Below are 56,039 nucleotides of genomic sequence, written 5' to 3' on the forward strand. Positions count from 1 at the left end.
AATTCCAAAAGTGTCATCCTGTCTTTGGCCATTGTCGTGGTTACCTCCTGAAAGTCTTTGTTGTTATTTGCTTTCAAGAAACCACACAATGGCCTGCTTTTTCAACTCCAGGAATTTACACCACGTACGGGGATTCTACTGATGCCTTCGGTCAGCATTATGCCACTTCGGGGCGTTTCAACGATGAGGCCAACCCGTCGATACTTGATTGGGAATCGGTCAAGTACTACGCCAATATTCTCAACCCTTTTGGAGTCATGGTCGGGCGCAAGATCGACGAACTGCTGGCGCTGGATCTGCCGGTCAAGATGATCGCCCCCAGCCACGGCGTCATCTGGCGCAAGGATCCGATGCAGATCGTCAACCGATACCGAGAATGGGCTGAACAAAAGCCTCAGAATATGGCGGTGATCGTTTACGATACGATGTGGCAAGCCACCCGTCAGATGGCAGAGGCTGTCGGCGAGGGGCTTGGGGCAGCCGGTGTCCCGTACAAGATTTATAACGCGTCCACCGCCGACCGAAACAATGTCATCACCGAAATTTTTCTTTCCAAAGCGGTAATTCTAGGCTCGCCGACGTTCAACCAGGGCATATTGCCCACACTGGCGCCGATGCTGACCGAATTGAAAGGACTGAAGTTCAAAAACAAGATCGGGGCGGCTTTCAGCAGTTACGGCTGGAGCGGTGAAGGTCTCGGCATCCTGGAGGAAACCCTCAATGCCGCCGGGATACCGGTCGCGGCGTTAGGTGTCCAAATTAAATGGCAGCCCGGATCTGAAGACCTGGAGGCATGCCGCGATCTGGGCCGGGCAGTGGCGAAGGCGTGTTTGTCAGGTGAATAGAGAATCTAGATTGTGTTGTAATGTGGACGAAAAACGGGTATAAAGTAACAACCGACTAACGCCTGACGAGTACCAGATGCTGAAAATCGACGAAACCCTGCTCCTGATCATCGACGTCCAGGAAAAGCTGTTCCGCGTGATACCGGAAAAAGAGACGCTGTCCGGGAATTTGCAAAAACTCATACGGGGTTGCGGGCTGTTGAGCGTCCCCGCCATAATTACCGAACAGAACCCGGCTGGCCTGGGCCCCACCATCGCAGAAGTCACGACACTGTTGCCCGATTCGACTAAGCTATCAAAATTCTGTTTCAATTGCTGCGCCGAGGTAACTTTCATGGAAGAATTGGCAGCGACAGGACGACACCAGGTACTAGTCTGCGGCATCGAAAGCCACATCTGTGTTTATCAAACGACACTCGATCTGTTGGCTCATGGCTATGAAGTCCACCTGGTAACCGACTGCGTCGCGTCGCGGGCTATGGACAATAAAAAACTGGCTGTAAAAAGGCTTCAATGCGAGGGGGCCAAGCTCACTGGAGTGGAGATGGCGATCTTCGAGTTGCTGCGAACCGCCAAAGCGGAACAGTTCAGAGCCGTCAGTACGTTGATCAAATAGAGTTGACGAGGACAGCGGCCGAATCGTGCCGCGAAAAGACTGTTTACTAAAGCTAATCGGCCCCTTGGAATCTGCCGGGAGTGTGGGTGCGATCCGGAACCGAGTTATCCAATTCTTTTTCGGCCGTGAACGGTGAATAACCCACTCCCATCGCGTGTCCATCCTCGGAGATAACCAATCCGGTGCCGCAACGGGCGCATGCCTGATGCCGGGGAAAACTCAATCCCCAACCGGAGCATTCATAACCGCATTTCGGGCACTCTCCCTCAAGCATACCCTTATGATACCACCAAACATCTCCAATGCATAGAGATTATTCTTAATGCTTCAGATATATTGTCGGTCATAGAACTGGATTGAACAATACGTATTCCTATGTGTTTTTCATAAGACGAGGTGCAAAACCAACGACAACTTATAATTGAAAAAGAACATCTCCCTGGACGAAACGGACGAGCCCGCCCCCAGGTTAATCGCGCTCCATAGCGCCAACCCGGATTCAACGGTCTGGTTCCTGCCCCTGGAGAAAGAGAGGCGCCGCAGGGCGCCTCTCTTTTCGACCATCGATTAATGGACTACAGGATCGGCAGGTAACGCTCGCGCTCCCAGTCGGTGACATGGACACGATAGCGGTTCCATTCGATCTTCTTGTTTTCGATGAAGGCGTTGAAAACGTGCTCGCCGAGCGTTGCACGCACCAGGCCACTCTGTTCCATTAAACGGATCGCTTCTTCCAGTGTGCCGGGCAGTGTCTCAATGCCGCGCGCGTGCCGTTCTTTCTCGCTCATCTCGTAGACGTTCTCTTCCACCGGCGCCGGTGCCTGGTATTTCTTTTCGATACCCTCCATACCGGCTGCCAGCATTACGGCAAAGGCAAGGTAAGGGTTGCAGGCCGGATCGGGAGACCGCAATTCGATCCGGGTCGCATTTTCCTTGCCGGGGCGGTATTCGGGCACCCTGACCAGGTCGGAACGGTTACGGCGGGCCCAAGACAGGTACACCGGAGCTTCATATCCCGGCACCAGGCGTTTATAGGAATTGACCCACTGATTGGTCACGGCGCAGAATTCCGGCGCATGCTTCAGGATACCGGCGATGTAACTGCGCGCTGTGTCCGACAGATGATAAGGATCGGCGGGGTCGAAAAAGGAGTTACGTTCGCCCTTAAACAGGGACTGATGACAGTGCATACCTGATCCGTTGTAGCCAAATACCGGTTTGGGCATGAAGGTGGCGTAGATGCCGTTCTTCAAAGCGATTTCTTTCACCACCAGGCGGTAGGTCATGACGTTATCGGCCATAGTCAGAGCGTCCCGATAGCGGATGTCGATCTCGTGCTGCGATGGCGCTACTTCATGGTGGGAATACTCGACGTCGATCCCCATTTCCTCCAGCGTCAGCACCGTTTCCCGTCGCCAGTCGGATGCCACATCGCGCGGCGTCAGGTCGAAATAGCCGCCGTGGTCCTGGAATTCGGTGGTCTTGTCGTCCTTAAAGTAGAAATATTCCAGTTCCGGCCCGACGTAATATGTGTAACCGGAATCGGCGGCGCGTTTCAACATCCGCTTTAGAACGTAGCGGGGATCGCCTTCGAACTGCTCCCCACCCGGCTTCTTGATATCGCAAAACATCCTGGCGACTTTCTGATCGTCCTTTGTTCTCCAGGGCAGGACCATGAAAGTATCAGGGTCCGGAAGCGCCATCATGTCGCTTTCGTCTATGCGGGCATAACCTTCGATGGAAGAGCCGTCGAACCCCATACCTTCCATGAGAGCATTTTCCAATTCCCCGATAGTGATGGCAAAGCTTTTAAGTTGTCCGAGAATATCGGTAAACCAGAGCCGGATGAATTTGACCTTATTATCCTTGGCTGACTTGAGAACGTACTCAACAGATTCAGAACGGGTTTTTGCCATCTGTGCGCCTCCTAAGATATTTCGATGCGATTATATCATGGAATTCCCCTGCTTATAGAAGTTTTAAATCTTATCCGTAATCTTTTGGAAACACATCTGAGATAAAATTGCCCTGCAGATTGTTTCAGAGAGGTAACACGATGGTGAACGCCGGCGATACCGGTTGGATACTGGTCTCCACCGCACTGGTGATGCTCATGACTCCGGGAGTCGCCCTTTTCTATGGCGGGATGGTTCGAAAAAAGAGTGTCATCTCCACCCTGATGATGAACTTTGCCATGCTCGGTGTCGTGGGTCTGCTTTGGGTTTTCTATGCCTATTCGCTTTCCTTCGGTCCTGACATCGGCGGACTTATCGGTGATCTGAAATACGCTTTCCTGAATAGTGTCACCGGTGATCCGTCTGGTACTTACGCCACCACCGTACCCCACTTGGCCTTCATGATGTTCCAGGGTATGTTTGCCATCATCACCGTGGCGCTCATCACCGGTGCTGTGGTGGAACGAATCAAATTCGGTGCCCTCATGATCTTCGCCGTGGCCTGGTTGACCCTGATTTACACCCCGGTAGCCCATTGGGTTTGGGGCGCTGACGGCTGGCTGCTAAAGTTCGGCGCTCTTGATTTTGCCGGAGGCATCGTCGTCCATATTAACGCAGGTCTTTCCGCCCTTGCCCTCGTTCTGGTCCTCGGCGCCCGGCGCGGCTTCAAACATGAACCGATGGAACCATCCAGTATCCCCATGGTGATGATCGGCGCGGCGCTGCTGTGGTTCGGCTGGTTCGGGTTCAATGCCGGCAGCGCCCTCAGTTCAGGGTCGCTGGCTTCTTCCGCCTTTGTAGCCACCAACTCCGCCGGCGCGGCAGCCGCCACCACCTGGATGCTGCTCGCCTGGAACCAGCGCCGCCCGACGCTCCTGGGTATCGCCACAGGCGCCGTTGCCGGCCTGGCCGCCGTAACTCCGGGAGCCGGTTTCATCCCTCCCATTTACGGCGTCGTTATCGGCGCGGTAGTCGCCGTTGTATGCTACTACGCCATGATCGCCAAGATGAAATTAGGTATCGATGATTCGCTGGATGTGATGGCGGTTCACGGTGTGGGCGGTATCCTCGGAGTACTGGCCGTCGGTATCTTCGCCTCGACCACCATCAACGCCGCCGGCGCCAATGGCCTGTTATTCGGCGGTGGCTTCACCCTCCTGGGTAAACAATTAGTCGGCACGCTGGCCGTCGGCGCTTTCGCCTTCGGAGGTACCTGGGTCATCGCCAAGGTCATCGATGCCACTATCGGTCTAAGGGTCAAAGAAATGGAAGAAGTGGTCGGCCTCGACCTGTCCCAGCATGGGGAACGCGCTTACGGAGGTATCAGATAAATGAAAAAAATAGAAGCGGTTATCCGCGAAGAACGGCTCGATGCCGTAAAAAAAGCCCTCGAAACACACGGTGTTCACGGCATGACGGTGACCGAGGTGTCAGGCCGTGGCCAGCAAAAAGGCATCTCCCTGCAATGGCGGGTCGGGGAATACCGGGTTGATTTCCTGCCGAAACTCAAGCTGGAGATCGTCTGCCACGACGATGACTGCGATGTGGTTGTGGAATCTATTATGAAAGCGGCCAAGACAGGGCGCATCGGTGACGGCAAAGTTTTTGTGATGCCGGTCGAAGCGGCTTATCGCATCCGTACCGGCGAGACCGGTGAAAGCGTCGTTTAATTCCAGTTCGACAAACGCATCGAGCTCTGTGCTCAGAAAACACTCCGATGAAAAAAGCCCCTCTTCAACGAGAGGGGCTTTTTTTGACTATCGATCGTACCGGATCGATTCGCTATGCCACCAGTTCAGTCATGCAGCGGCTCCAGCCTTCGGGGCCGATGCCGCGCACGAAAACCAATTGGGGAACTTTTAACTTGGTCCACCTTTGCGACTGGTTTTGAACCTGCATCGGCTGGTCTACCGCGGTCAACATCGGGGTGTCGTTTTCGGAATCACCGATGCCAAAAGTCATCACCGCGCCGAAATTAAGCTTATAAAGTTCGGTCAGGAGCTTGACCGCTTTGCCTTTATCGTTACCGCCGGAAACGGTATAGAAACGTCCGCCGAAAGCGTGATTCAAACCGGCTTTCTTCAGTTCCACAAGGAACAGCTCCACTGCCTGCTTGCCTCCCTGGACTTTCATCGTCTCTGAATATTCACGCTGCTTGGCCAATTCTGCCGCCTTGAGATTCAGTCCGGTCTCCATGGCTACTTCTTCCACGCTCATATCACCGAAACAACTCACGGTCAGGCTGCCGAGCCAGGCGTTCTTAAGCAATTTGGCTCGCACTTCGTCCAACACCTGTCCCAGCTTGTGCTTGACTTCCTGATAGGATATTCCCAGCTCCAAAGCGGTGTAGTCGCCCACCACCTTATCATAGGAATGCGGCCTGTGGAAATATCCCTTAGGAATAAACACCGCGGCCCCATTTTCCGTGATAAACGGATCTCCGACCCCCAGCTCTTGCCGAAGCATTTCCTGTTCACCGCGGGTCTTGGACGAACAAAAAACCAGTGGAATCTCTTTACTTTGAACCTGCCGCAACGTAGCCAGCGCTGGAGTATAAGAATAAGTCCCTGGATGTAACAGCGTTCCATCCAGATCGGTGAAAACCACCTTCTTGACCTGTTCACCGATGCCCCGACCCCCCGCCACCGGCAACGGTAACCCCTCCGGCACGAAGAACCGGTGCAGATCGGCACTCAAAGAGCCGGAAAAACGGGCCATGTCGGCTTTCTGGGGCGGCGGCATAAGTCTCACCGGCGGCGGTTCCTGCCCAGGCTCCAGGCATCCAGCTTCTACCAGCTCAGTCAGTATGAGTTCCCTGGTTTTTTCCTGGCATAGCGGACTGTGGTAGATGACGGACAGGCTGGGTTGCATCATCTCAAGCACCACATGTTCGTCGCCCTTGTCGGCGTGGAGATGAGGGTTGACCGTTTCCGTCTGAAAGACTTCTACGCCTTTTTCGGAGGCATCTTTATTGGTGATGGGTAGCATCCCGGTGAATTGCTCCAGGATGGAGATAAGTTCCTCTGTCTCCACGGCATAGCCGGTACCGTAATTGAGACGTTCAGCCAGTGCCAGGCTCATGGCGTGTTCACCGGCGTTTCCGGTCTTCAGGATATCGGTCTCGAACTTGCCCATCGCTGATACAAGGTTGTTGAGATGCTTGTTAGTGATTTCAGAGACACGGCCCCATTTCTTGAAATACAGTTCGCCCATGATCTTGGGCTTGTAACGCCACTGAATGCGGGTCATCACGTAAGGCGTCTTGGCCAGGCTGAAAGCCGCCGCATAGTGTTTAACATACTCCAGCGCCGCACCGGGAATATAATTATCGGTGTCGATGAAGCCCACATACTCTTTACTGAGGAGTTTGGACAGCAGGATGCCCAGTATCATACCCTCGCTCTTGCCGTTCCTGATCAATCCGTCTTCCCCCAAGATTTCAGGGTAACCGGCTTCGGAGAGAGCGCGGGCCATGGCGGGATCTTTCTGGTGCACGATGAGCGCCTGCCGTTTGGTAGTCTGGCAGAAGCGGCTGAGAATATCCTGTTCAACTCGAAAGGTGTCTATCTCACCGCGCTGGCTGTTGGATAAGACGATGATGAAACACTCGTGCGGCATGGCTGAAAGAACGCCTTCGAATACCTTGACGTCCTCGTTCATTATCGGCAGGACGATGACCATCTTCTTTTCGATCTCGTCGATGGCTTCGCGTTCGATCTTCTGAACTTCGGCGTTTTCGTTGATCTGAGGGTTTTTAGCGCCGGAGTCCAATTCCAGCACTCGCCGTACACCATATATCGACACCGAACCTAAATGTTCTGTCTGTCGAGTTCGTTCCAGACGCATTTGACCTCCTTTTTCGCTGATGAAATCTTTTGTGGTCAGGGTTTGGTGGAATTGAAGCGACCGCAAAAAGATTGATCAGTGAGCGGTGCAGCAGAAGCCTCTTATTATAACATTGGCCATTAAATTGGTAAATATACATTTTCCTTTCCCACCAAAAAGAGGCGCCGGAGCTTTCGCCCCGGCGCCTCTTCAAATCTGTCGAACTCCGGACTAGACTACGGTTTCGCCAGTCTCACCGGTACGGATACGGTAGGCCGCATCCACCGGCATCACGAAGATCTTGCCGTCGCCGATCCTTCCTGTTTTGGCCGCTTTCAGTATCGCTTCCACTGCCACATCGCAATCGTCGTCGTGGCAGATGATTTCCACTTTCAGCTTGGGCAGGAAGTCCACCCGGTACTCACCGACCCGCCACTGGAGGGGGATACCCTTCTGCTGACCGCGGCCCGATACTTCGGTGACCGTCATGCCTATCAGGCCTTTTTCTTCCAGGGCTTTCTTGACGGCGTCCAGCCGTTCCTCACGGATGATAGCTTCAATCTTTTTCATCTACCTGATACCTCCGTAAGCGCGTTCACCGTGTTGCGCCAGGTCCAGACCGACCACTTCCTCGGTTTCTTTGACCCGCAGGCCCATGGTTTTGTCGAGGATCTTACCGATGATCCAGGTGCCGATGAAGGAGTAGGCCATAACCGCGACCACCGCGATCGCCTGGGTGCCGAGTTGTCCCAGGTTGCCGGCCAGGGCACCGTCCACGCCGCCGATAGCGGCGGTGGCGAAGATACCGGTGGCCAGGGCGCCCCAGATACCGCCGACACCGTGCACCGACATGACGTCGAGCGAATCATCGAAACCTTTTTTAGCTTTGTAGCTCATCGCCCAGTAGCAGACCGCCGCGGCCACGCCGCCGATTGCCAGGGCGGCCATCGGGGTCACGAAACCGGCCGCCGGGGTAATGGCTACCAAGCCGGCCACCGCGCCGGTGACCGCACCGAGCAGTGTTGGCTTGCGGGTTCTCCAGGAGAGCAGGATCCAGACGAAGGCCGCCGCCGCCGCCGCGGTGTTGGTGGTGACAAAAGCGTTAGCCGCGCTACCGTTGGCGCCCAGGGCGCTTCCGGCATTGAAGCCGAACCAGCCGAACCACAGCAGTGCCGCGCCCAGCATGACCATGGGAATGTTGTTGGGTTCCATCGGCTCTTTGCCCAGCCCCTTACGGGCGCCGAGGATGGTGACCAGGGCCACCGCTGAGATACCGGCGTTGATATGAACCACCGTGCCGCCGGCAAAGTCCAGCGCGCCCAGTTGGCTCAGCCACCCGCCGCCCCACACCCAGTGCGCCACCGGGGCGTAGATGAGGGCCAGCCAGATGCCGCCGAACACCAGTAAAGTACTGAATTTGATGCGTTCCACCACCGCGCCGGTAATGAGCGCCACGGTGATGATGGCGAACATGCCCTGGAACATCATGAAGAGGACGTCGGGAACGGAGTAGATGGTAGCTTCCATGCCCACGTCCTTAAGTCCCAAGAAATCCAGTCCGCCGATGAAGCTGGCGATGTCCGGGCCGAAGGCCAGGGTGTAACCGAACACCACCCATAGAATAGAAACCAGCGCCAGTACGGCAAAGCTCATCATCAGGGTAGAGATGAGGTTCTTTTTGCGTACCATGCCGCCGTAGAACAAGGCAACCCCGGGTGTCATCAGCATCACCAGGGCCGTCGAGACGAGAATCCAGGCCGTATTACCTGTATCCAAGTTGGCACCTCCCTTTCTTTATTGCTGATACCAGTCTAACAGTTGGTTATTACCCGCCGATTACACCGGTATTACAGAGAGGTTGCCTGCTTGTTTCCGTTATGTTACATGGTTGATGACGTCGGTACCCCGGCCCCGTTTTGGCTGGCCCACGATTGCATGGCTGCTATATTTCCTGCAGATTACACGTTCCCGACGATTGCCAGGCTTTTTTCAGCGTCTTCAATCCTCTGAATCTTCCCCACCGCCCCGCATGGATCCTCCGCTTTCGCGTAGGATGACAAAGGCTAGTGAGAGTCATGCGTGCGGCATGCGGTTTAAATGGGAATCGAGATCGTTTCGCCGGAGGCTCACGATGACGGTTTTGTTGTGGGTTTTGAACCTTTTGTAATTTGGTACTTGGAATTTGTTTAGGATTTAGAACTTAGGATTTAGAATTTGGGACGGCAGCGATGGGTGGGGACTAGATGTTTCTCTTAAACCGGTACCCGATATTGCGCACCGTCTCCACATAAACCTGGCCGAGTTCCTCGATCTTGGAGCGCAGCCGCCGGACGTGAACGTCCACCGTGCGGTCGCCGCCGAAGTAATCGTAGCCCCAGACCTTATTGAGCAGGACCTCCCGGCTGAACACCCGGCCGCGGTTGGAAGCCAGGAACTTCAGCAGTTCGAACTCCCGGAAAGTCAGATCCACCGGCAGTCCGCCCAGCGTCACTTCACAGCGGGCGGTATCGATGATGAGGTCGCCGGCGGTGATGACATCTGCGGCCGGCGCGGCGTTGGCCTTGACCGCCAGGCGGCGGATGCGGGTTAAGAGTTCGTCAACGTCGAAGGGCTTGATGGCGAAGTCGTCCACCGTTTCGTCGGTGGTCAGCTCGCTCAGGCGGTGGCGGAACACCATGAGCATCAGGTGAGGCTTTTTCTCCAGTGCGGCGGGCATAATCTCCGCCCACTCCCCGTCGGTGGCCACGTCCAGCACCACCAGGCTGGGGTTATGCTGAGCGATAAAGCGCCCGGGGTTATCACCGGGGGGAGACAGGACGCAGTTATAGCCTTCCCGGGAGAGGCGGGTTTTCATCTCCCGGGTCTTTTCGTTCTCTTCAGCCAGTATCAGGATGTTAAACAAAATTCGAAATCCGAATACCGCAGGCCGAAAATAATTCTAATCAACTGAAGCCTGACGGTCAAGCGTTCCGGTATTTTTGAACATTATCAATTTGAATTTGTTTCGAATTTCGTATTTCGCGCTTCGTATTTTCCTAGTACGCGTACATCCGCCCGTAAGGACGCAGGAACTTGGGATAAAGCTTTTTGAACGGCCGTTGCATGATCTTTTCGGCGTCGCAGTTGAAGTGGGCGCAGTATTCGGCCACCAGGCCGCCCAGCACCTCCCGGTCATGGCCGTCGAGTTCAGCCACGCCGACTTCCTTGCCCAGCTGGTGCGGCTCAAAGTCACCGCTGATGTATATGACGCCGGCGTGGATGCCGGTGCCGATGAAGTTGGCTTTATGCTTCTCGCCTTCCTTGAGGCCCAGGCCCAGAACCGCCAGGACGCCTCCGGCCATGTACTCGCCCAGGAAATCCTGCCCGGTATTGCCGATAACCATCACCGGCTTCTTGTCCTCGTATTCCTTCATGTGAATGCCGGCGCGGTAGCCGACATAGTCCCGGATGAAGATCTTGCCGCCGCGGGCGGCCATGCCGCAGATGTCCCCGGCGTGGCCGTGGATGATGATCTCGCCGGCGTTCATGGTGTTGGCCATACAGTCCTGGGCGTTACCGAAGACCTCGATGCGGGAACCGTTCATGAAGGCGCCCAGGTCGTTGCCCGGGGTGCCGGTGATCTTGAACTGCATGGGGCGGGAAAGGTCGGAGGCGATATAACGCTGGCCGCAGACGTTCTCCAGCTCGATGCACTCCACGCCCTCGTCGGCCAGCAGCCGCAGCCGGGCATTCAGGTCACGGTAGTAGATGCCGGTGGTATCGATTTTCACCGTCTTGGGGGTTGCCGTTATCTCAGTCATGCTACTCACCTGCCATCCTTACGCCCAGTATCTCAAGTTCTTTTTCATTGAGGCCGATGCCCCGGAGGTGCAGCCGGTTGCCGCGCAGGCTTTCCAGCGCGTTGACGCCCAAGCCGCCCAGCATATCCTTGATCTCCAGCGCCCAGCCCCGGAGCAGGTTGGCCGCCCGCCGTGCCCCGATCTCCGGATTGATGCGCTTGGTCAGCTTCAGGTCCGAGGTGCAGATACCCCAGGCGCATTTGCCGGTATGGCACTGCTGGCAGACGCGGCAGCCCAAAGCGACCAGCGCCGCGGTGCCGATGTTGACGGCGTCGGCCCCCAGGGCGATGGCCTTGGCCACGTCGCCGGAGGAGCGGATGCCGCCGGAAATGACCAGCGACGCCTGGTTGCGGATGCCCTCGGCGCGAAGCCGGGTGTCCACCGCCGCCAGGGCCAGCTCGATGGGAATGCCCACATTATCCCGGATGACCTTCGGCGCGGCGCCGGTGGCGCCCCGTATGCCGTCCAGGACGATGATATCAGCGCCGGCGCGCACCATGCCGGAGGCGATGGCCGCCGAGTTATGCACCGCGGCGATCTTGACCGATATCGGCCGCTGGTAATTGGTGGCCTCTTTCAAGGCGTAGATAAGCTGTGACAGGTCTTCGATGGAGTAGATGTCGTGCTGCGGCGCCGGCGACAGGGCGTCGGTGCCCATGGGGATCATGCGGGTCAGCGACACTTCCGCCGACACCTTCTCACCCGGCAGGTGGCCGCCGATGCCCGGCTTGGCGCCCTGGCCGATCTTGATCTCCACGATCCGCCCGGCTTTCAGGTAATCCGAGTAAACGCCGAAGCGGCCGCTGGCCACCTGGACGGTGGTATTGGCGCCATATTTGGCCAGGGACGGGTGCAGACCGCCCTCGCCGGTATTCCACAGGGTGCCGACCTCGGTAGCCGCCCGCGCCAGTGACTGCTGGACGTTCAGGGAAACGGCGCCGTAGCTCATGGCGGAGAACATTATGGGCACGTCTATCTTGACCTGGGGGGCGATCTTGGTGGCCAGGTTGCCGGTGACCGGGTCGATCTCCACCATATCCGGCTTCCGGCCCAGGAAGGTGGCCATTTCCATCGGTTCGCGCAGCGGGTCGATGGACGGGTTGGTCACCTGAGAGGCGTTCAGCACCAGGTGGTCCCAATAGATCTTGTGGGGTTTGTCGGTGCCCATGCCGGTCAGCAGCATGCCGCCCTGCTCCGCCTGCTTCTGGATGTCCTCGATGTATTCCGGGCTCCAGCCGTAGTTCTGGCGGTATTCCAGCGGGCTGCGCTTGACCACCAGGGCGCCGGTGGGGCAGAAGAGGACGCAGCGGTGACAGCCGACGCACTTGCCGTCCCGGCATTTGATCGCGTCGTCGTCCTTGTCGTAGTAATGGCTGTCGAAACTGCACTGGTTGACGCAGACCTGGCACTTGATGCACTTGTCCATGTCGCGTTCGACAACAAATTTAGCGGGTACTAAAGTTCTCATGGCTGGCTCCTTAGCGCCTGATGGCAATGCCTTTGCGGCTGAGATAATCCTTGGCTTGTGCTATGGAATAGGTCCCGTAATGAAAGATGCTGGCGGCCAGCACGGCGTCGGCCTTGCCTGCGGTCAGCGCGTCATAAAGGTGGTCCAGGGTGCCGGCGCCGCCGGAGGCGATGAGCGGTATGGAAACCGATTCCGATATCGCCCGATTGAGTTCGTTATCGTAACCGTGTTTCTGCCCGTCGCTGTCGATGCTGGTGACTAAAAGCTCTCCCGCCCCCATCTCCGCCGCCTTTTTAGCCCATTCCACGGCGTCGAGGCTGGAAGCCTGGGTGGCCGAATGGGTGCGCACGACCCACTTGCCCTCGCCGGCGCGCTTGGCGTCTATGGCCACCACGATGCACTGGGAGCCGAACTTAATGGCGCCTTCGGCGATGAGCTCCGGCCGGGCCACCGCCGCGGTGTTGATGGCCACCTTATCGGCGCCGGACATGAGCATGTGACGCATGTCCTCGATGGTGCGGATACCGCCGCCGACGGTCAGCGGCATGAAAACCTTGCCGGACAGTTCGGAGATGATGGAAGCCATGGTCTTGCGGCTCTCGACTGTCGCCGTTATGTCAAGAAAGGTCAGTTCGTCGGCGCCCTGCTCATAGTAAAATTGCGCCAGCGCCACGGGATCCCCGGCGTCGCGGAGGTTAAGGAAGCTCTGTCCCTTGACCACCCGGCCGCCGGTAACATCCAGGCACGGTATGATGCGCCGCGTCAGCATCTCTAGCTCACGCCCCCGGCCACGGCCACTTTCTCTTGACCCAGCGGGTGCTTGAGCGAGCCGATGACCGGCTCGCCGCCCATGGGAATCCAGGCCTTATCGAGTTCGGGGCAGATCAGCCGGATGGCCGATTCCTCGCTGGACAGGTAAAGCATGCTGCCCTTTTCACCCACGGTCAGCGGGCGCAGGCGGATGCGGTCGGTCAGGCCGATCATCTCGCCCTCATGGGCCAGGATGATGGTGAACGGGCCGTTCATCAGGAGCGAGCCGTAAACCTGCCGCAGCGCGGTCAATAGCTCACGCTGTTCCGGGGGCCGGCGGGCGATCTCGGTCCACAGCGGCGGGGCGAAGATCTCGGCCACCACTTCTATGGGCAGATTGTGCTTGCGCACCAGCAGATCGACAGCGTAGGCCACTACTTCCGTATCCGTTTGCAGCGTGCAGTGGTAGCCGAACTGCTCCAGGTAGCGCCGGTTGATGCCGTAGGAAGAGATCTCGCCGTTATGCACCACCGTCCAGTCCAGGATATTGAACGGGTGCGCCCCACCCCACCAGCCGCGGGTGTTGGTCGGGAAGCGCCCGTGAGCCGTCCACAGGTAGCCGTTGTAATTCTCCAGGCAGAAGTACTCGGAGATCTCCTCCGGGTAGCCCACGCCCTTGAAGGCGGCCATGTTCTTGCCGGAAGAGAAGACGTAGGAGTCATCGATCCGGGTATTGATGTCCATCACCTTGGCCACCACGTAATCGTCCGGGGACAGTTTGCCCTCGCGCTGGCATTTGTCGGCGTCCAGGAAGTAGCGCCACACCAGCGGCGGGTTCTTGATAGCCGCCACCGGGCGGGTGGGCACCTCTTCCGAATGATGGACGTTGAAGTGCTCGTTGAGGAAAGCCTCGGTGCAGGTTTTGCCTTCCTTGCTGTCGTACATGATGTGGAAGGCGTAATAATCCGGGTACTGGGGATACAGCCCGTAAACGGCGAACCCGCCGCCCAGGCCGTTGCCCCGGTCATGCATGTTGGCGATAGCGCGGGTGATGTCCCGCCCGGAAAAGCACTTGCCGGAAGTATCCATCATCCCAAAGATGGAACAGGCATCGATAACCTTCCCATCCCCGAACGTATTGCTGACCTGAGTTAAATTCTTCATATTCGATGTCCCTTTGGTTCTTCTCGTATCCCGGTCTTTTATTAGTAGTATTTGAAATTTGTAGTATTGGTAATATTGGTAGTATTACCCCGTCCTCTACGCTTCCCCGACCTTCACCCTACCCGCCGTAGCCCCAGTAAGCCGCTCCTCGATGACCTCTTTCGGCAGCAGCGCCAGCCCAAAATCCTCGGCCATGAGCTTGTCCTTGAAAGCGGTCACCGAAATACGGTCGCGCATCAGGCCGAAGTAAACGCCGGCCTTGTCGATATCGCCCACAAAGATCATGCCGACCAGTTTGTCCTCGGCGTTGATCACCAGCTTGCGGTAGGTGTCGTCGCTCTTCTTGACCAGCACCTCATAACCCTCCGGCGACGGCGGCGAGGCCATGCCGGCAGTGGCCAGTTCCAGGCCGAAGTAGTTGAGCGAGTTCATGGCCGTACCGCCTCGGTAATTGGTGGGCAGCCCGGCCATATTGTAGCCGGCCACCCGGCCGCCGATGTAGGCGTTGGGCCAGACGGGCGAGAGCCGCCCGGAGCCGTAAACGTAATCATAAGCCTCCGAGGCGTCGCCGCAGGCATAGACGCCGGGTACGCTGGACATCATGTGGTTGTCCACCACGATGCCGCGATTGACGTTGATGCCGGCCGACTGGGCCAGTTCCACCCGGGGGAAGACGCCGACGGCCACCACCACCATGTCGCACACCATCTCATGCCCGTCGTCGAAGACGACACCGGTCACCCGGTCCTCGCCGAGGATACGGGCCACGGTGCGGCCGGTCATGATATTGACGCCGTATTTCTTGATGGCGTATTCGGCGATCCGGCCCGCCGGTTCGTCGAGGATGGTGTTCAGCGGATAATTCTTCATCTCCACCACGGTGACCTTGACGCCGCGTTTGACCAGCGCCTCGGTGGCCGAAATGCCGATGAGGCCCCCGCCGATGACCACCGCCCGCCGCACTTCCGGCAGATACTCTTCCACCTTTATGGCGTCGGCCAGGGTGATGAAGTTGAAGATGCCGGCCTTGCCCATGCCTTCCATCTTGGGCACGATGGGCTTGCCGCCGGTGGCCAGCAGCAGTTTCTCATAACCGATCTCGGTGCCGTCGTCCAGCGTGACCGTGCGCCCGGCCAGGTCCATCTTGTAGGCTTTATGGCCGACTTTAAGGTCGATGCATTTTTTGTCGTAGAAATCCGCCCGCCGGATGCGCATGCCGTCCGGGGTGTACTCACCGGAAACATACTTGGAGATGAGCGGCCGGGAGTAGGCGTCGTAGGGCTCCTCGCCGACGATGGTCAGCGCCCCGTTCTGGTCCACTTCCCGGATGGCTTCCGCGGCGCCGATGCCGCCGGCCGAGTTGCCGATGATGAGGTATTTAGTTTTCATATGCTTCCCCTAAGCGCCGTTTTTAAAAAATTGTCGTACATCTTGAGTCCCGCCTCGCCGCTCTTCTCCGGGTGGAACTGGGTGGCCACCATATTGCCGGAGGCGATGGCGCTGGTAATCGTCAGGCCGTAATCCGTCTCACCGATGACCGCCGAGCGTCCGGCCGGTTCGGCGTAATAAGAATGAACGAAATAGAAATAGCTGTCATCCGGGATGCCCTCGAACAGCGGGTGGTTCCGTGTCTGCCTGACGTTGTTCCAGCCCATATGCGGCACCTTGAGCCCCGGAGGCAGCTTCTTGACCTTGCCCGGCAGCAGCCCCAGGCACTGGCAGCCTCCCCCCTCTTCCGTCTCCTCGTAGAGCACCTGGAGTCCCACGCAGACGGCAAAGAGCGGCGTATCCCGGGCGATGATTTCTCTCAGGGCTTTGTCGAGACCGCGTGAGGCCAGGGAACTCACCGTATCGGCGGCTGCGCCCACGCCGGGCAGGATGACCGCCTTAGCCGCAAGCACGTCGGCCGGATCGCTGGTGACCGCGGCTTCGTAACCTAAAAGGGCTACGGCGTTAGCCACCGATCGCAGGTTGCCGGCTCCGTAATCGATGATGGCAATCATGGCCGTTATTTTTTCTCGACCGCCTCGACAGCGGAGTCGTCGGTGATGAGCACGATGGCCTCGTTCGGACAATTAGCCACGCAGGCCGGAATATCCAGGCCGGGGCAGAGATCGCACTTCTTGACCACCTTGGTCAGCTTGTCCTTGACCAAAGCGCTGTTGGGGCAGGAGACGACGCAGGTCCAGCAGCCGATGCACTTGTCCGGATCGGAGGTGACCACGCCGGTAACCGGATCCTTGCTCATGGCGCCGGTAAGGCAGGAATAGACGCACCAGGGCTCATCGCAGTGACGGCAGGGAACGGAAAAACTGGTGTCGTTCTGGCGCTCCACCTTCAACCGGGGTACGGCCTTGGGCGATTCCTTGCGGTAGGCTTTGAGGATGTCCTTGGAATCTGAGTGCTGGGTGGCGCAATACACGCGGCATAACCCACAGCCGATACAGACCTCTTTGCGGATAAAGATCTTTCTCATGTTCACCTGCTGCGCCGAAAATACGGCAGTCATTTACCATGGGGAAATTTTGACGATGGTTGAATAATTATAGCCGGTCATTGGATTTATTTCAAACTTGTTACCTGCGCAGCACGATTGCCGATGGTCGGCCGGAGCATTGCGCCTTTGGATGGGTAATACGGCAAGATAGAGGGGTTGTTGCCGTATGGTACGAGTTTCCAGTTTATAGTTTCTAGTTTATAGTTGAGGTTTTGAACCTTGGTATTTGGTCATTGGAATTTGTTTAGGATTTAGATATTAGGCCTGCCCTGAGCCTGTCGAAGGGATTTAGGATTTCCTTGGGCACAGGGTCACCCCCCCAGCCCCTCCACCAGCACCTTAACCCCTATCCCGATCAACACCAACCCTCCCACCAGTTCCGCCCGCTTGCCGATGATATCCCCCAACCGGGCGCCGAGGGCAAAGCCGGCCATGGCGACGACGAAGGATGTCGCCCCTACCAGTACCGCGGCGGGAACTATCGCCACCTGGATGAACGCGAAGGTCATGCCGACGGCCAGGGAATCTATGCTGGTGGCCACCGACAGGCCCAGCAGCGTCTTGCCCTTGCTGATATCGACGGCCTCGCCTTCTTTTTCTTTTTCAAAGGATTCCCGGATCATGCGGACGCCGATGAATAACAGCAGGAAGAAGCCGACCCAGTGGTCGAAGCTCTCGATCAGGCCGACCACGGTGCTGCCGGCCAGGAAGCCGCCGAGCAGCATGGCGAACTGGAAAAAGCCGAAGTACCCGGCCACCTTGAGCTGCCGCCCCCGGTCCAGCGCGGCGCCCATGCTGATGCGGCCGCAGATAGAAACCGCGAAGCAGTCAGCGGACAGACTGAGAGCGATTAAAAATATCGAAATAAATTCCATAAATTAATCATCAGTGTATCAGAAGGGGCTCAGGGTCTCAAACCTGACGCCCAGGTTGGTTAGGCAATCAGTCTCACCAAACGTGGAATTGAGATTCTTCCCCTCCGCTTCGCTCAAGGGTCAGAAAGACAAGTTTCTCTTTTTGAGCGCCCGCCTGCTGAGGCCGGCCGTCCGGTCCGGTATCGGTGCTGGCTATTCACGGCACGGCCGATCCCCACGTCCTGTACGAGGGCGGGCACGGGCCGGAGACCATAGGAACGAGGGTGGATGTTTCGGTGGCTGAGTCCGTCGCTTTCTGGGTGGACGCCAACAATTGCGATCCGGAGCCGGTGATCACCATCGGGGAAGACGGCGTCGTGAGAACGGTTTACTCCGGCGGCGACCAGGGGGCCAGGGTGGAGGAGAGAGCGCACTAGTTAATAGTTTATAGTTGATAGTTGCCGGTGGGAATTCTGTGTATTTGTGGTTTTATAAGGTACTGGATCCTCCGCTTTCGCGTAGGATGACAGAAATTGGGTAGGAGCGTCGTAGAATATGAATCCGATAAAGCGGGCGGATATAAAACCCGGTGACCGGGTAGCCATAGTTATGAAAGCCGATCAGCGGTCCGGCAAGCTTACGGAGGGGACGGTCAAGGAGATACTGACGAAGTCACCGGAGCATCCGCATGGGATCAAGGTTCGGTTGGGGGGCGGGGAAGTGGGGAGAGTTCAAGGAAAGATCCAAATTCCAAATTCCAAATAACAAACAAATTTCAATTACCAAGTTCAAAACGGGGGGACAAATATGGAAGACCCTTCGACAAGCTCCCCGAGTGCAAACTCGGGACAGGCAGGGCGAACGTTAGTTACGGAAAGCCCTTCGACAGGCTCCCCGAGTGCAGACTCGGGACAGGCAGGGCGAACGTTAGGCGATATGATCGAATCTATGATCGCTCCTTGCGGGCTTAATTGTGGGGTGTGCTATGCGCACCTTACCCGGAAGAAGAAGTGTCCGGGGTGCCGGGCGGGGGATGAGAACAAGTCGGCGTCCTGCGTGGATTGCAAGATCAAAACGTGCGAGAAGTTGGCTGCCAGCGGCGGGGAATTCTGTTTCCGGTGCGATGAGTACCCTTGTGCCAGGATGAAGCATCTGGACAAGCGGTACCGGGTGAGGTACGGCGTCAGCCCCATCGGCAACATGGAACGCATCGCGGCTGTCGGGATCGCGGAGTTCACGGCCGGTGAAGCGGTGAAGTGGCGCTGTGCGGGGTGCGGGGGGACGGTTTGTGTTCATACCGGGGAGTGTGCGGGGTGTGGGGCGGGGACGAATACTACCAATACTACAAATACTACCAATTCAAATACTACAAGTTGGGACGAAGGACCGAGATTGCTTCGGGCGTAGCCCTTCGGCAGGCTCACTTCGTGGTGATTCAGTGGAACCAGGACAGGCCTCGCAATGACGGGGGGGGATGGGCGGGCGACCCAGTGGGGTAGCCCCTACGGTTGAACGATTTTAATCCTTCGGATTTTGGTCATTGGGATTTATTTCGGATCTCGATATTAGGATTTCGGATTTGGGTGGTATAACGGGGCTTGGGAGGCGTGTGGCTCGTCTGCGTCTTTTCCAGCCCAGTGCCTCCAGAAAACCGCCGACCTCTACTTCCCGGTGGGTTTCATGGCGCATTTTCATTTCCGGGTTGACCTTGTATTTGACGCCCCGCCCCTCTTTTTTCTTGGTGATGTAGCCGTCCCGCTCCAGGTCGGCGATGATCTTGCGGACGGCACGCTCGGTGATGCCGATGGTCTGGCTCATCTCCCTGGCGGTGATGCGGTTATGGCGCGCCATTTCGCTCAAGACAAGCGCGTGGTTGGTCAAAAAGGCCCATTCAGTCATGTTTTTCAGTTCCTCCGAAGCCCTCCCGCCTGGGCAGGAAGTGCCTTGACGAGGTCTATTATACCTGATATATTATTCATGTATTAAATATCATCATCCACCGGACATGTATGCGCTTTCGAATTTATAACATATTAAGGAGTGTCAGGCAATAGGATAAACGCCTCGCGCTCTTTCCTCCGTGGCCCGCAGCACCGGGTTATCTCCGCCGCTATACTGCCCACCACCGGCCAAGACGCACGCGCACGATAGGCGCCCGACAGCTTCAACCAGCTCAAGGCCGCCAGTCTTTAAGCCCCGATTATATGCTGCTCAGTCTGGGCATCTTTATTTTAACCATCGCCGGGATCGTCCTGAGGCCCTGGCGCGTGCCTGAAGCCGCCGTCGCCGTAATAGGTGCGGCGACTATGATCGTCTTAGGCGACCTGACACTGCCCGAGGCCGGCGGCGCCCTCTCCGGCAGCCTCAACGTGCTGGCCTTCTTCCTGGGGCTGATGCTGGTGGCCGCTATCGCCGAAAGCGCCGGGCTGTTCGACCGGATCGTCGATACGGCGGTGAAACACGCCCGGGGCAGCGGACGGCGCCTGCTGATCATCGTCTTTGCGGCGGGAACGGTCATCACCGTGCTGCTGTCCAACGACGCCACCGCCCTGATGCTGACGCCGGTGGTCATCGTGCTGGTGGTCCGTCTCAAGCTGAATCCGCTGCCGTATGTTTTTGCCTGCGCCTTTATCGCCAACGCCGCGTCGGTGCTCCTGCCGGTGGCCAACCCGGTCAACCTGCTGGCGGTGGACGCCTTCGACCTGCGGCTGGGGGATTACCTTGCGCACCTGCTGCTGCCCGGTCTGGCGGTGATAAGTATCACCATCGGCCTGTTCCTGTTCATCTTCCGGCGGGAGCTCCGGGCGGCTTTCCCGGACGGCGCCGATGGCGGGCTTATGCCGATGGCGCCGCATAACCGGATGCTCCGCCCGGTGGCGATCACCCTGGTATTCATCGTCCTGGGTTATTTATGGTTTTCCCTGAACGGCTGGCCGCTCTCAATACCGGTGATCGGCGGCGCAGCGGCGCTCCTGCTCATGGGACTGATCTTCAACGGACCCGGCTGGGGGGAACTGCGCCGCTCCGTGAGCTGGTCTATCCTGCCGTTCATCGGGGGGCTGGCGGTGCTGGTGCGGGGGCTGGAAAGCGGCGGCGTGATCGATAAACTGAGCCAGGGGCTTGTATCGCTTCTCAACCACGGGGAATTGTCCGCGTCCGTGGCCGCCTCAGCGGGCACGGCGGCCGGGGCCAATCTCATGAACAACTGGCCGGCGATGATGGTTTCCGTCTCCACCCTGGCCGGCGCGGAGGGGGCGCTGTCCGCCAACCCGGGCCTGCCCTACCAGGTGATACTGGGGGCGGGACTGGGGCCGAATATCGCCATCTTCGGTTCTTTCTCCACCATGCTGTGGCTGGTGCTGCTGCGACGCCGGGGACTGCAGGTCAAACCGATGAACTATTTCAAATTGGGACTGATCGTGACGCCCCCGGCCCTGCTGGCCGGCAGCCTGATCCTTTACCGGTTAAGTTAAGATGAAAACCTTTGCCCCCGATCCTAAAATAAATAAAAGCCTGCGCTATTCGATATTCGACGGCGCAGCCTATAACGCCATGCTGGGGTTCACCCAGGATTTCATGGCGCCTTTAGCCCTGGCGCTTAAGGCTTCCACCGGCCAGATCGGCCTGCTGGCCAGCCTGCCCAACCTGGCGCTGGCGATATCTCAGCTGGGCTCGCCTTATATTTCCGAGCGGCTGGGTAGCCGCAAGGCGCTGATCATACCGGTGGTGCTGGTCCAGGCGCTTTTATGGCTGCCGATACTGCTGCTGCCCCAGTTGTTCGAGGGGAACGCGGTGTGGTGGCTTATCGCCCTGTTCACCGCCGGCAGCGTCTTCGGGGCGTTCGGCAATCCGGCCTGGGGCAGCATGATGGCCGACCTGGTGCCGGTGGCGATGCGCGGCCGGTACTTCGGGCTGCGCAACAAGATCGGGGGCATGTTCCTTTTAGGCGGCTTTTTGATCGGCGGCGCGGTGCTGGAGCTTTCCGGGCGCCACGCGATGATAGGTTTTTCGGTGCTGCTGGGCGGGGCGATGCTGTTCCGCCTGGCGTCAGCCTTTTTCCTCAGCCGGATGTACGAACCGCCGGCGCGGCGCTGCCCGGATAAATTCAATCCCTTCAAGGAACTCCGGAACCTGCCGGCCAGCGGGGGCGGACGCCTGAGCATGTATGTGGCGGCGCTGATGATGTCCACTTATATCGCCGCGCCGTTCTTCACCGTCTATCTGCTGAAGGATATCGGGGTCAGTTACGGCATCTTCGTCATCATCATCGCCGCCGCGGCCATCACCAACTTTTTGTTCATGGGTTTCTGGGGGCGGCTGGCGGACAGGCGCGGCCAGTTCAAGGTGATGCGGCTGACATCATACGTCATCCCCTTCGTGCCCATACTGTGGCTGGGCGGCCACGGCCTGATCTACCTGATCGTCATCCAGGCCATTTCCGGTATTGCCTGGAGCGGCTTCAACCTGTCCGCCACCAACCTGCTTTACGAATCCGCCGATCCCGAACGCCGCACCCGCGTTATCGCGCTGTTCAACGCGCTCTCCGGTCTGGCCCTGTGCGGCGGCGCCCTGCTGGGAGGACTGCTCGCGCCGGTGCTGCCCAAGATCGGCGGGCATGCTTTCCTGACGCTGTTCCTTGTTTCGGGAATTCTGCGAGGGATAACCGTGGCCGTGCTGCTACCGAAGATAGCGCCTTCGGGACGGGGCGCTCAGGTGCCGAACATCCCGTCGAGGCCTTTTATCCCGGCACTGCGGCGGATCACCATGTGGGCGACGATCCAGTTGTGGTCCCTGGGTATCCTGGTGTCCCGCATGCTCCCCACCCGGGCGGCCAGGTTTTCCGCGCCGCAACTGGAACAAAAACGGCCGGTGGAGCCTTATCCGCCGTGGCCGGGCTAAAATATTTTTTTTCCGTAGCTGACTCAAAGCTAAGCCGATGTTGACGCCACGCGCAGGTTTGCTACAATTAATCAACCAAAAAACAGGAGCCAAAATGAAACAAGACACCATCACTGTCGAAGCGGACGAACCCCCCCTCCCATTGTCCGAATCCAACCGCCGAAAATACTTCGGTAACATCTCCGGCGCCGAGTGGAACGACTGGCGCTGGCATTTCCGGAACCGCATCACCTCCGTTGAAGACTTATCCCGCTTCCTGCCGTTATCGGTCAAGGAACGCACCCGGCTCAAACTGGTCTCCGCCCGGTATCCGTTTGCCATCACCCCTTATTACATGTGCCAGATGGACCTGGACAACCCCGCCGACCCCATCCGCCAGCAGGCTGTTCCCTGCGTCCAGGAGCTGGCTCCGGGCAGCGGCCGGGAAGATCCTCTGGAAGAAGGCAGCCACTCCGTGGTGCCGGGACTGGTTCACCGCTACCCCGACCGCGCGCTGATGGTGCTGACCGATCTCTGTCCCATGCTGTGCCGCCACTGCACCCGCAAACGGGAATGGCGTAACGGCGGCTGGGTCCACTCCCCCGCCGAGGTGGAACGAATGCTGGATTATATCCGCCGAACGCCCCAGATCCGGGACGTCATCATCTCCGGCGGCGACCCCTTGAGCCTTTCTACCCGGCGCCTGGAAGAAGTCCTGGCTGCTTTACGTGAGATCAAGCACGTTGAGATCATCCGCATCGGCACCCGTTTCCCGGTGGTGCTGCCGCAGCGCATCGACGCCGAACTCTGCGATATGCTCTCCAAATACGGCCCGATCTGGCTGAACACCCATTTCAATCATCCGAACGAGATCACGCCGGAATCAACCGCCGCCTGCGACCGCCTGCTGCGCTCAGGCGTCCAGGTCAACAACCAGAGCGTGCTGCTGCGCGGCATCAACGATACGGTGGACACGCAGCTCAAGCTGTGCCACGGCCTGCTCAAGGCCAAGGTGAGGCCTTACTACCTCTTCCAGTGCGACCAGGTCCAGGGCACCGAGCACCTGTGGACGCCGGTGGAGGTGGGATTGCGTATCATCGAAGGCATGCGCGGGCATACTTCCGGCCTGGCCATCCCCAATTACGTCATCGACCTGCCGGACGGCCGGGGCAAGATACCGCTCGCGCCCAATTACGTCCTGAGCCGCACGGATCAGGAGCTGGTGGTCAGGAACTACGAAGGCCATATCAGTCACTTCGCCAATCCGGCACACATCGCCCCGGTGCGTAAACATAAGGCGGCGCCCGCAGGACCCCAACTCAAACTCGATCTGAACACGACTGAGGTAAAAGATGAAAATAGGGCTGGCGTACGATCTTAAACAGGCGATAGCCGCGCCGGTTGCCGGCCCCGACGATACCCTGGAAGAATATGATTCAGCGGAAACGGTAGATCTCCTGGCTGCCGCCATCCGGAGCGCAGGGCATAGCGCCGTCAAGCTGGGCGGCGGGCGTGAGTTTCTGGAAAACGTCCTGAACACCAGCGTCGATTTCGTCTTCAACATCTCGGAGGGGCGGGGGGCGTATCGCAGCCGGGAATCCCAGGTGCCGGCGGTGCTGGAGATGCTCGGCATCCCCTATTCCGGCGCCGATCCCCAGACGCTGGCTATCGCGCTGGATAAACCGCTCACCAAGCGCATCCTGCAAACCGCCGGGGTGACCACGCCCAAATGGCACGTATTCAGAACGCCCGACGATGCCAAAAACGTCGATTGGGCGGGCTTCCGGTTCCCGGTCTTCGTCAAGCCGGCTTTCGAGGGGTCCAGCAAGGGCATCCGCGTCACCTCGATGGTGGCGACGCCGGAACAGGCAGAGGAGCAGGTGTCGGCCCTTTTCGAGAGCTACGGACAGCCGGTGATGGCGGAAGAATTCATCGACGGCGATGAGGTCACCTGCGGCATCATCGGCAACCTGGGTGAAACCGGGGCCGAACCGCTGGTGCTGCCGCTGCGCGTCCTACCGCGGCAGAAAACCGGTCCGTTCATCTATTCCGTGGAAGTTAAAAGAAACTATAAACAAATGGTGGACTACGAGTACCCGGCCAGGCTGCCGCAGCCGGTGTTGGAGTGCCTGAAAGAGCAGGCGCTGCTGGTATATAAGACCCTGGGTTGCCGTGACTTCAGCCGCGCGGACTTCCGCATTTCCGCCGACGGGACGCCCCATTTCCTGGAGGTCAACCCCCTGCCGGGGTTGTCACTCGACAGCGACCTCTTTATCATCGCCACCGCGATGGGCTGGGGCCACGAAAGACTTATCCGGTCGGTTCTCGACGCCGCCCTGTCGAGGTACCCCCAACTATGCGGGTAGGTCTGGTATATAACCGGCATTTGCCTTCCCTTTATGACGCCATGGGCGAATCCGCGGCGGAATCCGGCGTCATGGAGGCGGTCAGGGCGGTGCGGCGGGCGCTCCGGGCGCTGGGTCATGATTTCACCGAAGTGCCGCTGTCGCCGCCGCTGGAAAGGGTAAGGGAAACCCTGGCCGGGATCCAGGCCGATGTCATTTTCAACCTGTTCGAGGGCTTTGCCGGCCTGCCGATGACCGAGGCGGCGGTAGCGGGCATCATCGAAGATTTGAGGCTTCCCTTCACCGGATCGCCAGCCGCCGCCCTGGCGTTAACGCTGGACAAGCCGGAGGCTATTCAGGCGCTGCGCGCCCGCGGCGTCCGCACGCCAAATTACCAGTTGCTGGACATGGATAACCTCGACAGTTTCAACCTGGATTTCCCCTGCATCGTCAAGCCCCGCGCCGATGACGCCTCCCACGGCCTGTCCGAGCGCAGCGTCGTTTTCGACCGGGACGCGCTTTTTCATGAGGTCAGGACGATGGTTGAACGGTACGACGGCGCGCCCGCCCTGGTGGAGGCCTTCCTGGGCGGACGCGAATTCAACGCCACCGTTTGGGGCGTGAAAAACCCGGAAGTGCTGCCGCTGTCCGAGATCATGTATTCCCTGCCCGACGGGCTGCCGAAGATACTCACCTTCGCCGCTAAATGGGAACCCCACAGCATGTACTTCAAGCATACCGCGGTCAAGTGCCCGGCCGAGGTGACCAAGGAGCTGGGCGCTGAGATCCGGGAGGCGGCGATGGCCGCGTTTCTGGCAGCGGGCTGCCGCGGTTACGGCCGGGTGGACATGAGGCTGGACCGGGACGGCCGCCCGGTGGTCATGGAGATCAACGCCAACCCGGATATCGCCCCGGGCACCGGCGTCGCTCGCCAGGCTAAAGCCGCCGGGTATTCCTACAAGGGTATGGTGGAGGCGATCATAAATTTCGGGCTGGAATCTTCGTGAACGTCATTTATCGCCCGCTCGAACCCGCCGACAAGGCGGCGATCATGTCTTTTCTCGGCCGCGTCCCGGAATTCGCCCCGGATGAGATACCGGTGGCCGAAGAAGTGCTGGACGCCTGCACCGGCAACCCGCTGACATCAGGCTATTATTGCCTCATCGCGGAGAACGATGGGCGGGTGGCCGGTTATGTCTGCTACGGCAATACGCCGCTCACCAAAGGCAACTGGGAGATTTACTGGATCGCCGTCGATCCGGTGTCACAGGGGCTGGGCATCGGGCGGGAACTGATGCGCCGGGCCGAGGCCGGTATCCGCTCACGCGGCGGCTGGCAGGTGACGCTGGAAACATCCTCGACGCCGCTATACGACAAGACCCGCCGCTTTTACCTGAAATGCGGCTATGCGGAGATAACCCGGATACCTGATTTCTATGACCGCGGCGACGACCTGGTCATGTATTTCAAAAAACTCGATCAGGCTTCGGAAGACCGGCAATAGAACCCTCCCTCGACCGGTTTCAGCTCGCATTCGGCGCAGAGACAACCGGCTTCGGCGTCAGCCTGCGCCTTAACTCCGGTCCGGCGGCAGAAGAGAGCGGGCAAAACGGACACATCGGTCTCATCGGCAAAAAGGCTGCCCAGGAGGGCTTTCAGGCGGCTGCTGTTGCACTCTCTGACTCCCGATACTTCACATTCGATGCAACGGCACCGCAACGCATCCTGATGAGACTCGATCGATTTTTCTTCATTCATTGATTAGTCCTGCCCCAAACGATGTCAAAAACTGTTTCTTATTGTATAATGAAGTTTAACATGAACGATAGCAATAATCCCTGCGCCGAAGTATTCCAGGAACTGGCCGAACTCAGGGAGCGCCAGGCCGCTCATGACGCCATTGAGGCCGCGGAAAAACAGGCCCTTCGCGAAAGCGAGGCAAAATTCCGCATGCTTTTTCATAACGCCAACGATGCCATCTACCTGTGGGAAGTGCGTGACGGCATGCCGACCAGTCTTCTTGAAGCTAACGCGGTAGCCGCTCGCCGCCTGGGCTATGACCTTCAAGAGATGCCAGGATTGAAGACGACCGATATCTCGCTGAGCAAACCTGACGAATCCGCAGCGATCGTGGCCCGGCTGCTACGGGACAAACACGGCACCTTCGAGACGGTGCACCGGACCCGCGACGGATCTACCTTCCCGGTGGAAGTCAGTTCTCATATCTTCCAGCATGGCGATAAAACGGTCATCCTGTCCATCGCCCGTGATATTTCGATTCGGAAAAAAGCGGAACACGATCTCACCGTACTGTACCACCGGGAAAAAGAACTTCGGGAAGAGTTGGAAGCCGAGATAGCCAAGCGCATCGACTTCACCCGCTCACTGGTGCATGAGCTTAAGACGCCCCTGACACCGATGATCGCTTCCGGCGAGGCCCTCCTTGAGATCCTGGAGGGTGAGGACGAGCTCCGCCTGGCCGGAAACATCTTTCGCGGCGCGATGAACCTGGAACGGCGTATCAACGACCTGCTGGACTTCGCCCGCGGGGAAATGGGCGTCCTCAAGGTCTCCCGCCAGCCGCTGGATATTACCCCCCTCCTCCTCGACCTGGCGGCGGAGGTATCGCCCCAGTTCGACCGCAAGAACCAATCTCTGGAACTGGTGCTGGCCGACAAGATCCCGCTGGTTCTGGCCGATGAGGACCGGCTGCGCCAGATTTTACTCAATCTGCTCACCAACGCCGCCAAGTTCACCCAACGCTGCGGTCAGATTACACTTGGCGCTCAGGTTGATGGTAAAATGTTAAAGTTAAGTGTGGCTGATAACGGCCGGGGTATAGACACGACGGAGCAGGAGCACATCTTCAAACCCTATTACCGGGCGGAGAAAGAAACTAACCCGAACGACGGAATGGGCATAGGACTTACTTTATGTAAGATGCTCGTCACCCTGCAGGGCGGAGAGATCTGGTTTAACAGCGAAAAAGGCCGGGGCAGCACCTTTTATTTTACGCTGCCGCTGGCCAACGATATGGAGCGATAAAAAAGTGAACAAACCTGAGCTGACCGTGGTGCTCATCGAGGACGATGCCGAGATCGTGGAGGCGGTGACGCTTACCTTTAAGATCCGGTGGTCGCAAGCGACGTTTCTTTCCAGCCCTTCAGGGGAAGAAGGCATCAGCCTGGTGGAAAAACACAACCCCGATCTGGTCATCCTGGACCTGGGCTTGCCGGACATGAACGGGTTTAACGTTTTAAAGGAAATCCGCCGCTTCAGCCACGTGCCCGTCATCATCCTGACCGCCCGTGGAGAAGAGGCCGATATCGTCCGCGGCCTGGAACTCGGGGCTGATGAATATATCGTCAAGCCGTTCCGTCAGATGGAACTGCTGGCCAGGGTCAAGGCCATTCTTCGCCGCCACGAAACATCCGGCGACGAATTACCTCTGACTGTCGGCGGCATGAGCCTGGGGCCTTCCATCCGCGATCTGACGCTGAGAGGACACCGGGTCAACCTGACCCGTACCGAGGGTATCGTCCTGAGCCAGTTGATGCGCAGTGTCGGCCACCCGGTCAGCCATGCCGCTCTGGCGAGGGCTCTCTGGGGTGAGGAATACCCCGGCGCCGCTGAAAGTCTGAAGGTCTATGTCCGCCATTTGCGGGAGAAGATCGAGGAAAACCCGTCCGATCCCAAGCTGCTGCTGACCCGCATCGGCGCCGGTTATCAACTGGCCAAACCGGAATAATTGAGAACAAGATGCCATGCTATACCGGGATGCGGCACTCCTGCCGGACCGGTATAGCTTTCCCCAAGGTCTGCGAATGAATACTTTGAAAGTCGCCATGCTGCACCTCGACCCCCGCCCCGGGGAACTTGAGTATAACCGCGCCTTTATCGAGCGGGCGGTGAGGCTGGCCGCGGATAAAGGGGCAAAATTCATTCTCACCCCGGAACTGGTGGAGAGCGGCTATCACTTCCCGGATCATATCGGCACCGATTGGATCGGTGAAGGTTCCAGGGCCTGGCTCGACCGGATGTCAGGCACAGCCGCCGAACTGGGGGTCACCATACTGATCGCGACCGCCGAACGTGACGAATCCACTGGGCTGCTGCATAACACCGTTTTCGCGTTGACGGATAAGGGTGAGATTGCCGGTAAACACCGCAAGATCAATATACATCCGGCGCATTGTGCCGAATCCTGGGCTGATATCGGCCAGGCGCTTGAAGTTATTGACCTTCCGGAACTCAGGATCGGCGTACTCATCTGCGCTGACGCCTGGCGCCCATCTCTTGCCGCCGCGCTTGCGGCCAAAGGTGCGGAAATCATTATTTCCGCGGCTAACTGGGGCGAGAAACCATGCCCGCCCAGCAATTGCTGGGAGCATCGAAGCCAGGAAACCGGTATCCCCGTTTGGGTATGTAACCGAACCGGAGATGAGCATCAGCTCAATTTTGAAGACGCATCGAGCGTCGTTGCTGCGGGCGGTGAAAGACTGTTAAGTCACGCCGGTCCAGGGTCAGTAGTGCTGTTATTCGATTGGGACCATAAACTAAAAACACCGCTCCAAACTGAGTTTGAAGCGGTGCCGGTGACCTGACCTGTTTTTTTAGCTGCTACTTCACCGTAGGATAAGCCGCGGCCTCCCAGGCAACGATGCCCCCGTCCATGTCGTAGACTTCTTTGAACCCCAGATCCTTCATCACATTAACCGCCTGGCCTGACCGGTTGCTGGTGCGGCAGTAGACCAGGTACGTTTTATCTTTGTCCAGCTTTCCAACCTCAGTACTGAAATTGCTGGCGTTGAAATCGATCATGATTGCGCCTTCGATGTGACCGGCAGCGAACTCTGATGGAGTGCGCACGTCCAGTATGACGAAATCCGCCTTCCCGCTGTTCTCCTGGATCATGGCGAAAGCCTCTGAGGCCGATATTTCCTTAATGATCTGGCTTCCAGAGGTCGTTGGCGCGGTAGTTCCAGTGGAACATCCGGCAAAGGAAATCGCCAGAACAGCCGCAAGAATAATGGTCGCTAGTTTCCGCAAGATACTACTCCTTCATGGTATGCGAATTAGTGGAATACCTCTCATTATACCTCCGGTAAGCAGTATCGGCCAAATCGGCGGCAAAAAGGAGCGGCGGGGTTTTCACCCCGCCGCTCCTTCCCGTAGCCGATTACCAGTCTACTTGATGTCGGGCTTCTTTTCCGATGTTTTGTAGTGATGGGCCGAGTCAGTGAGCTCGGCGAAAGCGGCTTTAGCCTCGTCGACGGAAGCGCCGTCGTCAAGAGTGGAGGTATCGCCGATAGTGGCGCCGGTAGCCACCGCTTTGAGGAGCCGTCGCATGATCTTGCCGGAACGTGTCTTAGGCAGCAGGTTGACGAAGAAAATCTCTTCCGGAGTGGCCAGGGTGCCGATGGTAGCCCTCAGATGGCGGGTGAGCTCGTTCTTGATCTCCACCGAAGGCGTGGTGCCTTTGCGCAGGGTGACGAAGAGGATGATAGCCTCGCCCTTGACCTCATCCGGGCGGGAGCAGGCGGCGGCCTCGGCCACGGCTGAATGGCCGACAATGGCGCTCTCCAGCTCCGCGGTGGAGATTCGGTGGCCGGCCACCTTGATGACTTCATCAGCGCGGCCCAGGAGCCACAGGAAGTTATCCTGATCCTTCATGCAGTAGTCACCCGGCAGATAATATCCGGGGAAGCGCGACCAGTAGGTTTTTTCGTAGAGCTCCGGGTTGCGGTAGATATCCAGCAGCATACCCGGCCATGGTTTGCGGATGACGATAAAGCCGGTCTGGCCGTTGGGCAGTTCCTTGCCGTCGGCATCCAAAACGGCTACATCAACGCCGGGCATCGGTTTAGTGGCCGAACCGGGTTTGAGCGGATGCGCCTGGATACCGGGGGTCGGCGAGATCATGAAGCCGCCGGTCTCCGTCTGCCACCAGGTGTCAGAGATGGAAATGCGCTCATGACCGATGTTACGGTAATACCACAGCCAGGCTTCCGGATTGATCGGCTCGCCTACTGAACCCAGCATTTTCAGGCTGGATAGGTCGTGCTTGGCAGGCCATTCCTCGCCGTGGCGCATGAACATGCGGATAGCGGTAGGAGAGGTGTAAAAGGTAGTAACGCCGTATTTGGCGATGATCTGCCACCAGCGGTCGATACCCGGGTAATCCGGCGCGCCTTCGTACATCACCGAGGTCAGCCCTAATTCCAGCGGTGCGTACACCACGTAACTGTGGCCGGTAATCCAGCCGATGTCGGCGGTGCACCACCAAACGGTCTGCGCATCGGTTTTGAAGGCCCACTGCAGCGTCTTGGCTATCCACAGCGAGTAACCGCCAGTACCGTGGAGGATACCCTTGGGTTTACCGGTGCTGCCGGAAGTGTAGAGAACGAACAGCGGATCGTTGGCGTCCATCTCTTCCGGGGCGACGTACTCGTCGCATTCCGCCAGGATGTCGCTCAGCCAGACGTCACGCGCCGGGTCCATCTCAACATGGTGGCCGGTGTGCTTGACGACGATGATCTTCTCCACGCAGGGACACTTGGAAGCCGCCTCGACGGCGTTGTCTTTCAGGGGAAGGATCTTGCCGCGGCGGTGCATGCCGGTTGCGGTAACGATAACCTTAGCCTCGACATCTTCAACCCGGTCGGCCAGCGCCTGGCCGGAAAACGCCGAGAAAACAACGGTGAAGATCGCGCCGATACGCGCACAGGCCAGCATGAAAATGGGCAGAGCCGGGATCATCGGAAGATAAAGAGCCACCTTATCGCCCCGTTTGACACCCAGGCGCTTGAGCGCAGCGGCGTAGTTGTTGGTCAGGCGGTACAGTTCAGCGTAAGTGAGAACCTGGCTATCGCCCAGTTCGCCTTCCCAGTAAAAAGCGACTTTGTTCTTTACTTCTGTCTTCATGTGGCGATCCAGGCACTGGTAGGACAGGTTCAGCTTGCCGCCGACAAACCAGCGGGCATAAGGAGCTTTCCAGTCCAGCACCTTGTCCCAGGGTTTCATCCAGTCCAGACTCCTGGCCTGTTCCGCCCAGAAACCTTCTGGGTCTTCAATCGACCTCCGATGCATCTCGTCATACTCGCCGGAAGGCGAGTAATAACTGCCGGTGGGCAAATGGGCGACGCGGGTGTCTCCTTGTGTCATCGTTTTCATCCTTTCTTATATTACGGTTTCGATATTATCGGTTAATTACTCATGATGGTGCCTGGCCATACCGCAGCTCCGGAAAGGGTAAGAGAGGGCGGCGTATAAACACCGTCAGCCAGTGCTGAATCGTCGATATGATCACTCGACGCGATGCGGCAATGATCGCCTATGATAGATAAAATCACCGAACTGTCATCCCCGATGTTGACGCCCGGCCAGAGGAGGGACCCGCTGACGGACACACGGTTTCCAAGTTGGCACCCTGCGCCGATGACCGCCGGTCCGGTTACGATGGCATTGGCGCCGACACGGCAGTTTTCACCAAAAACGACATTGCCGCTTATCTCAGCGCTGGGATCTACTGATGTTCCTTCGCCCAGGTGGACGCCGGGGGACGGGGTTCCGGCGCAGTTGCAAACACCGTTCAACATATCGATATTGAGTTGGTAGTATTTTTCCCGGTTGCCCATATCAATCCAGTAGGCGCCCGTGGTATCGAAAGAATAAAAGGGTTGTTTGTCTTTCAGGAGCAGTTGGAAAGTCTCCCGTTCAATGCTCGTCAGGGTGTCGGGTTTGATAAAATCGAGCACTTCCGGCTCCAGCAGGTAGCAGCCGGCGTTAATCATGTTGGTGGTGATCTCATCCGGCTTCGGCTTCTCGATGAAGCGCCGGATGCGCCCGTCAGTCTCAGTTTCCACCAGCCCGAAAGCGGACGGATTATCCACCGGCGTCAGGGCGATGGTGGCTGTTGCCTTCTTCGACCGGTGCGAATGCAGCATCGCCGAAAAATCGATAGTGGAAAAAACATCGCCGTTCAAAACAAAAAAAGTCTCGTCAAGGTGGCGTTCGCAATTTTTGATGCCACCGGCGGTGCCCAGCGGCCGGGTCTCATCCACGTAGACAACCTTGATCCCCAAACCACTGCCGTCACCGAAGTAGCTCTCCATCTGAGCGGCCAGGTGACCGCGGGTCAGGATGATCTCATCTACCCCGTGATGCATCAACTGCCCGACCACGTGGGCCATGAAAGGCTTATTCAACACCGGCATCATGGCCTTGGGGGTATTGATGGTCAGCGGCCGCAACCGGGTACCCAGACCGCCTACCAGGATCAGCGCTTTCATCGAATGCCGATGTCCACCTTCCAAACGTAATATTGAAAAGGCATACCTTACCGGTGGGAACTCTTCTATCTTATAGGAACTAGTACCTTTAAATCAAGCGTTAGTACCGGAATATTCGATTACCGCCGCCCGCAGGAATCCTATCATCGAAGTTATCATCGATCCTTCAGGATTTTACATGCAGCCGCAGCAGCACGGGCGCGGTGGCTGAGGCGATTCTTTTCATCGGGCGCGATCTCCGCCATCGTTTTTCCCAACTCCGGGAGAGAAAAGACCGGGTCGTAACCGAAGCCGTTGCTTCCATGCGGTTCGAAGGCGATGCGTCCTTCTACGACGCCTTCGGCAAAGCGCAGACCGCCGTCCGGAACAGCGATGGCTATGACGCAACGGAAACGGGCGGTACGTTTTTCAACGGGCACTTCCCACAGGATTTTCAACAGCAGGGCGTTTCTTTCGGCGTCACCGGCCCCCTCACCGGCGTAGCGGGCGGAGAGCACACCCGGCGCGCCTCCCAAAGCGTCCACCTCCAGGCCTGAATCGTCGGCTAGGGTCAGCATACCGGAAGCCGCAGCCAGGGCTCGAGCCTTGAGTGCGGCGTTTTCGGCGAAGGTCGTTCCGGTCTCGGCGACTTCCAGTTCAATTCCCCTTTGCCCGGGGGTTACCAGTTCATAGCCGCAGGTGGAGAGGAGTTCGGTGTATTCCCGCAATTTACCGGGGTTATTGGTGGCCAGCAGCAATTGCGGTCGAGTCATCGCCAGTCACTTCGCTCAGGATATGTCATCGATGGCATGAACGGCGCACCTCCGGGACCTAGATATCGATCGCCCAAAAAAGAAGTGCCCCTTCCCTCCAGCGCAATCGCGATAAGAAAGGAAGGGGCAGACCTCGATTTTTGTTAGATAGGTTCGAAGCGCTCGGCCAACTTGCGGGAGACCTGCGGCATGGTGGTGTATTCCATCTCATCCAGCGGCAGGCGGTGGGGCTCAAAAGGTCCGTGCTCACGCATGATATAAGCCATGTCGTTGGCCATTTCGCGGGCTTTGTCGTAGGAGCGGTCGGCGAAGAAATCGCGCGGACCGACCAGGTGGCCGTCGGACAACTGGAAACCCTGGGCGATGACCCGCGGGGGGCCGTCGAAACGGGTCGGCAGGCTGTCGGCAACGCTCACGGGCATCAGCGGCCCATAATGAGACCCGCGCATCCAGCCTTCCACGAAGTAAGGCTTGGCGAACGGCTCAAGAACTTCGCCCACAGCGGGGAAAGCGCCCTGGCAGCGGACGATGCACACCGGGTCGTCCTTGCCGACATAGCGCCCGGCCAAAAAGGCCAGTTTCTGAGTGGAGGACGACGCGGCGATCTCGCCGCTCTTGGTATAGACCGCCTTGACCGGGTAACGGTTGGCGGCGCCGATGAAGACGAGGAGGTCGTAGATCTCTTCCGGCGTGGAGAAGGTGATCTTCTTGCTCTCTTTGACATCATGCACTTCGAATTTGAAGCCCATGTGCATGTTCTCGGCAATAACCAAGCCGATAGTGTTGAAGGGATCGGCGAACATCTTGTACAGCGGCATGTTCCAGGCGCCGGACGAGGTTTTGTCGGCCATGAAGATGACGATCGGTTCTGATGGCCGCTCCTCAAACTCCATCTCCGCCGCGCCGGGGCCCATGCCCTTGATATTGCCTGAGAAAGCGTCGGTCAAAAGGTCCTGCCCGGCGCCGTAGAGCTTCAATTTCTTGGCGACCTCGGTGCACGCCACGAAGGTATCCCAGGCCATCTCATGGATATCGGCGTCGTTCTCACCTTTCTGGTGGGTCATTATCAGTTGCAGGTCGTCGCCGCATTTGGTGACGTGATAATCGATCAAAAGGCCGCTTTCCTTGGCCTTAGCTAGTTTATTGTCTGCCTCGCAAAGGCAATCAGGATGGGAATCGGAATGGCCGACAAAGCCGCCGATATCGGCTTTGATGACGCTCAGGGTTACTTTCATGGGCTTTCCTCCGAGTTTATTTAATAGTCGATGCCCTTGCGGGCGCGGATGCCTTCGTTAAGAGGGTGCTTGATCATCAGGATCTCGGATACCAAGTCAGCCATCTGGACCAGCCGGGGGTCTGCGTTTCGGCCGGTGAGAATAAGCTCCACGCATTCCGGTTTCTGCTCGATCATATTGACCATTTTTTCAATGTCGATCAGGCCGCCACCCACCGCGGCGTTGATCTCATCGAGGACGATAACGTCATAATCACCGCTGGTCATCGCTTTGAAGGCGGCATCGAGATGCGCTGAGGCTTCCGCCCGATGTTCCGGCGTTATATTGCCTTTTCGAGCCCAGCCTCGAAAACCGAAGGTGTCGACAGTCACATGGGGCAGACTCTTGAGAATTTTGAACTCCCCGTGATCGAAATGCTCATTGGCTTTCATCATAAAGAGCATATAAACCCTGAGACCATGACCGGCAGCCCTTATGGAGGTCCCGATGGCAGCGGAGGTTTTACCTTTGCCGTGGCCGGTAAAAATGTTCACCAAGCCTTTTTCCAACCGGCAGCCGTTATCGGATATTTCGTTCTGGGTCAAAACCGGCCTCCAAGTTTAAATGCCAGCACCGAGCTGAAGCGAGGAACGTTCAAACTTAACCAGTTTAACAAGGCCGTATGGTAGTGTCAAGAAACTTTAAAGTCCTAAAAACACCCCGCTCGCGCCCCCGTGCGCAACCTCAGCCTGCCGGCAAGATCTTTCCAATCGGCTTCGCCATATGTCCCCACCGGGATAGGCTCAGTCAGTGCGGGTAACGTAGTTACGCAACGTCCCAATCCCCTCTATCCTGACCTCGACAGTATCCCCCGGATGCATCGGCCCAATACCGCTCGGCGTTCCGGTGGCGATGACGTCCCCGGGCAGCAGCGTCATCACGTGAGACACGAAATGGATGAGGTAGTCGATGGGATAGATGAGGTCGACGGTATTGCCGTGCTGTTTCCTCTCCCCATTCAACCATGTCTCCACCGTCAGTGAAGACGGGTCGATACCGGTAGTTATCCACGGCCCCACCGCAGCGAAAGTGTCGAAGCCTTTGGCGCGCGTCCATTGGCCGTCCTGTTTCTGCAGGTCACGGGCGGTGACATCGTTGAAACAGGTGTACCCTAGTATTGAATCCCGGGCGGCCTCACGGCTTACCCGCCACACCGGCTTTTTGATGACGACAGCCAATTCCGCCTCATAGTCAACACGCTGTGAGGACGGGGGATAGATGATATCCGCTTCCGGGCCGATGACAGCGGTCGAGGGTTTCAAAAAGATCAGCGGCGCGTCCGGAATGGTGTGGCCCATCTCTTTGGCGTGGCCGTGGTAGTTAACGCCCAGGCAGACAATCTTGGAAGGCGCGCAGGGCGCCAGCAGCTTCACCGAATCCAGCGGATAGACCAGGCCGGAGAACTCGATGCCTTTGAACGGAGGGGCAGCCAGGGCTTTAACGGTGTCGCCTTCGAGGACGCCGTAGTGTTCGCTATTGTCAGGGGCGGTAAAACGTACGATATTCATATGAAGGCATTTTAGCTTTTCGGCGACGGGGGTACAAGTCGGATCGATACTAATTTATTGTTCATGACTATCGACCTCCCATATCGGTCTACCTCCAAGCTTTGCAAACACGGCGGTGTTGAACTTATAATGGGATGATTTTCGGCTTTGGAGAGACTATGCCCGCACCTGTTGTGGCCTTTGTCGGCCACTCGGAATCAGGCAAGACCGGCTACCTGGAACGGCTGCTGCCGGAACTGACGCGCCGCGGCTTGAAAGTGGCCACGGTGAAGCATGTGCCGCAGCACTTTCACCCCCATACCCCCGCCCGGGACACGGAGCGCCACCTGGCGGCCGGCGCGGCGGCTACAGTGGCCAGCACCGGCGATGCGCTAATACTGACCAAGCCGTTCACCGCGGAAGCGCCCTTCGAAGAGATCGGCCGGCTGCTGGGGGATGAATACGACCTCATCCTGGCAGAGGGTTTCAAGCAATCCGGCGTCCCCAAGATCGAGGTCTGGCGGCAGGGGATCGGCAGGCCCCTGGAGAACCTGAAAAGCCGGGTGGCGGTGGTCACCTCCGACGACTACCCGGGCACGGCGCCCCGGTTCTTTACGCTGGACGACCTTTCCGGCATGGCCGATTTCCTGGAAAAAGGCTTCGTCCAGCCGCAGAGGCAGCGGGTCAGCCTCCATATCAATGGAGCCCCGGTGACACTCTCGGCCTTTCCGAGGGAATTCATGGCAAATATCGTGGGCGCGCTGGTGGCCAGCCTTAAAGACGTGCCTCCGGCAAAATGGCTGGAGATCAGGTTAAAAAAAGACTCGGAAGATGTGTCTTCATAATATTTACATATTTCTCTGCTATCATCCGGCAACGTCATTACGTTATTTAAAGAAAACGAGGTTACTCACTTGGTCAAGAAGAAGCACAAACACCCCGTCCACCAGGGTATCAAGCTGTCACAGAAAGCCCAGTCCAAGCTAGCCAAACAGCGCAAACAGCAGAAACTGACCCGCTGGATCGGCTTGGGTGTTATCGGCGCCGTAGTCCTTATCCTCAGCGTCGGCTGGGTCACCCAGTGGCTGCTACCCGTGTACATCCCGCTGCAGAAGACGGTGCTCACCGTTAACGGTACCGACTATAGCGCCGGTTACGTTTCCAAGATGGTCAACTTCTACAATGGCGACAACGCGGCCAACGCCTTGTTTTTCATCGATTTCGTCATGGGACAAATCGAAGAAATGGAATTGATGAAACAGGCGGCGGCGGAAATGGGCATCACCGTCAGCGACCAGGAAGTCAAAGACCGGCTCAAGGAAACAGAGTTGGAAGATAACGCCGTCAGCCGCGACATTGTCCGCGCCTCCCTGCTGGCGCAGAAGATTAATGATGAATATATCGACGGCCTGGTGCCTACCTCTGCCGACCAGCGCCATTCTCTGGTCATGCTCCTGGAGAGCGCAGCGCAAGCCGAAGAGGTCAAAGCGCGGCTGGAAGCCGGCGAGGCTTTCGCCGATATCGTGACCGAGCTTTCTCTGGACAGCACTACCATTACCGAAAAAGGCGATATGGGCTTCAACCCGATAGGAATCATCGACGGGCAGCTCTTCGCCGAGGGTCTTGACACCGCGGTGAACGCTGCCGGTGAGGGAGAGATCGGTTTCTTCTACGACGAGAACAAGAGCAAGCAATTGGGCTACTGGGTGGTCAAGGTAACCGAGCGGCAGACAGAGAACGAAGCCCAGAAGGTCCACGTCTTCGGCATGCTGTTGCCGACCATTGAAAAGGCTGAGGAAGCCCGACAGAGGGTTATCGACGGAGAAGACTTCGAGACAGTCGCCAAAGAAGTATCCCAGGACGCGACTTCCAAGGAAAGCGGCGGCGACCTGGGATTGCTAACACTGGGGCAAAACACCCCGCCCTTCGCTACCTATATCTTCGATGAGAACACGCCTCTTAATGATCTGAGCGCGCCCATCCTGACCAAAGACTCCAACACTACCGGCGCCTGGTGGCTCTACCAGATTGCTGCGGTGGAAGAAAATCGGACGATCGACGAGGAAGACCGCGACACCCTGCTCAATCAGGCCTTCTCCGATTGGCTGGAAGAGGTCAAGGCCGATCCGGCTAACGTGATCGAAACGGTGGAGTTAACCCTCGAACAACGCGATCTGATCGCCACGCAGTCACTCAACTAGGCGAAAAGGACAAGGATAATGAGCAAACCGGCTATCGGTATAGGGTTAATCGGCATCGGCATCATCGGCGGGGCGGTGGCGCGGGGTTTGCGTGACCGCGCCGCGCGGCTGTCGGAGCAGATCGGCTGCCCGGTGGAATTGCGGCGAGTCAAAGTGGCGCCCATGGACCTGACCCGGCCTATCATCGCAGAGTTCCCAACGGATACCTTCACCACCGATGACGATGACTTCTTCAACACCCCGGACATGGATATCGTCATCGAGGCCATGGGCGGCGAATACCCTGCCTTCAACTACCTGGAACGGGCGTTGTTGAGCGGCCGCCACGTGGTCAGCTCCAACAAAGAGGTAATCGCCAAGCACGCCGCGGAGCTCCTGGAGTTGGCGCGGCGGAACAACGTCGGCCTGCGCTTCGAAGCCAGCGTCGGTGGCGGCATCCCCCTGTTGCAGCCTTTCCAGTACGACCTTTCGGTCAATGAGATCAAGGGCATCTCCGCCATCATCAACGGTACCACCAACTACATACTGACCAACATGGCCTGCGAGGGCATACCATTCGCTGACGCCCTGCGCCAGGCGCAGGAACTGGGCTACGCCGAACGCAACCCGGCCAACGATATCGAAGGCTTCGATTCCGTCTATAAGCTGGCCATCATGGCTATGCTGGCCTTCCAGATCGAGGTCAAGCCAGAAGATATCTACCGTGAAGGCATCACCAAACTAGAAACCCAGGACTTCCTGTATGCCACGGAACTGGGCTTCGTCATCAAACTCCTAGCCATCGCCAAGGAAGACGATGGCGACATCGAACTGCGGGTCCATCCGGTCTTTCTGCCGAGGGACAACTTCCTGGCTAAGGTGGACGGTGTCTTCAACGCCGCCCTTATCACCGGCGACCTGGTGGGCGATGTCATCTTCTCTGGCCAGGGGGCAGGAGCGGCGGCCACTTCTTCCGCTGTCATCGCCGACGCGCTAGCCGCCGCCCAGGATGTGGCCTCCGGGGTCGGTAACCGTATGCGCTGGCGCTTGGGCGGAACCAAGCGGCTGTTGCCAATGACCGAGGTGGTTACCCGCTACTATTTCCGCCTGAACGTAGCCGACAAACCGGGGGTACTAGCCCAGATCGCCGGCATCTTCGGCGATAACGGCATCTCCATCGCCTCCGTCATCCAGAAAGAGGTCAACGAAGCCTCGGAAACTGCGGAACTGGTCATCATGACCCACCTGGCCCGCGAAAGCGCCGTACGCCAGGCCGTGGAGGCCCTGCGGCAGAACGATTCCATCAAGGCGGTCAATAATTTCGTTCGGGTAGGCGTGTAAAAAAGACATCGGCCCAACACAGCCCCCCTCCAGGCGCATTGGATATTGGTATTTATTGGATTTGGTATTATTGGTATTATTGGTATTATTAACTCAGGTCTCTAACACTAAAGGACAAAAGCCAATATGAAAAACGGCGTCATCGCTCAATACAAAAAATACCTGCCGGTAACTGAAAACACCCCCCTCATCACCCTGGGCGAAGGCGATACGCCGCTGGTGCGCTCGCCGCGGCTGGAACTGGAATTCGGCGTCAAAGAGCTGTATTTCAAACTGGAAAGCTGCAATCCCTCCGGCTCTTTCAAGGACCGCGGCATGGTCATGGCCGTGGCCAAAGCACTGGAGGCCGGTTACAAGGCTGTCGCCTGCGCCTCCACCGGCAACACCTCGGCGTCGGCTTCCGCGTATGCCGCCGCCGCCGGCATCGAGTCCATCATCGTCATCCCCAAGGGCAAGATCGCCCTCGGCAAGCTGGCCCAGGCTATCGTTTACGGCGCCCGGATCGTGATGATCGACGGTAACTTCGACGACGCCCTGCGGCTGGTCCGGGAACTCACCGAAGCGCGCCCGGTAGCCCTGGTTAACTCGGTCAACCCGAACCGGATCGAAGGCCAGAAAACCGCCGCCTTCGAGATATGCGACGCCCTGGGGCAGGCACCCGGCATGCTCTTTTTGCCCGTGGGCAACGCCGGCAATATCACTGCCTACTGGAAGGGTTTCAAGGAATACCATCAAGCCGGGATAACCGGTTCGATGCCTAAGATGATGGGCTTTCAGGCGGCAGGGTCGGCCCCCATCGTCCTGGGCTACCCGGTGGAAAAGCCAGAGACCATCGCCACCGCCATCCGCATCGGCAATCCGGCTTCATGGAAGCAGGCCGAGGCGGCCAGGGAGGAGTCCGGAGGCCTGATCGACGCCGTTTCCGATGAAGAGATACTGGAGGCGTATCATATCATGGCCGAAAAAGGCGGCATCTTCGGCGAACCCGCTTCCGCCGCTCCCCTTGCCGGCCTGATCAAGATGCACCGCCAGGGTTTCGACTTCCATCACCACCAGGTGGTCTGCGTCGTCACCGGCAGCGGCCTCAAGGACGCCGATACCGCCATCAAGGGCTTTTCCGGCCAGTTCATTGAGGTGTCCGCCAACCTTTCCGCCATGGAGAAGGCGCTGGGGTGGTGAGTCGCGAGCCACGAGTCACGAGTTGCGAGTCGTGAGTCGTAAGATTTGGGATTTGTTGAAATTTGGTGCTTGGAATTTAGAATTTTACGATGAAGCAAGTTTCTGAAAGCGTCGGCGCTTATTACCACCATTACCCACGGATCGCTGTGGCCGTCGGTGCTTATCACGAGGGTAAAAACAATGCCATGATCGCCGGCTGGCACACTCCGCTGTCTTTCAACCCGCCGCTCTTCGGGGTGTCGTTGTCTCCCCGGCGCTTCACTTACAAGATGATCGTCGAAAGCGGCGAGTTCACCGTCAATTTCCTGCCCGCCTCGGCGGCAGGACTGATCGCCGCCCTGGGCGGCAGCAAGGGCGCTGCCGTGGACAAGTTCGCCGCCTTCAATGTCGCCCGAGACATCCCGTTGAAGACCAACGCCCCTGTGCTGGCCGATGCCTACGCCGCTTATGAGTGCAAGCTGTTAGAAGACCGCCAGTTTGGCGATCATCAGTTGCTGGTCGGCGAGGTGGTGGCAGTACACAGCCTGGCCGAGGCTTTCACCGCGGAAGAGACGATTGATCTCAAGTCCATCACTCCGGCATTTTACATGGGCAACGACAAATATATCACCAAATTCAAAGCTGCCATAGAAACCTTGGAACGCCATAAATTCGGCCAACCGGGCGTTCTCTAGATGGATTTCGCCGCCCCGAATCGCATCGAAGCATAAGTGAGTCCAAAAACCAGGAGGCACTAATTTTGATAAATGAAAACATCATTGAATCCGCCATCACAAACATACTCAAGGCCATCGGCGACAATCCTGAACGTGAAGGCCTGAAAGAAACACCCCAGCGCGTCGCCCGGATGTACGCTGAGATATTCTGCGGCATGGGGAAAAACCCGGCCGAGGATCTCAAAGTGGGCTACGAGTTAGGCCACCGGGAAATGGTCATCCTCAAGGACATCCCGTTCTATTCCATGTGCGAACACCACCTGCTGCCGTTTTCCGGCGTGGTCCATATCGGCTATGTGCCCGGTGCCGAGGGGCGCGTCGTCGGCATTTCCAAACTGGCCCGGGTGGTTGAAACCATCGCCCGCCGTCCCCAGATCCAGGAACGCATGGCCACGGAAATAGCAGACGCTATCGTAGAAGGTCTTAATCCGGACGGCGTCGGCGTGGTCATCGCCGCGGAGCACATGTGCATGACCATGCGCGGCATCAAGAAACCAGGGTCCCGCGTCATCACTTCCGCTTTGAGAGGCGGCTTCGCCAAACGCGCCGCCACCCGCGCCGAGTTTATGTCACTTATTCAGTGATTATCAACTTCCCTGATTTGCGCCCCTAATATTAAGCGCCTATAATATCGGTTCGGCCATTAACGACTTTTAATACAACTGGAGGACGCCCAAAGCCTGTGGAAGTCTCTGAAGTCAGCAAAAATAATAAACTCCTCATCGACGGCGTGCCGTTTGCCGTAGAAAACGTCAGCTTCGTCAAACCGGGCAAAGGCCGCGCCATATATCACCTGAAACTCCGGAACCTTATGACCGGCGTCCTCAGTGAGCCGACCTACCACTCCGGCGACAAGTTCGACGAGGCCAGCATCACCGTCCGCGACATGCAGTTCCTTTACGAAGAACATGGTCACTACCATTTCATGGATACCGGCAGCTTCGAGCAATACATCATGGACGAGACCATCGTCGGCGACAAGAAGTTCTACCTTAAAGACAGCCTCGGCGTTCAGGTGATGATGTGGGAAGAGCGCCCCATCGATCTCATCCTGCCCAAGGCGGTGGAACTCAAGGTGGTGGAAACCGAGTCTTCCATGAAGGGTGCTACGGTCACCGCTCAGCAGAAGCTGGCCAAGATGGAAACGGGCCTGGAGATCGGCGTGCCGGCCTTCATCAAGGAAGGCGAAGTGCTGCGCATCAATACCCTCACCGGTAGCTATGTGGAACGCGTCGTAGGCTAGACTCGTGGGTCTGGAGCGACTCGTTGCCAGGAAGGCCAACCTCATCCGCCGCGCTGAAATATTGCGCCTGACCAGGGGGTTTTTCCACGAGCGCCGTTTCCTGGAAGTGGAGACACCCCAACTGGCGGCGGCGCCGATTCCTGAAGCTTACATCGAACCTGTCGCCACCGAGCGCGGCTTCCTGCTGCCTTCCCCGGAGCTTTATATGAAACCGCTACTGGCGGCGGGATATGGCGACATCTTTCAGATATGCCGGGTTTTCAGAAAAGGCGAAAAAGGCGCCCAGCACCGCGAAGAATTCACCCTGCTGGAATATTACCGCACCGGCGCCGGGTACCTCGACCTGGCCGCCGAGACCGAAGAGCTGATCGTCTACCTCGCGGAATCACTGAACGGCTCGACGCTGCTATGTTATCAGGGCCGGACCATCGACCTCACTCCGCCCTGGCCCCGGCTTTCGGTTAAAGAGGCGTTTATGGATGCCTGCGGCTGGGACCCGGTAACCATCGACGACCCGGAGCGCTTCGATTTCGAACTGGCTACCAAGGTGGCCTCCATGCTCCCGGACCGCCCGCTTGTCCTCTACGATTTCCCTACTAAAATGGCCTCTTTAGCCCGCCTGAAACCCGGCGACAGCAGGGTGGCGGAACGCACTGAGATTTTCATCGGCGGGCTGGAACTGGCCAATATCTTCAGCGAACTAACCGATGCAGAAGAACAACGGAAGCGTTTCAAAGCCGAGATCGAGTTGGCGGCAGACCAGGGGCGGAAGGTGGATATGCCGGAAGACTTCATCGAAGCCCTGAAGGAATTGCCGGAGGCCGCGGGGGGGGCGCTGGGTATCGACCGGTTGGTGATGCTCCTATGCGATGCCGCTTCGATCGAAGAAGTGCTGGCCTTTCCGGGCTAAATTTCCACTAGAGCGAGGTGTTCCTCGGCGTCCGGAGCTTCCCACAGAGTGCCGGTGGGAGTAGTCACGGCGCTCCTTGATGAAAGCACCGCTCCGTTAAAAGTACCGACGCGGGTTATCTTGATGACTGTCGCACCAAATTTCCTGGCGATAGTATCGGAAACTGGGTGACCGGTGAAGGGCGGGTGGTTGGGGTCGGTCAGAGAAACCGGCAGGAAGACGTATTTGGAACCTTCGCACACAGCGTCGACCATTTTCCAGTAGATACAATCGGCGCAGATCATCAGTCCAACCCGTCCGAACGGTGTTTCGAACGTGACCGTGTCTTTGCCGGGGCAAATCTGAAGTTCCACCTCTTCACGGGTGATCTTGATCTTGCGATAGGCGGTTACCTGCTCCCCGCCTTTGAAGACGAAACACGTATTATAGTAGCAGTCACCCTCACGCTCCAGGATGCTGCCGCCGATGATGTAGCCTTTGAACTGAAGGCTCGCCCGCTTCAGCATATCGTAGGCTGGCAGTGCTGTTTCCTCCAGGCATGATTGTAAGGTGTAAGGTTTGCGAAAATCGCCGCCTGGGATGGAGAAGAATTCTGGCAGGGCGAAGAAGTCGGCGTCGGTGTTTACGATGGCATCATAAGCCTTAGCGATATTCGTTGCGGCATCGCCACTGTCGGCGATCTGATAGATGGCTACCTTCATGGTGCTTTAGGCCAGGCTCCGGCCCATGGAAGGGGACATCATGCCGTTCATATAACGCGTCATGAGTTCCAGCATAGATTGAACAACCGCGGCTTTGTATTCCTTGACCAGCGAACCAATCAGCTTCTGCACTGTGACGATCTCTTTCACCCGGTGCACATTGGCGCCGCAAAAAGCGAAACCACCGCTCAGGTGGCCCCGCTGGGCGTTGATGAGGGCGACGAAGATACAATAAGGACTTTCCTGAACGTTGCACGTTTTGACGCAGTGCTGGGGGCATTTGAAAGGTTTCTTTTGTCCTGCATTGACGCTGTCGATGTAGGCATTCCGGAGCGCCCGGCCGGGCATGCCCACCGGGCTTTTAATGATAACGGCGTCGCCTTCCTTAGCCTGAACGTAGGCTTCTTTGAAGATAGGAGAGGCGTCACATTCCTCGGTAGCCACGAAACGGGTAGCCATCTGAACGCCGCTGGCACCGAGGCGCAGCATCTGATAGATGTCTTCACCGCTATAAACCCCGCCACCGGCAATCACCGGTATAGGACGACCCGCTGCCTCGGCGAAAGGTTTGACCGCTTCGATAACTTCAGGTACCAGCCGCTCCAGGCGGTTTTCCGGTGAATCCAGTTCTTCGGCTTTGAAACCCAGGTGACCGCCAGCTTTCGGTCCTTCCACGACAAAACCGTCCGGTGTGTAGCCGAATTCATCCTGCCATTTTTTGCATAAAATGCGCGCTGCCCGTCCGGAGGAGACGATGGGTACCAGCTTAGTATGGCGGTTATCGCCCAATAATTCAGGCAGCCTCAGGGGCAACCCGGCGCCGGCGAAAATGATGTCTATCTTTTCCTCGATAGCCGCCTTGACCATCTCGGCAAAATCAGTCAGGGCTACCATGATGTTGACCCCCAGCACACCACTGGTCTTGGCGCGGGCGCGGCGGATCTCTTTGCGGAGACCGCGGATGTTGGCTTCAAAAAAATTCTTGGCAAAATCAGGTTCGAACAGTCCTACGCCGGCGGCGGCGATAACGCCGATACCGCCGGCATTAGCCACGGCTGAAGCCAAACCGGACAGGGAAATACCGACCGCCATGCCTCCCTGGACTATCGGAAGACGCGCCGTGTGCTGGCCGATCTTCAGCGGCGGCGGTTTGTGCCACTTCAACAGCTCTTCTACTTCAGACAGCGCCGAGCGCCCGATCGGTGTTTCCAATTCGGTCTCCTGTTGAGACAAATCTCATTGAAGGTTATAGTATTTCAGCCTTGTGGTCAAGTCAGGCCGAACGGTCCGGGGTAGAAGCGATAAGGTAACCTGTGCCGGCTTTGCTCTTGATAACGGCGGAAGAATCGTCATCCATTTCCAGTTTTCGGCGCAGACGGCCGATATAGACCCGGAGAGCATTGATCGAACCCGGATAGTCTTCTCCCCAAATAATTTCCGCCAACTTGCCGTGTTCCACGACATGGCCGTCGTAACGCATCAGTTGAGCCAGGATCATGCCTTCAGTACGGGTCAGGTCGATGGCAGTGCCTTTGCAGGTCGTAACGATGTTTCGCGCCGTATCCAGGGTCAGTGTGCCGCAATTCAGGATAGCCGGTTCATTGGATACGGCCTGTCGCCTCAACAACGTCCGTACCCGCGCCAGGAGTTCCATCTGGCGGAAAGGTTTAACGACGTAATCATCTGCGCCCCACTCAAGCCCTTTGACGATATCAGACTCGTCGCTGCGGGCGGTAAGAACCACGATAAGGACCTGTGAAATCTTACGTAATTCCTTGAGGACATCAAAACCGTCGGTGTCCGGAAGCCCCAGGTCTAAAATGATCAAATCCGGCGCACCGGATTGAGCTTTTGACAAGCCCTCCGCTCCAAAACGAGCGGTGTCCAGTTCCACCTCCGGCATGTTCACTCTAAAAGCCAACTCCAGGTAGTCAACAATCGCCCGGTCATCCTCAACGACAAGGATTTTCATGATTCTGTCTCCTTTATGTCAGAATTGCGTATTTTGCCCGGAATACTGAAACCGAACATGCTTCCTTTGCCTGGTTGGCTTTCAACCCAGATATTACCGCCATGAAGTTCTACCAGCCGTTTAGACAAGGCCAGCCCCAGTCCCAGGCCACTCAAGTGTTCCCGGCTGGAATTACTGAACCGCCGGTACGGGATGAATATGTTCTTCTGGTCTTCCCTCGCGATTCCCAATCCGTTATCGTAAACCCGTACGGTCAGGTTTTCACCATCCATCATGGCTTCCAAGCGGATGATGCCCCCGCTGGGGGTGTATTTGAAGGCATTGCTGATAAGGTTCATCACTATCTGGCGAAATCGTACGGCATCCGCCCATATCCTGGGTAACGATTCGGGTATATCGGCGATGAACTCCTGTTGGTTGGCGGCGGCTTCCAGCTGTTCATACTCCACGGTTTCCCTGAGCAGGCGAACCACATCAATGAAAGCGCAATCCAGTTCTAAAAGTCCCATCTGTCCCTTTTCCATATCGAAAAGCTCGCCGACGGTGCGCTGAAGATTCACCGCGCCCAGGTGGACGCTTTGAGCAACCTGTCTCCATGGTTCCTCTGTCAAACCTCTGACCAGCATATCACTGGCTCCGAGCAAGGGGGTCAGGGGGGTCTTCAAGTCGTGGATCAGCGCCTGAGTGAAAAAGCGTCGTTGTTCAATCTGTTCTTTAAGCTCAAAATTTGCATGGGCCAGCGCTTCGGTGCGTATCTTGACCAGTTCTTCCAATTTGGTATGATGCCGCATGATCTCTTGTTCCATACGCTTGTGTTCTGTCACATCGGCGGCGATGACACCCAATCCGTCACCCACCTTGAAAACTTTGATATCGAAATAGCTTTCCCCATGCCGGGGATCACTTCTCCGATCTGAATAACTCATCCCGCCGCCCCTAACCAGTACATCACGATACTCGTCGTGATGATCAATGATGCCCAATCCGGGGTCAAGTTCCAGTATATGGCTTCCAAGAACGTTCTCTTTGGAAACACCCAGATATCTAAGTGCCGCCGGATTGATCTCTACAAGCCTCAAATCGGCGTCATATAAATAAAAAGACTCGGTAGCTGAATCGATAAACGCGGACAATCTTTGTTGGGATTCTTTTAAAGCGATCTCCGCCTGTTTGCGCCGACTGACATCCCAGGCAAAGACGAAATTATACTCCTGATTATTATACTGAACATAGCTGCCACTGACTTCAACCGGAAAAATGCGGCCATCCTTAGTGCGAAAGACCGATTCCAACGAATTTGAGCGGATTGTTTTGAAGTGTTCCCACATCATCGACCATAACCGTGCCGAAAAATTGATATCCACATCGTGGATGGTCATGTTCATCAATTCCCCAATGGAATAGCCGAGATTCTTGACCGCACCTTCATTGGCGTATACGATCCGGGCGTTACGATCGATCCAGAAGATTATGCCACCGGATTTGTCCATGAAGAAACGGCTGATATGGAGCGCCTCATCATATTGCCGCTGCCGAGTGATATCCCTGAAATATGCGATTTTCCGGCGCGTTTGCCCGACATCTGCAACGCGGCAGATCAACTCTACGGGCACGACCGAACCGTCCGAACGCAACAATTCCGTTTCTTCTTCGGAATCACCGCATGGTTGATCAGGGTTGGAATGCCTCTGCAAGGCCTGCCGGACGGACTCCGGCGCTAATTGGCATAATTCAAGGCCTGCTAACTCTGCGGCAGGGCGCCCGCATAATCCTTCGAGAGCACTATTGACGGCCAGTATCTGTCCCCGTTCATAATCGAGTAAGGCAACTCCGCCAGGCATCGACTGTAAAACAGCATGAAGATCACCCGCCATCCCCTCGAATGGTTCCTTCCAAGTCTCAGGAACATGGCTGAGTATTCGATTGTGGATTTTATCCGGCTGAGTATCCATCTGTTTTAATTATAAGGTAGATAGGATGTCCCTGAATAGGCGTCCATACACTTTCTCACTCATCCGCCGGCCGGGCATTGAACAAAGCCTTGACAACCAGTTCTGAAAGGGCCGGGTGGATATGTATCCCGGAAGCGATTTCATCCAACCCCCCGCCTACGGCCATCGCGTTCACTACTTCCTGTATAATTGTCGAAGCCCATGGTCCGATGATGTGACCGCCCAATATTTTACCAGTAGTTTGCTCCAGTATAATCTTGGCAAAACCCTCATTTTCCATCATGGCCGTGCCTAACGCGGTATCGGCATAATCAGCCCGGCCGACCATTATTTTATGCGACCTCCCAGCCTCTTCTTCTTTAAGACCGACTGAAGCGATTTGAGGGTGAGTAAAAACAGCGTGCGGCGCGGCGTGATAATCCATGGTTTCCTTGTGACCGTGGATCCCGTTTGCCGCAGCCACCGCCGCCTCGGCGTGAGCGGTATGAGTAAAAAGTTCCCGTCCGTTGGCGTCCCCGACGGCATATATCCCTTTTTTATTGGTCTCCAGGTGCGCATCCACCATTATGAATCCATGATCGTCAACGATGATCCCGCTTTTCTCCACTTTAAGCAGATCGGCGTTGGAACGCCTGCCGGCGGCTATCAGCAGCCTTTCAGCCCGCACATGCCCCTTCTGTCCGGTCGCTGTTTGTTTGAAACTGACTGAGACGCCCCCGCCTACCCCCGGCCCGACCGATTCAGCCTGACACAGAGTGTGCACCGTCATGCGCCGGGATAGCGCCATCTGCAGAAAAGCCGAGACCTCAGGTTCTTCATCCGGCAGAAGGCGCGATCCCATCTCCAGAATCGTTACTTCAGTACCCATGGCCTCGAAGAAATGAGCGAATTCGACCCCGATGTAACCGCCCCCGATGATGACAAGGCTTTTTGGCGGCGCGGTCAGGTTCAAGAGGGTTTCGTTGGTCAGGTATTCGACATGGTCAAGTCCTTTGAGTGGCGGGATAACCGGCCGGGTACCCGAGGCGATGTAAATCTGTTTAGCCTTTATCGTTTCCGCACCGGCCTTGAGCGTGTAATCATCCACAAACTCAGCCGTTTCGTTATAAAAATCCATGTCCCCGGATTCTTCTAAATATTTGTGGATTCGGTCGCGGTCAGTATCCACGACCTGATGCATTCTATCCATGATGGCGCTAAAGTCGATATTGTTGATTTTGACATCGATGCCCAGTTTCGCGGACTCACGAATCTCCATGATGCGGTCGGCCGGGAAAATGAGCATTTTTGATGGGATACAGCCGACATTCAAACATGTTCCCCCCGACGGTCCCCTGTCGATGAAAGCCGTCTTACGGCCATGTTCCACCGCCACATCCAGGATATCGAGTCCAGCCCCGGAGCCGATGATTATAATATCGTATTCTTTCATGCCTATCTCCCGTAAGACCGCGTTAGAATCATTGTAACATTTTACGGTATTAGTACCTATCGGCGATATTCATGATCGACATCGTTAATTCACCGTTCACCCGGTCAAGCGGCGTGTTTGCGCCGCTAAAGGGGCTGGTGCTAGAATGCCCCAAATGGACTACATGGAACAAGCCCTCAAACTAGCCCGGCTGGCGCTGGGTGAAGTCAGCCCCAACCCGGCTGTCGGTGCTGTTATCGTTCAGGGTGAGGAGATCGTCGGCCAGGGATACACACTGCCGCCGGGACAGGCTCATGCCGAGGTCGTCGCCCTCAAACAGGCTGGAGACAAAGCCCGCGGGGCTGTCATGTACGTTACGTTGGAACCATGCAACCATTTTGGACGTACGCCGCCGTGCGCCGGCTCCATCATCGCCGCGGGCATAAAAGAAGTGCATATCGCGACACTGGACGATAATCCGGTTGTTTTCGGCAAGGGTAAAACGGAACTCGAGACCGCCGGCATCGCCGTCCATGTCGGTGAACACCGGGAAGCCGCGCGGGAACTTAACGAAGCCTATTTTAAATATATCAACACCGGATTGCCTTTCGTTACCGCCAAATATGCCATGAGCCTGGATGGCAAGATCGCCACGCGCACAGGCGATTCAAAGTGGATATCCAGCGACGACTCCCGCTCTTTTTCCCACAGCCTGCGCCATGACTCGGACGCCATTATGGCCGGAGTTGGCACAGTCATTGCCGACGATCCCAAGTTGACCGCCCGCTGCTGCGCCGGTCGCGGCGGCACCTCCCACAAGCAGCCAATCCGGGTAGTGGTCGACTCCTCCGGCCGCACCCCCCCCACCGCTTGTCTTTTCGCCGAGCCCGGACGGACGATCATCGCCCTCGGTGGAAATGTCGCCGAAGAGCGCAAACAGGCTTTCCGGCAGGCGGGGGCAGACGTCCTCGAATTTCCAGATGGAGACGATCGGGTCGATCTCCCGGCTCTCATGAAATACCTGGGACAACAGCAGGTGACCAATGTGCTGGTAGAAGGCGGTGGAACTTTGCTGGGCAGCCTGTTCGATCACCGATTGATAGACAAGGTCATCGCTTTTATCGGCCCGGTCATCATCGGCGGCGATAAAGCAAAAACCCCGGTCGCCGGTTCCGGCGCTGAGACGATCGCCACGGCGCAATGGCTGGAAAACATCCGGGTGAGCCAGATCGGCGCCGATACCGTCATCACCGGCTACGTGGTCAAGGAATAACAATACCGTGTTCAGCGGCATAGTCGAAGAGACAGGCATCATTAGAGATATCACCGGTGGCGGCTTTTCGATACAGGCTCAAGCTATATTCGAAGAGTTGAAACTTGGTGATTCGGTAGCGGTCAACGGGGTGTGTCTCACCGTGAATGAAATCAAAGGCAACGTGTTTTCCGTCAACGTTATGCCCGAGACTTTACGGCGGAGCAATCTGGGTGACTTGAAACATGGCGCTACGGTCAACCTGGAGCGGGCGCTCACTTTCGCCGGTCGCATGGGCGGCCATCTGGTGCAGGGGCACATCGATACCACCGGTACTGTCAGCCGCATCGGCCGGGAAGGCGAGGCTGTCCTGATGACCGTAGCCGCCCCGCCTGAAGTCATGCGTTATATCGTCGATAAAGGATTCATCGCCGTGGACGGCCTCAGCCTCACGGTAATGAAAAAAACACCTGAAAGTTTCACCGTTTCCCTGGTGCAATTCAGCCGTTCCCATACCACCATCGGCAACAAGAAATCCGGCGACCGGGTTAACCTGGAAGCGGACATCATCGCCAAGTACGTGGAAAACTTCGTGGCGAACCGCGAAGGACGTATAAACACTGATTTTCTCGCCGAGCACGGGTTCTTATCGTAAAACAACCCGTTTTCAGGTATTATTAAAGAACATGCCTTTCGACATTAAAGGCGACATCTCACCCGTCCCGATAGGAGAACAATAACGTCATGGCACTGGCACCCATACCTGAAATCATCGCCGACATTAAAGCCGGCAAATTCGTCATCATCGTCGATGACGACGACCGTGAGAACGAGGGAGACCTGCTCATCGCGGCCGATAAAACGACGCCGGAAGCCATCAACTTCATGGCCAAAAACGGGCGCGGGCTTGTCTGCGTTTCACTCACCGGCGCCCGCCTTGATGAGCTTAATATTCCATTGATGGTGCAGGATAACAACTCCAAGCACTGTACGGCTTTCACCGTATCCGTCGAGGCGCGTCACCGTGTTTCCACCGGCATCTCCGCCGCCGACCGCGCGGAGACGGTGAAGACCCTGATCGACCCCAACGCCCGTCCGGAAGACCTGCTGCGGCCCGGCCATACCTTCCCTCTACGCGCCCGTGAGGGCGGAGTGCTGGTCCGCGCCGGCCATACCGAGGCATCCGTTGACCTGGCGAGGCTGGCCGGCCTCTACCCGGCAGGCGTCATCTGCGAGATCATGGATGAAGACGGTTCCATGGCCCGGCTCCCGAGACTGGAAGTACTTGCCCGGGAATGGGGCCTGAAAATCGGCAGCGTGGCCGATATCATCGCTTACCGCCGGCGAACCGAAAAACTGGTGCACCGGGTGGCGGAGGCGAGATTACCGACCCGCTACGGCGAGTTCACCGTCATCGGTTACAAGAGTGAAGTCGACCCCGGTGAACACATGGCGCTGGTGTACGGCGATGTCAGCGGAACCGAGGATGAAGGTCCGGTGCTCACCCGCGTCCATTCCGAATGCCTGACCGGCGACGTACTGGGCAGCCTGCGTTGCGACTGCGGCGAGCAACTCGATTTCGCCTTGAAACAGATCGCGGCCGCGGGCCGCGGCGTTCTCCTGTATATGCGCCAGGAGGGGCGGGGAATCGGCTTCCACAATAAGCTTTGCGCTTACGCGCTGCAGGATCAGGGACTGGATACGGTGGAAGCCAACGAGAGCCTGGGTTTCGACGCCGATCTCAGGGATTACGGCATCGGCGCCCAGATTTTAGCAGACCTCGGTCTTCACCAGATCAAACTATTGACCAACAACCCCAAGAAAGTAGTCGGACTTGAAGGCTACGGTCTCAAAGTGGTAGAAACTATGGCGATAGAGATGCCGTCTAACCCGCACAACGCCAAATACCTGGAGACCAAACGGCAAAAGATGGGACACATTTTGAAACAGGCCGGTAAGGCCGAAGGAGCATGAGATGGCCAATTTTGAAGGATCGCTAATCGGGCAGGGACTGAAGTTCGCCGTGGTCATCTCCCGTTTCAACGAGTTTATGACCGGTAAGCTTTTAAGCGGCGCTAAAGACGCTTTTTTGCGCCACGGCGTCGCCGAAGAGGATGTTGATCTTGCCTGGGTCCCGGGAGCTTTTGAGATTCCGATGGTAGCTAAGAAGCTGGCGCAGAGCGGCCGCTATCAAGCCGTTGTCTGCCTGGGAGCGGTCATCAAAGGCAGTACGCCCCACTTTGAATATGTCGCCGGGGAAGTGGCCAAGGGAGTAGCCGCGGTGAACATGGAGACCGGCGTACCGGCTATCTTTGGTGTCATTACCGCCGAAACGCTGGAGCAGGCCATAGAGAGGGCGGGATCCAAGATGGGCAATAAAGGCTTCGACGCCGCAGTGCAAGCCATCGAGATGGCCAACCTGATTAAGAAACTGGGGTAGACTGCTTGTAGACCCGGTCTCCGGTCCGCACGCGGTCCGGCACCCGGATGCCGACCAGTTTACCGGAAGATGCTTCATCTACGTCTTGCCGATTGATCTGTAGTGTATCTATGGTCATTTCCAGATGGGTGGTGTGACCGAGAATCCGGATCCGGTCACCGCGACGGAGTTTGTCGTAAAGTTCTATGCCCGCCACCGACTGGTGAGCGAAGTAGTCTGCCACTCTTCCGATTAAAAGGTCTGCCATGGGTAATCCTCCTTTATCAGTATAATACCCCGGATGTGCCGGTTCAAACTGAATCCAGCACCGATGACGGCGACCGTCCGTTTTTGACACTCCCGGTCTTAATACCTATAATGTGGCGATACTCAAATCGAACTTCCCGGAGCATATTTTGGCCGACAAGTCCAAACAGCAAGTTACCCGTCGCGAGGCCGCTCCGACGCTTGAGAGTCTGGCGCAGCAACTGGCGATGATGGATGAACGGCTAGACAACATCGACTCTATCGTCACCAATGTCGCCGAGCGGGTGATGATTCAACCCATCACCATCTCCATCACCTGTGCCGGGTGCGGCCGGGTGAGCACTTACAACCTGTTAGCCAGTGAAAAACCGACCATCGTTAGAAAGTAACCGCAGGAGTCCCCCATGGAACTGTCAGCACGGCTAGACCGCGTAAAATATGATGTTTTTCGGCAGCGTGTCGCGCTGTCGGTGCCGGCCAAAATTGCGCTGGCACTCAGCTTTGCCGTACTCACCGGATTATTAGCGCAGGTGAAGTTCTACCTGCCGTTCACACCGGTACCGGTAACCATGCAGACCTTTGCGGTGCTGCTGGCCGGCGTTACCCTGGGACGCTGGTGGGGAGGCGCCGCGATGGCGTTATACGCCGGCCTGGGTATCGCCGGGGTGCCCTGGTTCGCCGGCGGCGTTTCGGGTTTCGGCGCTACATTCGGCTATCTTATCGGCTTTGTGCTGGCGGCCCTCTTCATCGGCCACATGACGGATAAATATATCCGCGCCCGCGCTTTCAGCAGTATGTTCGGCCTGATGGCTCTGGCATCGATCATCCTCATCTACGTACCCGGGGCAATTTGGCTGGGGCTTTGGCTGAGCATGATCGGTCAGACGGTCACCGTCACATCGGTCATCGCGTTGGGTGTTGCGCCTTTCATCGCCGGTGATATCATCAAGACCATGGCCGCGGCGGTTGTCGCCCGGGTTATCACTCCCAAACAAGACTACACCAGGTAACCGGGATATCTGTCGGGGCGCGCTTGATATAAACGGCCGCTTCAGCTAAAATCTTTAGGCTTTTCACGGGCGGTTAGCTCAGTTGGTTAGAGCACTGCGCTGACATCGCAGAGGTCAGTGGTGCGAGACCACTACCGCCCACCATCTCTCTAGGTCCTGACATCTTCACCTCTCCCATTCATATTTCCCATCAACTGGAGTTAAGATTGGCCAAGATCACCCTGGACTTGCACGAGATTTTCAACAAAGGCCGGACAATCGAAACCGAACTCAATCGAGTTGTCGATGAGGCGGTACGGAAGAAAATCGCGCTGCTTGAGATAATCCCGGGGAAAGGATCGGGGCAACTTAAAAAACATGTTCTCCGATTCCTGATGCAGCCTGATGTCAAAAAGCTCTATCATCGTATTGAAAAGGACGATAAGAACTTCGGCCGCATCTTCGTGCATTTCAAACACTAATCCCTCTCTGGAAGATCAAACACGAACGGCGACATCGCCTTCGGTCCGTCGATCCCCCCTCATCGTAGTTGGCGGCGGATTACCTATTTGCCTGAAATCGAGTCTATAATAAGATCAAAATGGAGGTACGGAAATGGCTGAAACAGAGATCGTAATGTACGGGACTACCCGATGTCCCGATTGCT

Annotated in this window: 61 protein-coding genes and 1 tRNA gene (1 of these 62 running past the window's edge); 34 read left to right on the forward strand and 28 right to left on the reverse strand. The window is 57.3% G+C overall.

Features of this window, described 5'->3' with window-relative positions; genetic code table 11:
- The 3 genes from ABFB09_RS06730 to ABFB09_RS06740 form a co-directional block, all read left to right on the forward strand.
- On the forward strand, positions 1-845 hold an 845-nt coding region (locus ABFB09_RS06730), incomplete at its 5' end, for a flavodoxin domain-containing protein (protein WP_347000737.1).
- Positions 846-921: 76 nt separating this feature from the next.
- The gene (locus ABFB09_RS06735) at positions 922-1,461 is read left to right on the forward strand and encodes a hydrolase (RefSeq protein ID WP_347000738.1); all 540 of its coding nucleotides are present in this window, start codon (positions 922-924) and stop codon (positions 1,459-1,461) included.
- 421 nt (positions 1,462-1,882) lie between these two features.
- A complete protein-coding gene (locus tag ABFB09_RS06740) occupies positions 1,883-2,032 on the forward strand; it encodes a hypothetical protein (RefSeq protein ID WP_347000739.1) in 150 nt (49 codons plus the stop codon).
- Positions 2,033-2,036: 4 nt separating this feature from the next.
- On the opposite strand, the gene ABFB09_RS06745 is transcribed toward ABFB09_RS06740, so the two are convergent.
- A complete protein-coding gene (locus ABFB09_RS06745) occupies positions 2,037-3,377 on the reverse strand; it encodes a glutamine synthetase family protein (RefSeq protein WP_347000740.1) in 1,341 nt (446 codons plus the stop codon).
- A 143-nt stretch (positions 3,378-3,520) separates the two neighbouring features.
- Here ABFB09_RS06745 and ABFB09_RS06750 point away from each other — a divergent pair, with 143 nt between their 5' ends.
- On the forward strand, positions 3,521-4,747 hold the full coding sequence (locus ABFB09_RS06750) for an ammonium transporter (RefSeq protein WP_347000816.1): 1,227 nt from the start codon (positions 3,521-3,523) through the stop codon (positions 4,745-4,747).
- Positions 4,748-5,086 (forward strand): P-II family nitrogen regulator, encoded by a 339-nt coding sequence (locus ABFB09_RS06755; RefSeq protein WP_347000741.1) that lies wholly within the window; start codon positions 4,748-4,750, stop codon positions 5,084-5,086.
- Positions 5,087-5,198: 112 nt separating this feature from the next.
- Here the strand turns inward: ABFB09_RS06755 and ABFB09_RS06760 are convergent, their stop codons facing one another.
- From ABFB09_RS06760 to ABFB09_RS06815, 12 genes are all read right to left on the reverse strand, one after another.
- A complete protein-coding gene (locus tag ABFB09_RS06760) occupies positions 5,199-7,262 on the reverse strand; it encodes a bifunctional mannosyl-3-phosphoglycerate synthase/mannosyl-3 phosphoglycerate phosphatase (RefSeq protein WP_347000742.1) in 2,064 nt (687 codons plus the stop codon).
- 210 nt (positions 7,263-7,472) lie between these two features.
- Complete coding sequence (locus ABFB09_RS06765; RefSeq protein WP_347000743.1) at positions 7,473-7,811, reverse strand: P-II family nitrogen regulator; 339 nt, start codon at positions 7,809-7,811, stop codon at positions 7,473-7,475.
- Positions 7,812-9,017, reverse strand: coding sequence for an ammonium transporter (locus tag ABFB09_RS06770; RefSeq protein WP_347000744.1), 1,206 nt, complete (start codon positions 9,015-9,017; stop codon positions 7,812-7,814).
- Positions 9,018-9,480: 463 nt separating this feature from the next.
- The gene (locus ABFB09_RS06775; protein WP_347000745.1) at positions 9,481-10,143 is read right to left on the reverse strand and encodes a response regulator transcription factor; all 663 of its coding nucleotides are present in this window, start codon (positions 10,141-10,143) and stop codon (positions 9,481-9,483) included.
- Between the two features lie 133 nt (positions 10,144-10,276).
- Positions 10,277-11,041: a hypothetical protein gene (locus ABFB09_RS06780; protein ID WP_347000746.1), complete on the reverse strand. Its 765-nt coding sequence runs from the start codon at positions 11,039-11,041 to the stop codon at positions 10,277-10,279.
- Between the two features lies 1 nt (position 11,042).
- The gene (locus ABFB09_RS06785) at positions 11,043-12,548 is read right to left on the reverse strand and encodes a glutamate synthase-related protein (protein ID WP_347000747.1); all 1,506 of its coding nucleotides are present in this window, start codon (positions 12,546-12,548) and stop codon (positions 11,043-11,045) included.
- Positions 12,549-12,558: 10 nt separating this feature from the next.
- Positions 12,559-13,317, reverse strand: coding sequence for an imidazole glycerol phosphate synthase subunit HisF (gene hisF, locus ABFB09_RS06790; protein WP_347000748.1), 759 nt, complete (start codon positions 13,315-13,317; stop codon positions 12,559-12,561).
- A 2-nt stretch (positions 13,318-13,319) separates the two neighbouring features.
- On the reverse strand, positions 13,320-14,462 hold the full coding sequence (locus ABFB09_RS06795) for a glutamine amidotransferase family protein (protein WP_347000749.1): 1,143 nt from the start codon (positions 14,460-14,462) through the stop codon (positions 13,320-13,322).
- A 96-nt stretch (positions 14,463-14,558) separates the two neighbouring features.
- Positions 14,559-15,851, reverse strand: coding sequence for an FAD-dependent oxidoreductase (locus ABFB09_RS06800; RefSeq protein ID WP_347000750.1), 1,293 nt, complete (start codon positions 15,849-15,851; stop codon positions 14,559-14,561).
- A complete protein-coding gene (gene hisH, locus ABFB09_RS06805; RefSeq protein ID WP_347000751.1) occupies positions 15,848-16,465 on the reverse strand; it encodes an imidazole glycerol phosphate synthase subunit HisH in 618 nt (205 codons plus the stop codon). Before hisH ends, ABFB09_RS06800 begins: the two co-directional genes overlap by 4 nt.
- A 5-nt stretch (positions 16,466-16,470) precedes the next feature.
- On the reverse strand, positions 16,471-16,938 hold the full coding sequence (locus tag ABFB09_RS06810; RefSeq protein ID WP_347000752.1) for a 4Fe-4S dicluster domain-containing protein: 468 nt from the start codon (positions 16,936-16,938) through the stop codon (positions 16,471-16,473).
- A gap of 332 nt (positions 16,939-17,270) precedes the next feature.
- Entirely contained in the window at positions 17,271-17,834 is a 564-nt protein-coding gene (locus tag ABFB09_RS06815; RefSeq protein ID WP_347000753.1) for a manganese efflux pump MntP family protein, read from the reverse strand.
- Positions 17,835-18,019: 185 nt separating this feature from the next.
- Between ABFB09_RS06815 and ABFB09_RS06820 the strand changes: the two genes are divergently transcribed.
- The 3 genes from ABFB09_RS06820 (at position 18,020) to ABFB09_RS06830 (ending at position 19,220) form a co-directional block, all read left to right on the forward strand.
- Entirely contained in the window at positions 18,020-18,250 is a 231-nt protein-coding gene (locus ABFB09_RS06820) for a hypothetical protein (RefSeq protein WP_347000754.1), read from the forward strand.
- A 118-nt stretch (positions 18,251-18,368) separates the two neighbouring features.
- Complete coding sequence (locus tag ABFB09_RS06825) at positions 18,369-18,578, forward strand: YwbE family protein (protein WP_347000755.1); 210 nt, start codon at positions 18,369-18,371, stop codon at positions 18,576-18,578.
- 171 nt (positions 18,579-18,749) lie between these two features.
- Entirely contained in the window at positions 18,750-19,220 is a 471-nt protein-coding gene (locus ABFB09_RS06830; RefSeq protein WP_347000756.1) for a DUF3795 domain-containing protein, read from the forward strand.
- Between the two features lie 111 nt (positions 19,221-19,331).
- On the opposite strand, the gene ABFB09_RS06835 is transcribed toward ABFB09_RS06830, so the two are convergent.
- Positions 19,332-19,712 carry a winged helix-turn-helix domain-containing protein gene (locus ABFB09_RS06835; protein WP_347000757.1) on the reverse strand — a complete coding sequence of 127 codons (381 nt, stop codon included), beginning with the start codon at positions 19,710-19,712 and terminating at the stop codon, positions 19,332-19,334.
- Positions 19,713-20,017: 305 nt separating this feature from the next.
- On the opposite strand from ABFB09_RS06835, the gene ABFB09_RS06840 reads away from it, so the two are divergent.
- The 6 genes from ABFB09_RS06840 (at position 20,018) to ABFB09_RS06865 (ending at position 26,540) form a co-directional block, all read left to right on the forward strand.
- A complete protein-coding gene (locus ABFB09_RS06840; protein ID WP_347000758.1) occupies positions 20,018-21,286 on the forward strand; it encodes an SLC13 family permease in 1,269 nt (422 codons plus the stop codon).
- 1 nt (position 21,287) lies between these two features.
- Positions 21,288-22,712, forward strand: a complete 1,425-nt coding sequence (locus tag ABFB09_RS06845) for an MFS transporter (RefSeq protein ID WP_347000759.1) — start codon at positions 21,288-21,290, stop codon at positions 22,710-22,712.
- 94 nt (positions 22,713-22,806) lie between these two features.
- A complete protein-coding gene (locus ABFB09_RS06850; protein ID WP_347000760.1) occupies positions 22,807-24,072 on the forward strand; it encodes a KamA family radical SAM protein in 1,266 nt (421 codons plus the stop codon).
- Positions 24,044-25,057 carry a D-alanine--D-alanine ligase gene (locus tag ABFB09_RS06855; protein WP_347000761.1) on the forward strand — a complete coding sequence of 338 codons (1,014 nt, stop codon included), beginning with the start codon at positions 24,044-24,046 and terminating at the stop codon, positions 25,055-25,057. Before ABFB09_RS06850 ends, ABFB09_RS06855 begins: the two co-directional genes overlap by 29 nt.
- A complete protein-coding gene (locus ABFB09_RS06860) occupies positions 25,048-26,043 on the forward strand; it encodes a hypothetical protein (protein ID WP_347000762.1) in 996 nt (331 codons plus the stop codon). The genes ABFB09_RS06855 and ABFB09_RS06860 overlap by 10 nt, the downstream gene beginning before the upstream one ends.
- On the forward strand, positions 26,040-26,540 hold the full coding sequence (locus tag ABFB09_RS06865) for a GNAT family N-acetyltransferase (protein ID WP_347000763.1): 501 nt from the start codon (positions 26,040-26,042) through the stop codon (positions 26,538-26,540). The genes ABFB09_RS06860 and ABFB09_RS06865 overlap by 4 nt, the downstream gene beginning before the upstream one ends.
- Here ABFB09_RS06865 and ABFB09_RS06870 read toward each other — a convergent pair.
- Positions 26,516-26,794 (reverse strand): hypothetical protein, encoded by a 279-nt coding sequence (locus tag ABFB09_RS06870; protein WP_347000764.1) that lies wholly within the window; start codon positions 26,792-26,794, stop codon positions 26,516-26,518. The genes ABFB09_RS06865 and ABFB09_RS06870 overlap by 25 nt on opposite strands.
- Before the next feature lie 60 nt (positions 26,795-26,854).
- On the opposite strand from ABFB09_RS06870, the gene ABFB09_RS06875 reads away from it, so the two are divergent.
- From ABFB09_RS06875 to ABFB09_RS06885, 3 genes are all read left to right on the forward strand, one after another.
- The gene (locus ABFB09_RS06875) at positions 26,855-28,081 is read left to right on the forward strand and encodes a PAS domain-containing sensor histidine kinase (protein ID WP_347000765.1); all 1,227 of its coding nucleotides are present in this window, start codon (positions 26,855-26,857) and stop codon (positions 28,079-28,081) included.
- A 4-nt stretch (positions 28,082-28,085) separates the two neighbouring features.
- A complete protein-coding gene (locus ABFB09_RS06880; RefSeq protein ID WP_347000766.1) occupies positions 28,086-28,784 on the forward strand; it encodes a response regulator transcription factor in 699 nt (232 codons plus the stop codon).
- A 76-nt stretch (positions 28,785-28,860) separates the two neighbouring features.
- Positions 28,861-29,640 carry a carbon-nitrogen hydrolase family protein gene (locus ABFB09_RS06885; RefSeq protein ID WP_347000767.1) on the forward strand — a complete coding sequence of 260 codons (780 nt, stop codon included), beginning with the start codon at positions 28,861-28,863 and terminating at the stop codon, positions 29,638-29,640.
- Positions 29,641-29,656: 16 nt separating this feature from the next.
- Here the strand turns inward: ABFB09_RS06885 and ABFB09_RS06890 are convergent, their stop codons facing one another.
- The 7 genes from ABFB09_RS06890 to ABFB09_RS06920 form a co-directional block, all read right to left on the reverse strand.
- Positions 29,657-30,085 carry a rhodanese-like domain-containing protein gene (locus ABFB09_RS06890; protein WP_347000768.1) on the reverse strand — a complete coding sequence of 143 codons (429 nt, stop codon included), beginning with the start codon at positions 30,083-30,085 and terminating at the stop codon, positions 29,657-29,659.
- Between the two features lie 138 nt (positions 30,086-30,223).
- A complete protein-coding gene (gene acs / locus ABFB09_RS06895) occupies positions 30,224-32,209 on the reverse strand; it encodes an acetate--CoA ligase (RefSeq protein WP_347000769.1) in 1,986 nt (661 codons plus the stop codon).
- 32 nt (positions 32,210-32,241) lie between these two features.
- Positions 32,242-33,327 carry an NDP-sugar synthase gene (locus ABFB09_RS06900; protein ID WP_347000770.1) on the reverse strand — a complete coding sequence of 362 codons (1,086 nt, stop codon included), beginning with the start codon at positions 33,325-33,327 and terminating at the stop codon, positions 32,242-32,244.
- Positions 33,328-33,482: 155 nt separating this feature from the next.
- A complete protein-coding gene (locus tag ABFB09_RS06905) occupies positions 33,483-34,079 on the reverse strand; it encodes an XTP/dITP diphosphatase (RefSeq protein WP_347000771.1) in 597 nt (198 codons plus the stop codon).
- Positions 34,080-34,222: 143 nt separating this feature from the next.
- The gene (gene fbp / locus ABFB09_RS06910) at positions 34,223-35,314 is read right to left on the reverse strand and encodes a fructose-1,6-bisphosphate aldolase/phosphatase (protein ID WP_347000772.1); all 1,092 of its coding nucleotides are present in this window, start codon (positions 35,312-35,314) and stop codon (positions 34,223-34,225) included.
- A gap of 20 nt (positions 35,315-35,334) precedes the next feature.
- Positions 35,335-35,898 (reverse strand): cob(I)yrinic acid a,c-diamide adenosyltransferase, encoded by a 564-nt coding sequence (locus ABFB09_RS06915; protein WP_347000773.1) that lies wholly within the window; start codon positions 35,896-35,898, stop codon positions 35,335-35,337.
- Positions 35,899-36,096: 198 nt separating this feature from the next.
- Complete coding sequence (locus ABFB09_RS06920) at positions 36,097-36,861, reverse strand: fumarylacetoacetate hydrolase family protein (RefSeq protein ID WP_347000774.1); 765 nt, start codon at positions 36,859-36,861, stop codon at positions 36,097-36,099.
- 158 nt (positions 36,862-37,019) lie between these two features.
- Here ABFB09_RS06920 and mobB point away from each other — a divergent pair, with 158 nt between their 5' ends.
- The 8 genes from mobB (at position 37,020) to ABFB09_RS06960 (ending at position 44,409) form a co-directional block, all read left to right on the forward strand.
- Entirely contained in the window at positions 37,020-37,685 is a 666-nt protein-coding gene (gene mobB / locus ABFB09_RS06925; RefSeq protein ID WP_347000775.1) for a molybdopterin-guanine dinucleotide biosynthesis protein B, read from the forward strand.
- Between the two features lie 69 nt (positions 37,686-37,754).
- Positions 37,755-39,041 carry a peptidylprolyl isomerase gene (locus tag ABFB09_RS06930; RefSeq protein ID WP_347000776.1) on the forward strand — a complete coding sequence of 429 codons (1,287 nt, stop codon included), beginning with the start codon at positions 37,755-37,757 and terminating at the stop codon, positions 39,039-39,041.
- Positions 39,042-39,059: 18 nt separating this feature from the next.
- On the forward strand, positions 39,060-40,361 hold the full coding sequence (locus ABFB09_RS06935) for a homoserine dehydrogenase (protein WP_347000777.1): 1,302 nt from the start codon (positions 39,060-39,062) through the stop codon (positions 40,359-40,361).
- Positions 40,362-40,487: 126 nt separating this feature from the next.
- Positions 40,488-41,540 (forward strand): threonine synthase, encoded by a 1,053-nt coding sequence (thrC, locus tag ABFB09_RS06940; protein WP_347000778.1) that lies wholly within the window; start codon positions 40,488-40,490, stop codon positions 41,538-41,540.
- Between the two features lie 89 nt (positions 41,541-41,629).
- Positions 41,630-42,214, forward strand: coding sequence for a flavin reductase family protein (locus ABFB09_RS06945; RefSeq protein WP_347000779.1), 585 nt, complete (start codon positions 41,630-41,632; stop codon positions 42,212-42,214).
- Positions 42,215-42,279: 65 nt separating this feature from the next.
- The gene (folE, locus tag ABFB09_RS06950; RefSeq protein ID WP_347000780.1) at positions 42,280-42,840 is read left to right on the forward strand and encodes a GTP cyclohydrolase I FolE; all 561 of its coding nucleotides are present in this window, start codon (positions 42,280-42,282) and stop codon (positions 42,838-42,840) included.
- A 98-nt stretch (positions 42,841-42,938) separates the two neighbouring features.
- Positions 42,939-43,499: an elongation factor P gene (gene efp, locus ABFB09_RS06955; RefSeq protein ID WP_347000781.1), complete on the forward strand. Its 561-nt coding sequence runs from the start codon at positions 42,939-42,941 to the stop codon at positions 43,497-43,499.
- A 4-nt stretch (positions 43,500-43,503) separates the two neighbouring features.
- Complete coding sequence (locus ABFB09_RS06960) at positions 43,504-44,409, forward strand: amino acid--tRNA ligase-related protein (RefSeq protein WP_347000782.1); 906 nt, start codon at positions 43,504-43,506, stop codon at positions 44,407-44,409.
- Here ABFB09_RS06960 and ABFB09_RS06965 read toward each other — a convergent pair.
- The 5 genes from ABFB09_RS06965 to ABFB09_RS06985 all read right to left on the reverse strand — a co-directional run bounded on the left by ABFB09_RS06965 (position 44,406) and on the right by ABFB09_RS06985 (position 50,466).
- Positions 44,406-45,110 (reverse strand): carbon-nitrogen hydrolase family protein, encoded by a 705-nt coding sequence (locus ABFB09_RS06965; protein ID WP_347000783.1) that lies wholly within the window; start codon positions 45,108-45,110, stop codon positions 44,406-44,408. The two genes, ABFB09_RS06960 and ABFB09_RS06965, sit on opposite strands and share 4 nt — an antisense overlap.
- Before the next feature lie 6 nt (positions 45,111-45,116).
- Entirely contained in the window at positions 45,117-46,274 is a 1,158-nt protein-coding gene (locus ABFB09_RS06970) for a nitronate monooxygenase (protein ID WP_347000817.1), read from the reverse strand.
- A gap of 109 nt (positions 46,275-46,383) precedes the next feature.
- Entirely contained in the window at positions 46,384-47,082 is a 699-nt protein-coding gene (locus ABFB09_RS06975; protein WP_347000784.1) for a response regulator transcription factor, read from the reverse strand.
- A complete protein-coding gene (locus ABFB09_RS06980; protein ID WP_347000785.1) occupies positions 47,079-49,034 on the reverse strand; it encodes a PAS domain S-box protein in 1,956 nt (651 codons plus the stop codon). The genes ABFB09_RS06975 and ABFB09_RS06980 overlap by 4 nt, the downstream gene beginning before the upstream one ends.
- Positions 49,035-49,089: 55 nt before the next feature.
- Positions 49,090-50,466, reverse strand: a complete 1,377-nt coding sequence (locus ABFB09_RS06985; protein ID WP_347000786.1) for a dihydrolipoyl dehydrogenase — start codon at positions 50,464-50,466, stop codon at positions 49,090-49,092.
- Positions 50,467-50,620: 154 nt separating this feature from the next.
- Here ABFB09_RS06985 and ribD point away from each other — a divergent pair, with 154 nt between their 5' ends.
- The 4 genes from ribD (at position 50,621) to ribE (ending at position 54,137) form a co-directional block, all read left to right on the forward strand.
- The gene (gene ribD, locus ABFB09_RS06990) at positions 50,621-51,718 is read left to right on the forward strand and encodes a bifunctional diaminohydroxyphosphoribosylaminopyrimidine deaminase/5-amino-6-(5-phosphoribosylamino)uracil reductase RibD (protein WP_347000787.1); all 1,098 of its coding nucleotides are present in this window, start codon (positions 50,621-50,623) and stop codon (positions 51,716-51,718) included.
- Positions 51,719-51,725: 7 nt separating this feature from the next.
- Complete coding sequence (locus ABFB09_RS06995) at positions 51,726-52,352, forward strand: riboflavin synthase (RefSeq protein ID WP_347000788.1); 627 nt, start codon at positions 51,726-51,728, stop codon at positions 52,350-52,352.
- An 89-nt stretch (positions 52,353-52,441) separates the two neighbouring features.
- The gene (locus ABFB09_RS07000) at positions 52,442-53,671 is read left to right on the forward strand and encodes a bifunctional 3,4-dihydroxy-2-butanone-4-phosphate synthase/GTP cyclohydrolase II (protein WP_347000789.1); all 1,230 of its coding nucleotides are present in this window, start codon (positions 52,442-52,444) and stop codon (positions 53,669-53,671) included.
- A gap of 1 nt (position 53,672) precedes the next feature.
- Positions 53,673-54,137, forward strand: coding sequence for a 6,7-dimethyl-8-ribityllumazine synthase (gene ribE / locus ABFB09_RS07005; protein WP_347000790.1), 465 nt, complete (start codon positions 53,673-53,675; stop codon positions 54,135-54,137).
- Here the strand turns inward: ribE and ABFB09_RS07010 are convergent.
- Positions 54,121-54,384, reverse strand: coding sequence for a translation elongation factor-like protein (locus tag ABFB09_RS07010; RefSeq protein ID WP_347000791.1), 264 nt, complete (start codon positions 54,382-54,384; stop codon positions 54,121-54,123). The genes ribE and ABFB09_RS07010 overlap by 17 nt on opposite strands.
- 148 nt (positions 54,385-54,532) lie before the next feature.
- Between ABFB09_RS07010 and ABFB09_RS07015 the strand changes: the two genes are divergently transcribed.
- The 5 genes from ABFB09_RS07015 to ABFB09_RS07035 form a co-directional block, all read left to right on the forward strand.
- On the forward strand, positions 54,533-54,772 hold the full coding sequence (locus ABFB09_RS07015) for a hypothetical protein (RefSeq protein WP_347000792.1): 240 nt from the start codon (positions 54,533-54,535) through the stop codon (positions 54,770-54,772).
- A gap of 15 nt (positions 54,773-54,787) precedes the next feature.
- The gene (locus ABFB09_RS07020) at positions 54,788-55,393 is read left to right on the forward strand and encodes a biotin transporter BioY (RefSeq protein ID WP_347000793.1); all 606 of its coding nucleotides are present in this window, start codon (positions 54,788-54,790) and stop codon (positions 55,391-55,393) included.
- 67 nt (positions 55,394-55,460) lie between these two features.
- Positions 55,461-55,537, forward strand: a tRNA-Val gene (locus tag ABFB09_RS07025).
- A 62-nt stretch (positions 55,538-55,599) separates the two neighbouring features.
- Positions 55,600-55,854, forward strand: coding sequence for a Smr/MutS family protein (locus tag ABFB09_RS07030; protein WP_347000794.1), 255 nt, complete (start codon positions 55,600-55,602; stop codon positions 55,852-55,854).
- Between the two features lie 133 nt (positions 55,855-55,987).
- Positions 55,988-56,039, forward strand: the 5' portion of a protein-coding gene (locus tag ABFB09_RS07035; RefSeq protein ID WP_347000795.1) for a glutaredoxin domain-containing protein. It continues 194 nt past the right edge of the window; 52 of the gene's 246 nt are visible here — the first part of the coding sequence; it begins with the start codon at positions 55,988-55,990; its stop codon lies beyond the right edge, outside the window.

Source organism: Dehalogenimonas sp. THU2, from assembly GCF_039749495.1.
Classification (GTDB): domain Bacteria; phylum Chloroflexota; class Dehalococcoidia; order Dehalococcoidales; family Dehalococcoidaceae; genus Dehalogenimonas.

Bases quoted from the DNA above. Each gene is read 5' to 3' on its own strand.
- ABFB09_RS06965 (WP_347000783.1), bottom strand. From the start codon at position 45,110: ATGAAGGTAGCCATCTATCAGATCGCCGACAGTGGCGATGCCGCAACG.
- ABFB09_RS06795 (WP_347000749.1), bottom strand. From the start codon at position 14,462: ATGAAGAATTTAACTCAGGTCAGCAATACGTTCGGGGATGGGAAGGTT.
- ABFB09_RS06945 (WP_347000779.1), top strand. From the start codon at position 41,630: ATGAAGCAAGTTTCTGAAAGCGTCGGCGCTTATTACCACCATTACCCA.
- ABFB09_RS06980 (WP_347000785.1), bottom strand. From the start codon at position 49,034: ATGGATACTCAGCCGGATAAAATCCACAATCGAATACTCAGCCATGTT.
- ABFB09_RS06760 (WP_347000742.1), bottom strand. From the start codon at position 7,262: ATGCGTCTGGAACGAACTCGACAGACAGAACATTTAGGTTCGGTGTCG.
- ABFB09_RS06900 (WP_347000770.1), bottom strand. From the start codon at position 33,327: ATGAAAGCGCTGATCCTGGTAGGCGGTCTGGGTACCCGGTTGCGGCCG.
- ABFB09_RS06765 (WP_347000743.1), bottom strand. From the start codon at position 7,811: ATGAAAAAGATTGAAGCTATCATCCGTGAGGAACGGCTGGACGCCGTC.
- ABFB09_RS06745 (WP_347000740.1), bottom strand. From the start codon at position 3,377: ATGGCAAAAACCCGTTCTGAATCTGTTGAGTACGTTCTCAAGTCAGCC.
- thrC (WP_347000778.1), top strand. From the start codon at position 40,488: ATGAAAAACGGCGTCATCGCTCAATACAAAAAATACCTGCCGGTAACT.
- ABFB09_RS06855 (WP_347000761.1), top strand. From the start codon at position 24,044: ATGAAAATAGGGCTGGCGTACGATCTTAAACAGGCGATAGCCGCGCCG.
- ABFB09_RS06920 (WP_347000774.1), bottom strand. From the start codon at position 36,861: ATGAATATCGTACGTTTTACCGCCCCTGACAATAGCGAACACTACGGC.
- ABFB09_RS06885 (WP_347000767.1), top strand. From the start codon at position 28,861: ATGAATACTTTGAAAGTCGCCATGCTGCACCTCGACCCCCGCCCCGGG.
- ABFB09_RS06835 (WP_347000757.1), bottom strand. From the start codon at position 19,712: ATGACTGAATGGGCCTTTTTGACCAACCACGCGCTTGTCTTGAGCGAA.
- ribD (WP_347000787.1), top strand. From the start codon at position 50,621: ATGGACTACATGGAACAAGCCCTCAAACTAGCCCGGCTGGCGCTGGGT.
- ABFB09_RS07010 (WP_347000791.1), bottom strand. From the start codon at position 54,384: ATGGCAGACCTTTTAATCGGAAGAGTGGCAGACTACTTCGCTCACCAG.
- ABFB09_RS06825 (WP_347000755.1), top strand. From the start codon at position 18,369: ATGAATCCGATAAAGCGGGCGGATATAAAACCCGGTGACCGGGTAGCC.
- ABFB09_RS07020 (WP_347000793.1), top strand. From the start codon at position 54,788: ATGGAACTGTCAGCACGGCTAGACCGCGTAAAATATGATGTTTTTCGG.
- ABFB09_RS06875 (WP_347000765.1), top strand. From the start codon at position 26,855: ATGAACGATAGCAATAATCCCTGCGCCGAAGTATTCCAGGAACTGGCC.
- ABFB09_RS06935 (WP_347000777.1), top strand. From the start codon at position 39,060: ATGAGCAAACCGGCTATCGGTATAGGGTTAATCGGCATCGGCATCATC.
- ABFB09_RS06850 (WP_347000760.1), top strand. From the start codon at position 22,807: ATGAAACAAGACACCATCACTGTCGAAGCGGACGAACCCCCCCTCCCA.
- ABFB09_RS06735 (WP_347000738.1), top strand. From the start codon at position 922: ATGCTGAAAATCGACGAAACCCTGCTCCTGATCATCGACGTCCAGGAA.
- acs (WP_347000769.1), bottom strand. From the start codon at position 32,209: ATGAAAACGATGACACAAGGAGACACCCGCGTCGCCCATTTGCCCACC.
- ABFB09_RS07000 (WP_347000789.1), top strand. From the start codon at position 52,442: ATGGCACTGGCACCCATACCTGAAATCATCGCCGACATTAAAGCCGGC.
- ABFB09_RS06975 (WP_347000784.1), bottom strand. From the start codon at position 47,082: ATGAAAATCCTTGTCGTTGAGGATGACCGGGCGATTGTTGACTACCTG.
- ABFB09_RS06755 (WP_347000741.1), top strand. From the start codon at position 4,748: ATGAAAAAAATAGAAGCGGTTATCCGCGAAGAACGGCTCGATGCCGTA.
- ABFB09_RS06845 (WP_347000759.1), top strand. From the start codon at position 21,288: ATGAAAACCTTTGCCCCCGATCCTAAAATAAATAAAAGCCTGCGCTAT.
- mobB (WP_347000775.1), top strand. From the start codon at position 37,020: ATGCCCGCACCTGTTGTGGCCTTTGTCGGCCACTCGGAATCAGGCAAG.
- ribE (WP_347000790.1), top strand. From the start codon at position 53,673: ATGGCCAATTTTGAAGGATCGCTAATCGGGCAGGGACTGAAGTTCGCC.
- ABFB09_RS06985 (WP_347000786.1), bottom strand. From the start codon at position 50,466: ATGAAAGAATACGATATTATAATCATCGGCTCCGGGGCTGGACTCGAT.
- ABFB09_RS06800 (WP_347000750.1), bottom strand. From the start codon at position 15,851: ATGAAAACTAAATACCTCATCATCGGCAACTCGGCCGGCGGCATCGGC.
- hisH (WP_347000751.1), bottom strand. From the start codon at position 16,465: ATGATTGCCATCATCGATTACGGAGCCGGCAACCTGCGATCGGTGGCT.
- ABFB09_RS06860 (WP_347000762.1), top strand. From the start codon at position 25,048: ATGCGGGTAGGTCTGGTATATAACCGGCATTTGCCTTCCCTTTATGAC.
- ABFB09_RS06810 (WP_347000752.1), bottom strand. From the start codon at position 16,938: ATGAGAAAGATCTTTATCCGCAAAGAGGTCTGTATCGGCTGTGGGTTA.
- ABFB09_RS06830 (WP_347000756.1), top strand. From the start codon at position 18,750: ATGATCGAATCTATGATCGCTCCTTGCGGGCTTAATTGTGGGGTGTGC.
- ABFB09_RS06780 (WP_347000746.1), bottom strand. From the start codon at position 11,041: ATGACTGAGATAACGGCAACCCCCAAGACGGTGAAAATCGATACCACC.
- ABFB09_RS06840 (WP_347000758.1), top strand. From the start codon at position 20,018: ATGCTGCTCAGTCTGGGCATCTTTATTTTAACCATCGCCGGGATCGTC.
- hisF (WP_347000748.1), bottom strand. From the start codon at position 13,317: ATGCTGACGCGGCGCATCATACCGTGCCTGGATGTTACCGGCGGCCGG.
- ABFB09_RS06785 (WP_347000747.1), bottom strand. From the start codon at position 12,548: ATGAGAACTTTAGTACCCGCTAAATTTGTTGTCGAACGCGACATGGAC.
- ABFB09_RS06815 (WP_347000753.1), bottom strand. From the start codon at position 17,834: ATGGAATTTATTTCGATATTTTTAATCGCTCTCAGTCTGTCCGCTGAC.
- ABFB09_RS06905 (WP_347000771.1), bottom strand. From the start codon at position 34,079: ATGACTCGACCGCAATTGCTGCTGGCCACCAATAACCCCGGTAAATTG.
- ABFB09_RS06870 (WP_347000764.1), bottom strand. From the start codon at position 26,794: ATGAATGAAGAAAAATCGATCGAGTCTCATCAGGATGCGTTGCGGTGC.
- fbp (WP_347000772.1), bottom strand. From the start codon at position 35,314: ATGAAAGTAACCCTGAGCGTCATCAAAGCCGATATCGGCGGCTTTGTC.